Source organism: Halalkalicoccus paucihalophilus, from assembly GCF_001593955.1.
GTDB classification, from domain to species: Archaea; Halobacteriota; Halobacteria; order Halobacteriales; family Halalkalicoccaceae; genus Halalkalicoccus; species Halalkalicoccus paucihalophilus.
Genome location: NZ_LTAZ01000008.1, coordinates 1 through 57,671, shown reverse-complemented (window position 1 = coordinate 57,671; position 57,671 = coordinate 1). Strand labels below are relative to the sequence as shown.

Here is a 57,671-nt window from a genome sequence, read left to right as displayed (position 1 = left end):
CGCGGAAAACGGGGTGTACGTCCAGATGATCCACTACCAGTACTTCACGAGCGAGGAGCGCTTGGACCAGCTTCGAGAGGTGATCCGGCACATGAAATCGACGGATGACGTCGGGTTCATGACGGTCGGGCAGTTCAGCGCCGGGCTCGAGAACGGCACCATCGAGCGCACCGAGGACGGCTGGCGCGTCCTCGAGCCGATCGAACACACGTCGACCCAAAAATCGGCCTCGCTCGGCCTCGAACCGACCGACGCGGAGCGCGAGGCCGAGCCGGAGAACGGGCGATGAGGCGGGCACCCGACTCCTTCGGGACAGTTCTACGGGCGCTCGGGAGCGTCGACTGGCGGGTGATCCTCCTGTTCGTCTCCGCGCTGGTTCCGTTCTGGCTGCTCATCGACGTGATGAACGACGGGACGATCTACGCGGTCGCCCTGCTCGGCGGGATCCTCGTCACCTACATCGGCTGGTCGTACTACGTCGTCGAGTACAAGCCGCGCTATCAGGACCTGCTGGCCACGCGCGCGCTCGTCGTGGTCCTGTTGGGATACGCGGTGACGATCGTCGCCCTCGAGTGGGTCGCGCCGTCGCCGCTGGCGTTCGTCCATCTGGGCGCGATCGCGCTGATCTTCTTTTACTACTGGTTCATCGCGCTCGTCGCGGTGTATCACGACCTGATCGGGCATACGACCACGGGACTCCCCGAGGAGTACCCCTCGATCAGCGTCCTCGTGCCCGCCTACAACGAGGCGGGCTACGTCGGACGGACGATTCAGGCGCTGTTGAACGCCGACTACCCCCGCGAGAAATTCGAGATCATCGTCGTCGACGACGGCAGCACCGACGGGACCCTCGCGGAGGCGAAATCGTTCGCCTCGGAGGTCGTCACCGTCGTCAGCAAGCGAAACGGCGGGAAGTACTCCGCGCTGAACTACGGGCTGCTCTTCGCGGAAAGCGACATCATCGTCACGGTCGACGCCGACAGCATCGTCGGGAGCGACGCCCTGAAACGGATCGTCGCGCCCTTCGAAAAGCGCGAGAACGTCGGTGCGGTCGCGAGCAACGTCACGATCTGGAACCGCGACTCGCTGGTGACCCGGTGTCAGCAACTCGAGTACACCATCGGGGTGAACATCTATCGGCGGATGCTCGATTACTTCGGGATCGTACTGGTGGTGCCGGGCTGTCTGGGTGCCTACCGCCGCGAGGCCCTCGAGGACGTCTTCGCGTACGATCCCGAGACGCTGACCGAGGATTTCGATCTGACGGTGAAGGTGCTCAAATCGGGTCGCCGCGTCATCGTCAGCGAGGCGCGTGTCTACACGGAAGCGCCCTCGACGTGGAAGGACCTCTACAAACAGCGCCTACGCTGGTATCGCGGGAACTACATGACGATGTTCAAACACTGGGATCTCGTGACCGACCCCTCCTACGGGCTGCTTCACCGGCTCGCGATCCCGTTCCGGCTGGTCGAGATGTTCTTCCTGCCGTTCGCGAGCTGGATCGTCCTCGGGTATATCGTCTGGCTGGTCGCCATCGGCTTTGCGGCCCAGGTGCTCGCGTTGCTCGTCTTCTTTACGAGCATCGTCTTCCTGATCGCCGCCCTCGGCGTCCAGATCGAGGGCGAGGATTGGAGCCTGCTGATCTACGCCCCGCTGCTCGTGATCGGCTACAAGCAGTTCCACGACCTGTTGAACCTCAAATGCTTGGTCGACGTCCTGCGCAAACAGGACCTCTCGTGGACGAACGCGACGCGGGTCGAACAGGGTACCGAACGGACAAACAGCGGCGTCCACGTTCGGGACCAGTCCTGAACGGGGTTCCGGCCCGTGCTTCGTGATCGGGCGGAGAAAACACCCGCACTGAACCCCCTCGATTCGAGTGGCCTACACATATATCCAAACCCTGATTACGACGAAGAATGACCGTGTGCACGATGAACATCGCAGTCGTCGGCAGCGGCTACGTCGGGACGACGCTCGCCGCCTGTTTCGCCGATCTGGGCCACGAGGTGACGGCCATCGACATCGACGAGGGGGTCGTCGACCGGCTCAACCGCGGCGAGGCGTCGATCCACGAACCCGGCCTCGACGAACTGATCGAGGAACACGCGGGCGATCGGCTCCGGGCGACGACCGACTACGACGCGATCCGCGACTGCGAGGTGACGTTCCTCGCGCTCCCGACGCCTTCCCGCGAGGACGGCAGCATCGACGCCTCGATCATCGAGGGAGGGGCACGCTCGGTGGGCGAGGCGCTGTCCGGTGGGGGCAACGACCACCTCGTCGTCGTCAAGAGTACGGTGATCCCCGGCACCACGGAGGGGACGCTGATCCCGGCGATCGAGGCGGGGTCGGGCGAGGCGGTCGGCGAGCGCATCCGGGTGGGGATGAACCCGGAGTTCCTCCGCGAGGGGAGCGCCGTCACCGACTTCCTCGAGCCCGAGAAGCTCGTCCTCGGTGCGGACGACGACTGGAGTCACGACCGTCTCGGGAGCGTTTTCGAGCCGTTGATCGAGCGGGCGGACCCCGCCGTCGTCGAGGCGACAGTGAGAGAAGCCGAGACCATCAAGTACGCGAACAACGCGTTTCTGGCGACGAAGATCAGCTTAATCAACGAACTGGGGAACATCTGCAAGGAGTTCGGAGTCGACGCCTACCGAATCGCCGACGCCATCGGGCTCGACGACCGGATCGGCGAGCGGTTCCTCCGTTCGGGGGTCGGGTGGGGCGGGTCGTGTTTTCCGAAGGACGTCGACGCGCTGCGGGCCGCCGCCCGCGAGGCGGGCTACGAACCCGAACTGCTCGACGCCGCCGTCGCGGTCAACGACCGCCAGCCGGAGCGACTGCTCGCGCTCCTCGAAGATCACGTCGACCTGACGGGGGCGCGGATCGCGGTGCTGGGACTCGCGTTCAAGCCCGGCACCGACGACGTCCGGAACTCGCGGGCGATCCCCGTCATCGAGGGGCTCGAGGAACGCGGCGCGACGGTCGTCGCCTACGACCCCGTCGCGCCCGCGCCCATGCGCGAGCACTTCCCCGGGATCGAGTACGCAGAGTCGGCCGCCGAGGCGCTCTCGGGCGCGGATGGCGCGCTCGTCGTGACCGACTGGGACGAGTTCGCCGCCCTCGACGAGGAGTTCGAGGGGATGGCCTCGCCGGTGGTGATCGACGGACGGCGCGTCGTCGAACCCCGGGAGGGGCTCACCTACGAGGGGCTGACCTGGTAGCCGTTCTCACCTGATCAGGCGGGGTCACGACGGCATCCGCCGGATCGTGTCTGTTCGAGGGGCGTCTGCAAGTAACGACCTCTTGGCAGTCGGCCGTCTATATCGAGCCGGTGGCCACAGTGAAATTCACGTGTACGGACTGTAAATGGACCGCGGTCAGCGCGGATGGCGATCCGAAGCCGCCCTCGAAACGAGCGATCAACCACCACGTCGACAGCGGCCATCACGTCCAACGAGTCGATATCGCCGTCCCCCTCCTGGCGCATGGGTCGCGGTTTCGGATCGAATAACGTCGCAAGAGGGATTCGAATGGCGAGTCGCGACAGTCCGACGACGAGGGCTATATCCGTCCGCGAACGGTATGGACCGTATGGCCACCATCGCCGAGATTCAGCTCCCGGTAGGCGAGTTCGCGCTCAGTCACACCCTCGAGACGCTTGAGGAGGTCAACTTCGAGATCGAGCGGATCGTCGCCCACGACCCGGATTCCGTCATGCCGTACGTCTGGGCGACGGGCGCCGATTCCGAGGAGTTGCTTTCGGTCCTCGAGGAGGATTCGAGCGTCTCCGAGATCGAGGTGATCGCCGAGCCGGGCGAGGAGTCGCTGTATCAGATGAACTGGATCGACTCCGTCGAGGCGCTCATCCACATCCTGACCGAGGAGGAGGGAACGATCCTCGCCGCCGAGGGCAGACAGCAGGGCTGGTTCATGCGGATCCTCTTTCCCGACCGGGAGGCCCTCTCGCAGACCTACGAGTTCTGCGAGGAGCACGACCTCTCGATGGACATCCAGCGCATCTACAACATCGATCAGGGCAAACAGGGCCGGTTCGGACTGACCGACGAACAGGAAGAGACCATCGCCGCGGCCTACGAACACGGCTACTACGACGTGCCGCGTGACGTCTCGCTGTCGGACTTCGCCGAGGAACTCGACATCTCCCATCAGGCACTCTCCGAACGACTCCGCCGTGGGCACAAGACGCTCGTCGAGAACACGGTGATCGTCGGGCGCGACGGCGAGGAGTAACCCGCGGGTTCGAATCCTCAGGAGAGCTGGGCGGCGATGTCGGTCGAGGAGACCATCCCGATGTAGTCGTCGTCGACGTCGACGACGGGGAAGTGATTGATACCGAGGCTGATCATCATCGCGGAGATCTCCTCTAGGAACAGGTCCGGCGGGACGGTCTCGACTTCGGTCGTCATCACGTCTTCGACCCGTACTTCGGTCGGGTCGTAGCCGTCGGCCGCGACGTCGAGGACGTCGGTACTCGTGACGATCGACGGTGGACTGGTCGTCACGACCAGCGAACTGATTCCGTGGTCACGCATCGTCGTTGCGGCCTCCGCGATCGTCGCCTCCCGCGAGATCGTCACGAGGGGTGTCGACATCACGTCCTCGACGCGGGTACCGTCGTTGAGAGCCATATCCGTGACAATTGCCCTCACGCTATTGGCTTTTTCGTCGACGGCGAGTATGCCCGTTCACGCCCGGGGTGTCGACTCGGGTCCGTCGACGATCTCGACGCGCTCGCGGAGCCACGCGACCGCCCTATCGACGGCATCGGGGTCCGATCCGGTCGCCTTCAGTCGGTTGGGGCCGTCGGTAGCGGGGTAGCTCGCGACCGTCGCCTCGAGTTCCCCGCGGGCGTCGGCGAGCACGCCGGTCATCGAACCCTCCGGTTGGGGCGTATACAGCGTCCGCGAGACGACCGCCCCACCGAACTCCGGGGCGACTTCCTCGAAGAGGGCCTTCATCTCGCTTGGCACCCCCGGGAAGGCGTAGACGTTCTCGACGACACAGCCCGGACAGAGCCCCACAGGGTTGATCAGCGCCCGACTGCCCGTGGGCAGGGCCGCCCACGCGTCGACGTCGATCTCGAGATCGTGGGCCGCGACCGTCTCGGGGTTGGCCTCCCGGTAGGCCGCGACGGTCTCGATGACGTCCTCGCGGACGGTCCCCTCGACGACGAGGTCGCGCTCGAAGGCGTCGGCGAGCGCGTCGGCGGTGACGTCGTCGGGGGTGCCGCCGAGCCCGCCAGTGACGATCACGGCGTCGAAGGTCTCGGCCCATTCGGAGACGGTCTCGGCGATGAGCGCCCGGTCGTCGGGGACGGTCAGGACCCGGGCGACCGTCGCGCCGCCCTCGCTTAGACGGCCGGCGAGCCACGTCCCGTTCGTGTTCGCGATGTCGCCCGCGAGCACCTCGTCGCCGACGGTAAGGATTGCGACCTGCATCGACGGAGGGGACACCGGCCGCGACCAAAAGAGTACGGCCGGCGGTTCGGGCGATGGAGCGTCGGGACCCGTCGTCGGTCGAACGGTTCGTGTCGTCGCGGACCCCGAACCTCCGTGTGCCGTCTCGGTCGTTCGTGTTCGCCCACGGAACGGGTTATTTTTCTATAGTTGTGTTCACCGAAATAATCTACCAGAAAGTCCACACGGATACGTGCCATCGGCTCCGATGCCGGCACCGGATTCGGTCGCCGGCCCCTATGGCCTCGCTTCAGCCCACCATATGGTGGTCGCCGTCTCCACTCACGATTCGGGCCGTCCCCTTTCACTGGGGAGGGAGGGTTCGGCCCGTTCGTGGCGCGACGCTCGGTGGTTCGGGAGCCTTCTGCTGACCGCCTCGATCCCGCGAGGGACGCCTGTCGGGTGACGGCCACCCGACGGTGAGTCAGCGACGACGCGATCCGAGCGGTAGCCGCGTGCCGAAGCGCTTTCCCGTGTCGACGGAGCGGACTCGAAGCATGCGACTGCTCGTGATCACGGACCTGGAGGGCGTCACCGGGGTCGATTCGTTCTATCAGACCCGAACGGGGCGGGAGGAACGGAAGGGGCCCGCGATGGACCGACTCGCCCGCGAGGTCAACGCGTGTATCGAGGGTGTCCGCTCGCGCGCGCCCGACGCGACCGTCGACGTCTGGGACGGCCACGGCAGCGGCGGCCTCCGAAAGCGGGACCTCGAGGGCGGGCGATACCTCGGAGAGGGGCGGCCCTATTTCCAGCTTGAGGGCTACGACGGCGTGCTGTTCGTCGGCCAGCACGCGATGGCGGGGACGCCCGACGCGCCGCTGTGTCACACCTACTCCTCGCTCGCGGTCGATTACTACAAGCTGAACGGGGTCTTCGTCGGCGAGTTCGCCTGCCGGGCGTTGCTCGCCGGCCGTCAGGGCGTCCCGACGGTGTTCCTCGCGGGCGACGACAAGGCGACCCTCGAGGCCCGCCAGTTCGTCCCCGGGATCGAGACCGCGATCACCAAGTACGGGACGGGCCGCGAATCCGCGCGCCATCGCGACCCTCAGGCCGTCGAGGCGGCGATCCGAGAGGGGACCGCCGCGGCGGTCGACCGACTCGGGGAGATCCCGCCGTACACCGGGATCGAACCGCCGTATTCGCTCGAGATCCGGTACTACGAGCCCTCGCGGATCTCGAAGATCGACCGGGCCGGCGGGGCGATCAGGCAGTACCTCCCGTTCGTCGGACCCCTCCTCCCGTTCGCGACGGGCGTAACGCGGATCGATTCCCGGACGATCCGCATCGAGACGGACGAGATCCTCGACCCGGAGTCGGGGGTGTATACGCGACTCTAAGCAGAGAGGGACGACAAGCCCCACAGCTATTGTCTCTCGGACCTGTCATCGACTATGGTCACCGAGGAGGGGGTCCCCCCGTTCGACTGTCACCGTAGATCGTGCGAGACCACCGCCGACTTCTGGGTGTACGAACGGTATCAGGAGGAGAACGACCTCGGTGCCGTCGAAGCCGAGGTTCCGCTGTGTCGAACGCACACCGCAGAGGAACGGCCGCACAACCTCGATCGAGCCGGCCCGGAGTACGTCTTCAGGATCGTACCGATCGGAACCGATAGTCGAGAGGAGTGACCGGAACCGGGGATCGCGATCAGACGCGTTCAGTGCCGGCGATCGATCGCGGAGTTCCTCGATAAATCTGTTATCGATTTACAGGCGGATTCGGGATCCCGTATGCGCCCGCTCGAAGGTATCCCGGGCGTCTCAATCGAATGGGGACGCTTTTGTCCGGGTTGGCCCTTCCAACAGGGGTGAACGAATCGGATATCGAACGACGCTGGTGGAAGGAGGCCGTGGTGTACCAGATCTACCCGCGGAGCTTCAACGACACCGACGGCGACGGTGTCGGTGACATCCTCGGAATCACTGAGAAAGTGGGGTACCTCGATTCGTTGGGAATCGACGCTGTGTGGCTGAACCCCGTCTACGCCTCGCCCGACGCCGACAACGGCTACGACGTCTCGGACTACCGGGCGATCCACCCGGATTTCGGGACGATGGACGACTGGGAGGAGCTGTTGGACGAACTGCACGCCCGGGACATCCGCCTGATCATGGATCTGGTGGTGAACCACACCTCCGACGAACACGAGTGGTTCGTCCGCTCGCGCGACGAGGACCCCGAGTACGACGGGTTCTACTGGTGGCGAGAGGGTGTCGACGCTGAGAGTGTCGACTGGGAGAGCGAAGAGGGACCTGCGGGCGAGGCCCCGCCCAACGGTTGGCGGTCGATCTTCGGCGGGCCGGCGTGGGCCTACGACGACGGGCGCGAGAAGTGGTACCTCCACCTGTTCGACCGGAAACAGCCCGATCTCTACTGGCCCAACGAGGCGGTCCGCGAGTCGGTGTACGAGATGATGGAGTGGTGGCTCGAGAAGGGGATCGACGGCTTCCGGCTTGACGCCATCGCCCACATCGGGAAATCGGGAGGGTTGGCGACCGACCTCGACGCGCCGCTGAACGGCACGATGAAGTACGCCGGCAACGCGCCTCAGGTCCACGAGTACCTCGCGGAGATGAACGAGGCGCTGTTCGACCGGGAACTCCTGACCGTTGGCGAGGTCGGAACGCCGACGATCCCCGACGAGGACGCCCGCGCGTACCTCGACCCCGACCGGGACGGCCTCTCGATGCTGACGCACTTCGAGCACGTGAACATCGATCAGCAGGGCGCGATCTACGAGCCCGGCGAGTGGACTCTATCCGAACTGAAGGCGGTAATCGACCGTTGGGACGGGCTCATCGAGGAGGAGGGCTGGGTCGCCCAGTACCTCTCGAACCACGACCATCCCCGACAGGTCTCGCGGTTCGGGAGCGAGGCCTACCGCCGGGAGTCGGCAAAACTGCTGGGAACGCTGGTGCACACCCTGCGGGGGACGCCGTTCGTCTACCAGGGCGAGGAACTGGGAATGACGAACTACCCGTGGACGTCGCTCGCGGAGTTCGAGGACGTCGCGACCCGCAACCCCGTCGAGCGCGCGATCGAGCGCGGCGAGATCGGGTCCTTCGAGGCGGTCCGGGAGGCCGTCGCTGGGGCGAGCCGCGACAACGCCCGGACGCCCGTCCAGTGGACCGACGGTGAGCACGCCGGCTTTTCCGACGGCGAGCCCTGGATCGCGGTCAACCCGGACAAGGAGACGATAAACGCCGAACGGGCTCGGGAGGATCCCGAGTCGGTCTGGCACTACTACCGCGAACTGATCGCGCTTCGCTCCGAGGAGGCGGTGAGTGATACCCTCGTCTACGGCGAGTACGACCAGCTCACGCCCGATCACGAGTCGCTGTGGGCCTACACCCGAACCCTCGACGAGGAGCGCCTGCTCGTGGCGCTCAACTTCGACGACGACCCGACGGCGATCGGGTTCCCGAGCGAGGACCTCGATACGAGGGCCACTCTGGAGGTCCTGCTCGCGAACTACGAGGTCAATGGGACGACCGTCTCGGACCTGCTCGACGATACGCTTCGCCCCTGCGAGGCGCGCGTCTATCGGGTGGCGTGAGCGACGGGGAGTGTCATTGGCGGACGCGGAACGGTCGTTTTTTACTTCGGTAGGGGGTGAGGTGAGGTATGACCGACGCACCCGAGTTCGGCGAACTTGTCCCCCCGGATCGAACGCTGATGGGCCCCGGCCCGAGCGACGTCCACCCCCGCGTGTTGCGCTCGATGGCGACGCCGCTGGTGGGGTATCTCGACGATTACTGCGTCGAGGTCATGGACGACATCCAGGACGGACTGCGATACCTGTTCCAAACGGACAACGAGCACACCCTCGCGGTCAGCGGCACCGGATCGGCCGCGATGGAGACCGCCTTCTCGAACCTCGTCGAACCCGGCGAAACCGTGTTGGTGCCCGACAACGGCTACTTCGGCGCGCGGATGGGCGAGATCGCCGAACGCGCCGGTGGCGAGGTCGTCACGGTGAGCGCGCCGTGGGGCGAGCCGCTTGACCCCGCGGACGTCGAGGACGCCTTCGCCGAGCACTCGCCGACGGTGTTCGGGTTCGTCCACGGCGAGACCTCGACGGGCGTGCGCCAGACGGGGGTTTCGGAGCTCACCGAGATCGCCCACGAGAACGACGCGCTCGTGATCGCCGACACCGTCGCCTCCCTCGGAGGGGTGGAGTTCCGGACCGACGAGTGGGACGTCGACGTCGTCTACTCGGGCTCCCAGAAGTGCCTCTCGGCCCCGCCAGGTGCGAGCCCGATCACGTTCAACGACCGGGCGATGGAGAAGGTCCACGCCCGTGAGGAGCCCGTCCGATCGTGGTACCTCGACCTCGAGGGGGTCTGGGAGTACTGGGGCGACGAACGCAACTACCACCACACCGGCCCGATCTCGACTCTGTACGCGCTCCGGGAGTCGCTGCGACTCGTGAGCGAGGCGAGCCTTGAGGGGACGTGGGAGCGCCACCGGCGTGTCGCGGGCGCGCTCAAGGCGGGCGTCGAGGAGATGGGCGTCGGGCTGAAGGCGGCCGACGAACACTGGCTGCCGACGCTCAATCCCGTTCGCGTCCCCGAGGGGGTCGACGACGGGCGGGTCATCGACCGCCTGCTCGACGACCACGGGATCGAGATCGTGGGCGGGCTCGGTGCGCTCGACGGCGAGATCTTCCGCGTGGGCTGTATGGGCCACTCGGCGCGCCCGGCGAACGCCACGCAGTTCATCGCCGCGTTCGGCTCGGTGCTGGCCGACGAGGGCGCGGACGTCGACCTCGAGGCCGGGGCCGGCGCGACGGCGAGTGCACTGCGGACGGAGTAGCGGGCCCCACATCGGGGGTCAAATCGACCGGATCACACAGAGATTAGTAGCGTCCCGACGAGGAACGGGCGTGTTCGAACGGGCGCGCACCCGGATGCTGGCGGTCGCCAGCGCCGCGCTCTTCCTCTCGGTGCTCGTCTGGTTCAACTACTCGGCGGTCCTCCCCGCGATCGTCGCCGACTGGGGGCTCTCGGGGACGCGTGCGGGAATCGTCTTCGCCGCGTTTCAGGCGGGCTACCTCCTCGCGATCGTCCCGATCGGGATGGTCGTTGACCGCCGCACGCCGCGGGGGGTGATCGCCGCCGGAGCGACGGTCACGGGCGGGGCGAGCCTGCTGTTCGCGCTGGTCGCCTCGGGGTTTCTCGCCGGCACGGCCCTCCGATTCCTCGCCGGGATCGGCATGGCCGGCGTCTACGTCCCCGGGATGCGCTTCGTCGCCGAGTGGTATCCCGAGGCCGACCGCGGGACCGCAATGGGAATCTACGTCGGCACCTTTTCGGCCAGCAGCGGCCTGTCCTTCCTGCTTGCGGGCACCATCGCGGCCGCGTTCGACTGGCGGATCGCGGTCGCCGCGACCAGCGTCGGCGCGCTCTGTGTCGGACCACTGATCCTGGGGCTGGGCCGGGACGCCCCCGGAACCGACCGGGCCGAGGGCGGGTTCGACCTGGGCGTGTTGCGCAATCGCGCGTATCTGGCCGCCGTCGGGATCTACTCGTGGCACAACTGGGAGCTGTTCGGGATGCGAAACTGGCTACCCGCGTTCCTGCTCACGGTTCCGGCGGTCGCGGCGACGGACTCGCCCGAACTGATCGCCGGCACGCTCGTCGGCGTGGCTGTCGCGCTCGGCGGGCCCGGTAATCTCCTCGGTGGGGCGCTCAGCGACCGCGTCGGGCGGGTTCGCGTGATCGGGGCAGGACTGGCGGCCAGCGGACTGATCAGCGCCACCCTCGGATCGCTGGGCGGGCTCCCGATTTCTCTACTGGTGGTGATCGTGCTGGTCTACGGGGTCGCCATCACGATGGACAGCGCACCGACCTCAACGACGGTGACGGAGGTCGTCGCCCCCGAGCGAATGGGCACGGCGCTGTCGGTCCAGTCCTTCATCGGCTTCAGCACCACCGTCGTCTCGCCGGTCGTCTTCGGGTGGGCACTCGACGCCGGGGGGTATCGGATCGCGTTCCCGACGCTCGCGGCCGGCGCGCTCGCCGGCCTCGTCTGTGTCGGCGCGTTCCGGGCGACATCACGTCAGTAGCCCCTGCTCGAACGGGGACGGACGACGCTTACATCTCGACGGACGGCTCCCTGATCGCGTGCAGGCCCTCCCCAGAGCGCGCGTAAACCGTCCCATCGACGACGACGGGGGCCCCGATCACCGCCAGATCGAGCGTCGATAGGACCGCGCCCGTCGCCGCATCGATCGCGTAGAGCCCGTCGGTTTCGATGCCGAACCTGCTCGAATCGCTCCCGACGTAGAGGACGTCACCGGCGACCGTCGGCGCCGTCGAGACGTGGACATCTCCATCCCCGTCGTCGCCGTAAATCGTCCAGCCGCCGGTTCCGTCGGAATCGCGGACGGCCAGCCCGGAGACAGAGGTGAAATCGACCGCGGTCGTGTAGATCCGGCCGCCGCCCGCGGCGATCGGGTGGAGGTCGAACCCCGCGTAGGTACTGGAGATGACCCGCTCGTCGCCGCCGGTGGCCCTATCGAGCGAGACGAGCCCGTAGACCGGGGCGCGAAGGACGTCCTCCTCGCCGCCGGCGGTCGTCCGCAGATAGACGCGCCCATTGGCGACGACCGGCGGGCCGACGAGGTTCGCCTCCGAGGCGCTCGGCGGGACGAGGTCGTGTTCCCACCCGATGCGACCCGTCCGGGCGCCGAGGGCGAAGACGGTCCGGTCCAGCCCGCGATCGCCCGAGACTCGACCGACGTACACGCAGTTCCCGCACACGGCGGGCGAGGTGAGTCGCTCGCCAAGCGTTCGGTGCCAGACGATCGTGCCGGAGGCCGTGTTGACGCCGTAGACGGTCTCCTCGTCGGTGACGTAGAGGCGTCGACCGGCCAGGGCGAGGTCATCGCCCGCGAACTTCGTGGTATCGACGGGGAGCGTCCACTCGACGCTCCCGTCCGTACGCGAGTACGCACGGACCGAGTCGCCGCTCGCGTAGATCCGTCTATCGTCGATCGCGAGGGAGTTCGTCCGTTCATCGAGGCCGACCGCCCAGCGGACGCTACCGTCGGCCGCGTCCAGCGCATACAGGGCGCCGTGATGGTCGTCCGGATCGGACGACTCGCCGACCAGATAGACGCTATCGTCGCCGACGACTGGATCGCCCGTGAAACGAGCGTCGAATCGCTACCGTTCCTCAAGACCGGTTCTCGGTCCGATGGCAGTCGGGTGGTAGCCGGTGTGTGCCCCGTCGTAGCGCTGTTGGGGTCACGCCGTCTCGATCTCCGCTGTAGACTTCCCGTCGACACCGGGGACGCTTTCTCGGTCGGGCCGTGCCGTCGCCCGCCTCGAAACGAGAAGGCCCCCGCCAGCGACCGCTCCGGTCGCCCGCAGGAAGTCGCGCCGTGAAGGGTTCGTCTCGGATTTCGGTTGGGTTGAGCTATTCCTCATCGAAGCGCTCTTAAGGCGTGCCCAGTAGATAACGATTATTGAGGTTATTTAGGGAATTTTCCCCCACTCGGACGCGTATCGGCGGCTTTCAACGCGACAATTTTCGGTCATGTTCGAGATTCGGTCGAAGTCGAGTCGTATCCACGCTCGGAAGGGACGAGTCTCGCCGGGGACGGACCCCAAAACCGCGCGAAACAGTGGATCGGCGACCGCCGCTCGAATCGACGGCCGTTTCCGGCTGGCCGTGGACGTTCGCATATGGGTATCGAACCTGGCGATCAGGCGACGATCGAGTACACCGGACGATTGACTGACGAGGACGGGACGGTCTTCGACACGTCGCGCGAGCGCGTCGCCGAGGAGTCGGGACTCGCCGATTCCCAGCCCGAACGGGAGTTCGAACCTCTCACGGTCGAGCCCGGTGCGGGCCAACTCATCGAGGGGTTCGAGGAGGGCCTCATGGGGCTAGAAGAGGGCGACACCGAGACCATCACCGTCCCCCCGGAGAAGGGCTACGGCGAGGAACGCGAGGATCAGATCATCGAACAGGACCGAACCGAGTTCGAGGAGATGCTCGAAGGTGAGGTCCCAGAGGAGGGGATGATGATCCAGACCGAACGACAGCAGGTCGGGGAGATCGTCCACGTCGACGAGGAGGTCGTCCGGATCGACTTCAACCACGAACTCGCGGGCGAAACCCTCGAGTTCGACGTCGAGGTCGTCTCGATCGACTGATTCGGAAGGGTTCTTCTCGCCTCGTTCTCGGACGGACGATCGTCCGTCACTACGTGCCATCCGGACCCGTTCGGCGACGAACCACGCCGATCCCGAACAGGGTCATGAGAACCACACACAGACCGGAGACGCCGGCGATAAGCGGGTGCGCCGTGGCGTACTCGGACAGATGAGCGAGGCGTCCGCGAAGCCGCGCGGCGAGGAAGCCAACGGGGCCGTGCGAGATGTCGAGTCGATAGACGAGCGCCGCGACGCCCGCCGCGAAACAGCCCGATCCGCCGGCGGAGTAGGCCGTAAAGCGTCGGAGGTCCATCCGAGCGAACCCGGCCGGAATCGAGATGATCGAGCGCGCCACCGGGAGCAGGCGCCCCCAGAACACCGAGCCCTCGCCCCAGCGGCGGAACCACCGCCGGGAGCGCTCGATTCGCTCGTCGGATACCCGGAGGCGGTCCCGGTAGCGCGCCAGCGCCCGGTCGCCAGTCGCGGCGAAAAGGTAGTACGCGACGACGCTTCCCACGGTCGCCCCGGCGGTCGCGGCGAGCACGAACAGCCCGAAGGAGGCCGGTCCGACGACGAGAACGGCCGCCGCGAAGGGGACGGTGATCTCGCTGGGAAGCAGTGGAAACAGCATCGAGGTCGCGAGGAACATGAACACGAACAGCGCGAGATAACCGTACTGAACGACCAGATCCAGTCCGATCCCCGTCAATCCCTCGGCCATTGACCGGAATAGGTCTCGATCACTCCTCCGTGTTTCGGTGTCAGTCGAACGGTACCAGCCCCGAGCAGCGGAGGCCGTCGGACCGCCGGGGGCTACTGCTGTGGATAGCCCTCCTCGAAGGGCTGGACGATGACGAACCCTTCGGGATCGGTAAACTCGAGCTGGTAGGTCTCCTCGGAGGACTGGCCGACCAGATCCGAGAGGCTCCTGTTGACACTGCCGGTAGGGGAGGTCGCGCCGCTCCAGGCGACGGTGGCGTCGGGATCGGTCCGAACGGGCGGCGTCAACACCAGCGGGTCGCCATGGGTGGTGATTGCGACGGTGCCCGGCCCACTGAGAAAGACGTTCGTCAGGCCGCCCGTCGACGAGGCGGCGATACTATCGATAGTGCGGATCTCGTAGTCCACCCGCGATTCGAACGCGAGGACGTCGTTTCCGTTGACCGAGAGCTCCTCGTCGGCGTCGAGTTCGATTATCTGGACCCGCTTGCCCTGGTCGGCGAGGTAGAGGTGGCCGTCCCCGCTTGCCTCCATGACGGGCGTGCCCTCGCCCGTCGCGGCGTTCTTGAGGAAGCCGGTGATCCCGCCCTCAGCGGAGGCCTTCCCGGCAAAGGAAATCTCACCGGAGTAAGCGATCATCGAACCGGCTCTGGCCATCACCGCTCCATCGAGATCGATGTCCAGGAGTTTGCTGTTTCCCAGTTGAAACGTATCGCCACCCTCTATAGGTTCGTTCGCCGTCCGAAATTCGTCGAGTTTCATGATTTCGAGTCGCGTTCACGACCCGTTTCATACAGTGTTTTATTCTAATAAATAATGTTTCGTTTCGGACCCTTGCCGGCGATGCATTCGGGGTTCAGTCGGCGAGGGCGACGCCGGTAATCTCGAACCGAGCACCGCCCTCGGTGCCGTCCGTCACGCGGATCGACCAGTCGTGGGCCTCGACAACCTGTTTGACGATGCTCAGCCCGAAGCCGGTCCCCTCCCGCGAGTTCGAGTACCCGAACTCGAAGACATGATCACGTTCGTCGAACGGGATGCCGGGGCCGTCGTCCTTGACGTAAAAGCCGTCCTCGAGTTCGCCGACCGTTACGGTCACCGTCCCGGCGCCGGTAGCGGGCGCGTCTCGGCGAGCCGAACCGTGCTCGATACCGTCATCGGCCTCCGGCCGATTGCCCGTGGAACCGTGTTCTACGCTGTTGCGAAAGAGGTTCTCGAACAGTTGTCGAAGCCGGCGCTGGTCGGCACGAACCGTCCGATCCGTCTCTACGACGAGCGCCGCCTCCCCCGTCTCGACGTTCTGCCAGCACTGCTCTGCGATGGCCGCAAGCGAAACGACGGTGACGTCGGTCGGGGCCTCCCCCTCCCGGGCGACCGCCAGGAGATCGGTGATCAACGCCTGCATCCGGTCGTGGGCGCGTGCCACCGCCTCGAGACGCTCGTTGGAGACTTCCTCCATCGCGAGGTCTAGATGACCCGCGGCGACGGACAGGGGGTTCTGCAGGTCGTGGGAGACGACGCTGGTGAACTCCTCCAATCGGTCGTTCTGGCGCTCGAGTTCGCGCTCGCGGGCCCGTAACCGATCGGTCTGCTCGACTTGCTCGAGTGCCGCGGCGACGTTTGCGGCCAGGATCTCGCCGAGAGCCACGTCCCGTCCGTCGAACGTCTCTGACGTCGGTGAGCCGGCGATCAGGAGACCGTACTCGCCGATCGGCAGGTAGAGCTCGCTGGTAACGGCCGTCTCCGGGTTATAGACGTCCGGATCCTCGCGGACGTCGTCCAGAGCGAGCGTCTCAGCCCGGTCGTAGACGCGCCACGCGATGCTGCCTTCGCCCGTGAACGTCGGCGGTTCGCCCACGAGATCGGAGAGAGCATCGGTGGCGGTAATCGGGACGAGCCCCGACCGGGCGTCGTCGTACAGATGGATCGCGTTCGCGTCGAGGCCGAGGATGTCGCGGGCCGCCGTGACGCCGATCTCGGCGATCGCCTCGAACGAGTCTACGGCCATCAGCTCCCGGGTCGTCTCGTTCAAGACCTCGAGTCGGTGTTCGTACGTCGTCCGCTCGGTACTATCGTGATACACCCACAGGTGGCCGTCCCCGGAGGGACAGTCGATCGGCCGGTAACTCCGCTCGAACGTTCGACCGTCCGCGAGCGACAGTTCCTCGCGTCGCACCGACTCGCCCTCGGCGATCAGTTCGTCGATCCGGTCGAGGAACCCCGCCGGATCGGCCATCGACTCGCTTGCCGCCTCGGCCATGCGTTGGCAGTCCCGACCGACGATTTCGGCGGGTTCGTGGGGGATCCCGAACAGGTCGATCAGCCGGTGATTGATCGCCATGACGTTGCGGTGGCCGTCCTCGGCGAGGACGCCAACGGGAAGCGTCGCGAACAGCGTCGAGAGCAGGGCGGAGGTCCGCTGGAACTCCCGTTCGCGATCGGTATCGGTGGCGTTCCTGATCCGAAAGTCGGATCGACCGTCGACGCCCGGACGCCCGGAATCCGTCCGAGCCGTTTCGACGGCGGATCGGCGCCGATCACGGTGCTCGCGGTGCTCGCGCGACCGTTCGACGGCGCGGCTGACCCGCTCGGCAACCATCCGAAACCGGTCGGCTCCGCGGTGTTTCGGGATGTAGTCGGTGACGCCGGCCCCGATCGCGTCGCTTGCGACGCCCTCGCTGCCCGCCTCGGTCAACAGGACGAACGGCAGGCGACCTGACGTGTCCCGGACGGCCTCGAGGAACTCGATCCCGTCCATACGAGGGAGGTCGTACTCCGAGACGATACAATCGATCGCGTCCGTCGAGAGCCGATCGAACCCGTCGGCGGCGGTACTCGCAGTGGTGACGGTAAACCGGTCGTCCTCACGTTCGAGGCCGTCGGCGACCGTCTCGGCGAACTCCGTATCGTCGTCGACGTACAGGATACGGAGCTCATCGGGGGGAGATGGTGGGTCCGTATCACTCATCGTGGTTCCGTCCCTCCCTGGAGGCCCGATTTCGGGCGTGGGTCATCTTCCGAACGGATATCGGTCTCGGTACCGGTAACGGGGTCGGGAAACCGGACTCGGTCGCGACTGCGTCGCTGGCCGGGAATCGAAGTGGTATCATCGGTGAGTTTCTGCGAGCCGTTCCGATCGCCACGCCGACCGTGTCGCTCCGTTCCGACGAGCGGGTTTCGGACGTATCTAACTAAGTACACGATCAGTAATAGTTACTGAGATGCTAAGAGGCAGGGAGGGAGCGAAGTCGCCTTCGAGACAGGTCTCGGCAATTGCACTCGGAGGGGCCCAACGGTCGCGAGAATACCGCCGTACAGTCGATCGCCAGAACCGGGTGGCCGTGACGACCGGCGGCGCTCAGTGGTCGCGGATCCGATCGCGAATCCACCGGCCGGTGTCGGAGAGGTTCTCGTCCGTCCACGTGCTATCCGCACACGTCCCCTCCGCCCAGATCCCCGAGGTCAGGCGGTCGTCCGAGTAGTTCCAGAAGGTCCAGCTGATGTCCTTGTCCCGCATGAGGTCGACCATCTCCCGGGAGTTCTCGAAGTTACTGGGTCCACCGCCGTCCCACGACATGGACCCCCACTCGGTGACGAAGACGGGAATGTCGTCGGACGCCTCGTCGAGTCGCTCTTTGAACGGTGTGATGTCATGTGTCGCCCCTGAGCCGCGATCCCCCGCCGCATAGAAGTGATACGAGTACAGGACGTTGTCGTCAGCCAGCGGGTTCGCCTTCAACGATTCGAGGTCCTCGAGGCTCGAGTAGCCGGGCGTCCCGACGACGATCACGCCGGTCTCGTCGTGGTCTCGAATGTGGGGGATCACCTCGTCGGCGTACTCTTTGATCCGCGCCCAATCGACCGGGGTCGTCGGGTCGTCGTAGCGCGTTCCGTTGGGTTCGTTACAGATCTCGTAGATGACGTTGTCGTACTCGGCGTATCGCTCGGCCATCCGCTCGAAAAACCCCGTCGCCGCTTCGACGTGCTCCATCGGGTCGCCGTCCTCGAGGATATGCCAGTCGATGATCGCGTACTGGTCACGCCGGGTACACTCCTCGACTAGCGTGTGGACCTGCTCCGTGAACCCCTCGGGATCGGACAGATAGCCGCCGGCCTCGGTGTACATTGCGAGACGGAAGACGTCCCCGCCCCAGTCCTCGTGGACGTCGAGCGACTCGGTCGTGAGACAGTCGCCCCAGCCGTACCACTGCAGCCCGTGGCTGCTCATGCCGGTCAGCTGTACGGGATTCCCGTCTTCACCGACGAGAACGGTATCACGGACCCGGAGCTGTCCGTGTCTCTCGACGGGACGGCCGGTACAGCCACTCAACAGCGAGACGGCGAGGATCCCTCCCAGAAGCTGTCGTCGCTTCATCGACGGACGCTCAGTCCCCCCCGGAACTCGTACCGACGTGTTTCACGAGTACCCGAACGGGCGCTCCTGTTGTATATATTACGAGAGAGGCGTCGCCGGGTGTCACGGTCGGAAAACAACAATCGAAACACGGATAACCGGATTCCGTGACAGATGGACGTATGGACCTGTCCGATAGTCGGATTCTCGTTACCGGCGGCGCTGGTTTCATCGGCTCGCATCTCACCGAGCGACTCCTCGCCGACGGCAACGAGGTCGTCGTCCTCGACGACTTCTCGAACGGCGACCGCTCGTGGGTTCCCGACGAGGCCGAACTGATCGAAGGCGACCTCACCGAGAGTTCAGTCGCCGACGACGCGATCGACGGCGATCTCGACGGCGTGTTCCACCTCGCGGCGCGCAAATCCGTCAACGACGAGCACCCGCGCGGACAGTTCGAGGCCAACGCTGCGATGACTTACAACGTCCTCGAGGCCATGGATCGTGCTGGTGTCTCCGAGATCGTCTTTACCTCGTCCTCGACGGTCTACGGGGAAGCGCCGCGTCCCACACCCGAGGACTACGCGCCCGTAGAACCGATCAGCGTCTACGCGGCGAGCAAGATCGCCGACGAGAGCTTGCTCTCGACGTACGCCCACACCCACGACATGCGGGTGTGGACCTTTCGGTTCGCGAACATCGTCGGCCCGCGCCTCCGCGGGGCAGTGATCCCCGACTTCGTCGAGAAACTCAGGGACGACCCCGAGACGCTGACGATCCTCGGCAACGGGCTCCAGGAGAAGTCCTACATGTACATCGAGGACTGTCTCGATGCGATGGCCCACGTCATCGAGCACACGGACCGCCCGGTGAACACGTTCAACCTCGGGACGCGGACGACCACGTCGGTCAACCGGATCGCTGACATCGTCAGCGACGAACTCGGGGTGGATCCCGAGTACGAGTACACGGGTGGCGAGCGCGGCTGGACGGGCGACGTGCCGAAGATGCGCCTCTCGATCGAGAAGCTCGCGGGCCTTGGCTGGGACGTCGACCTCGAGAGCGACCGGGCAGTGCGAAAGACGGCCGACGAGATCAGCAGCGAAATGGATGATCTGGGGTGCTGAGGCCGTGTTGAAATCTTTGCCCGTTGACAGTCGATAGAGCCGTCGTGCGATGGCCGTCCGACCACCGAGGAGAAAGGCCTCGCCCTGTGAAATCACATTGTTCGACGGGTCTGGTGGGAGATCTCCCGTTTACAGGGAACGCTCGGAGAATCGTTTCTTCTGGTGAGTCGTGCGGGAAATGTAATTCCGCTATCTTTTTACCGGCGCCGAATCCTGTACTCGTATGGACGGTAAACGCGTGCTCGTGACGGGTGGGGCGGGCTTCATCGGCTCGAACCTCGCGAACCACTTGAGCGAGACCAACGACGTCGTCGTCGTCGACAACGGCTACCTCGGCACCCCCGAAAACCTCGACCGGACCGTCGAGTTCCACGAGCGAAGCGTCCTCGAAGACGATCTGCCGACCGACGTCGACGTCGTCTTTCACCTCGCGGCGCTGTCCTCGTACGCGATGCACGAGGACGACCCGACGACGGGCGCCCGGGTCAACGTCGAAGGGTTCGTGAACGTCGTCGAGCAAGCACGTGAAGACGGGTGTGACACCGTGATCTATGCCTCGACGTCATCGATCTACGGGAACCAGACCGAGCCCTCCCCCGAGGACATGCCCGTCGACGTCAATACCGGGTACGAAGCGTCGAAACTCGCCCGGGAGCGCTACGCCGAGTACTTCGCGAACCACTACGATCTCAATATGGCGGGGATGCGCTTTTTCTCGGTCTATCAGGGCTACGGCGGTGCCGAGGGCCACAAGGGTGAGTACGCAAACGTGATCGCGCAGTTCGCCGACGACCTCGCCAACGGCGAATCCCCCGTGATCTACGGCGACGGCACCCAGACCCGGGATTTCACCCACGTCTCGGATATCGTCCGCGGGATGGTGTTGGCCGCCGAGCACGAACTCACCGGCGTCTACAACCTGGGGACAGGCGAGGCGTATGACTTCAATACAGTAGTTGAATTGCTCAACGAGGAACTCGGCACGGAGATCGAACCCGAATACGTCGAGAACCCGATTCCGGATAGCGTCTATGTCCACGACACGTGTGCGGACTACGCGAAGATCAACGAGGCGACGGGCTGGGAACCCGAGATCGACTTCAAGGAAGGGATTCGACGCGTCTGCTCCGGGTACTGAGTAGTAGTCCCCGGAATCAGCCGAGGACGTAGTCGAGCTTCGGGTACTTCTCGATCAGGGACGTACCGTCGATCTCGTAGCGCTCGATGATCGCGTCGAGTCCGAGGATCCGACCGGCGCCGAAGGCGGCGACCGCGAGGAACACGAGCATGTACGCGAAGTCGCCGTTGATCAGCCCGTGGGCGACGTCCCAGTTCGCGAAGTAGAACGTCGCCATCATGAACGCCCCGAAGAACGCCGCCAATCGGGTGAACGCGCCTACGATGAGTGCAAGACCGATCGCGACCTGGCCGAACGGGACGGCAACGTCGAGAATCGCGAGCATCCAGCCCGTCTCGCCCATCCAGACGAACAGGTCGACGAGCGGGCCACCGTTTGCGGGCACGGCACCGAGCAGGTAGCCCTGGGCGCTGAACGGTTCCGGGCCGAGCAGTTTACTCAGGCCGGCATAGAGGAACGCAAATCCCATCATGAGCCGTAACGCGAGTACGAACCACGCGCTCAGGCTGTGGGCGCGTCCGCGGACGGTGAAACCGGCGATGTTGCTCTCGAAGACGTTCGTTTCCTGTTGGGGTGTCGTCGTAGTCATATTGCTCATGTACAGTTGTAGATATGACGACTGGTATCTTATACGAAAGGGCAGATTCTCAGCGTCTGAGAACGACGATTTTCACTGCTCATCGTGTTTCGTGACTGGTCTCGGTGCCCGAAGCCGAATTCGGGTCACGGGCGTCAGCTTCGTGGCCACTCGGGGTCGATCCCGACGAGGTCGGCGCTGATCCGCCAGAGTTCCTCCCGAACGTCTGGGTCGGTCGCGGCCGGTGCGGGCGCTTCTGGGCCATCGGTTCCCACGTAGCGCCCGGAACGGTGGCCGTACTCCGGGGCCGTCGCGAGGTCGACGAGGCGGTCGGCACCCGCCTCGGGCGTCGTCCCGATACCGGGAACGGCCGCGGCGAGGCGGACGAACAGTCGTACCCGGAGCTGGGCGTCCCGGAACAGACCCGTCGACGGGACGAATCCCGGATGGAAGCAGTTCGCGACGATGTCGGCGTCGTCCCCGAGCCGATCGGCGAGTTCGAGAGTAAAGGCGACGTTCGCCAGTTTCGACCGGGCGTAGGCGTCGAGGGCGCTGTACTCGCGTTCCATCTTGAGGTCGTCGAACGCCAGCTCGCCGCGAGTGTGGATTCCGGATGCGGTGACGACGACGCGTGCAGGAGCGGACGCACGAAGGGAGTCCATGAGCTCGTGGGTGAGCAAGTACGGCGCGAGGTGGTTGACCGCGAGGGTCAGCTCGATCCCGTCGTCGGTGATGGTCCGGTCGCGCGTCGAGAGTCCGGCGTTGTGAACAAGCACGTCGAGTCGGTCGTACGTGCTCGTGACCTCGGAGGCCAGTCGTCGAACCGCGTGCTGGGTCGCGAGATCCGCGCGGTGGAAGCGAACCGTCCCCGGCGTCGATGCGGTGACCTCCTCGGCGAGCCGGTTCCCTCGCGCCTCGTCGCGGCCGACGATCCCGACCGTCGCGCCCATCCGTGCGAGTCTCCGGGCGGCGACGGTCCCAATACCGCTCGTCGCGCCCGTCAACAGTACCACGAGGTCGTCCGCAGTGCGGTCCATGGTCCGACGATGGGAGGCGAGCTACAAAATGGGTGAGGAACGCCGGTTTCGACCGCTGGGACGTCGTCGAGTGGGACTGGATCCCGTGTCCGGCGATGCACGGAATCGATACACGGGATCACGCTCCACGAAACACGGGTCACTCGATTCGCAACCGGAGATCGTCCACGACCGCCTCGGTTCCCGAATCCCCGCCGATGTCGGGGGTGCGCGGGGCACCGGGATCCGCGAGTTGGGCCGCCACCGCGTCGTGTAGCGCCCGGGCGAGTGCCTCCTCACCGAGGTGCTCCCAGAGGAGTTTCCACGAAAGGACGGTCCCGATCGGGTTCGCGATCCCCTTGCCGGTGATATCGAAGGCGCTTCCATGTACCGGTTCGAACATCGAGGGGTGGATTCGGGTCGGGTCGATGTTCGACGACGGAGCCAGTCCGAGACTGCCCACGATACCGGCACCGAGATCGGTGAGAATATCGCCGAAGAGGTTCGAGGCGACGATCACGTCGAACTCGTCGGGGCGCCTGACGAAGTCCATACTGGCGGCGTCCACGAGCAATCGTTCGACCTCGACGCTGGGGTACTCCTCACCGACCTCGGTCACGATATCGTCCCAGAAGACCATTCCATGAGCTTGGGCGTTGGACTTTGTGATGTTCGTGAGTTTTCCGGCGCGCTCGGTTGCGGCCTCGAACGCCGCGCGAACGATCGTTTCGGTCCCCTCGCGGGTGAACAGCGCGCTCTGGACCGCGACCTCGTTGTCGAACCCGCCGTACTCCCTGCCGCCAAGGTCGGCGTACTCGCCCTCCGTGTTCTGCCTGTAGACGACGAAGTCGATGTCGCCGCCGGCGTACTCCCGCAGCGGGCTGGTGACCCCCTCGAACAGGTACGAGGGACGCTTGCAAACGTGCTGTTTGAACCCCTTCGTGATCTCGAGGCGGAGACCGTGGAGGGTCACGTGATCGGGGACGTCGGGATGACCCACGGCACCGAGGAAAATCGCGTCGTATCCCCGGAGTCGATCGAGGGCGTCCGCTGGCATCATCGCGCCCTCCGCGAGGTATCGCTCGGAGCCCCAGTCATACCGGGTGGTTTCGAACGACACGTCGTGTGCGGCGGCCGCCTCCTCGACGAGCGCCATCGCGTGGTCGACGACCTCCGGGCCAATACCGTCTCCGGGAATGACCGCTACATCGTACGTCATTAGTCATCGGCTACCGTGGTACGTGAAATCCCTTCCGATCCGGCAGGCGGTCCCGTCGATCGCTGACGGTGCATCGTCATCGTTCGGTCCCGCGAACCGGTAGTGAACGCTCCCGTGGACCGTCTCCGAGAGCCGATCGGGCCCCGTTCAGGACGTGCTCGCGACGATAGCGGCACCACAGAGAAACGAGACCGAACACCAAGCGGAGACGATTCCACCACCGAGGAGGGCGAGCCACATCGGGGTAAGTGTCGGCATCGAGACCGTTCCACCGATCAAAGCTGCCGCGATCGAACCAGCCAGAACAGCGCCCCCACAGAGGACCCGCGCTATCCGAACCACACCAAAGCTGGTGTCTCCCGATCCGGTCCGGTCGTGAGTGATCGGTGTCACGAGACGTGAGCTCATAGGTATCCATCGCATGTTATTTTGTATAATAAACTTTGTGGAATATAATTCCGAACCGGCCAGTTCTGGAACCGCGTGGTGTCGGTCAGGGGCGAGTCGAGGAAGACGAACCGGCTCACCGGTTTTGGGATGGAATCCAACTGTCCGGATCGATCCTCAGAGAACGGATCGGGTCGAACTCACTATCGAGCTACGAAAACGGGGACTACTCGTCTATTTCGGCCCCACAGACGCTACAGAAGTCCGGTTGCCACGGGACGGTCACGTGAACTTCACGATGCTCGTCACACTGTGAACAGTACGTTTTCTTGGCCATATCGCTCCCCTGCATGCACTCGTATCCGACTACCGCTTCAGGGTCCAAAACCCTATTGAACGGAACCCCGAGCGGACGTTGTTGTAGTTATAGTCTGTTATAGTATATTGAGTATGGGAGCCGAGGGACGAATAGTGACCGCTGTTCGGAGTGTAAATCATCGACGAGCGGGGTAGAGGCCGATGGGAACGGAAAGCCGGCGTCGCGCCCGTTCACATCCGATACTGCCGGATCCTCCGCCGAATGACCGGCAGGAACAACGAAATCGCGCTGAAGAGAAGAATCGTCATCGCAATCGGGCTAGTGTAGATAACCTCCAGCGATCCACCGGAGACCTGCAACGACCGCCGGAGGTTCGATTCGGCGATCGGTCCGAGAATGAGCCCCAGCACCATCGGTGCCAACGGGTAGTCGTCCATCCGCATGAAATAGCCGAGCACGCCGGCACCCAGCATCACCCATGCGTCAAGCAGGTTGCCCCGCAGCGCGATCGATCCAACGATACACAGGAGGAAGATGACGGGCCAGAGATACATCGAGGGGAAATCGATCAGCCGAGCCCAGTAGCGCGCGCCAACGAGTCCGAGGATCAGAATCACGACGTACACCAGAAAGAAGCCGATGAAGATCGCATAGACCAGGCCGGGTTCGCTCTCGAACAGGCCGGGACCCGGTCGAATGCCGTGGACCAGGAGCGCCCCGATCAGGATCGCCGTGACCGAGTCGCCGGGGATCCCCAGAGTGAGGGTCGGAATGAGCGCCCCACCGGTACTAGCGTTGTTGCCCGATTCGGCGGCGGCGACGCCGAGGACGTTTCCCTCGCCGAACTCGGGGACCGCGTTACTACACCAGCGTTTGGCCTCGTTGTACGTGACAAATGAGGCGATATCCCCGCCGGCACCAGGGATGGCACCGATGAACGCGCCGACGACGCCCGAGCCGAACGTGACGTTGCTGATGTTCTTGAGATCCCCGAGGGTGGGTCGGACCGTCGAGAGGTCCTGTTCGACGCTGTCGGTATCGATTCCGGCGCGATACCGAGCGAGCCCTTCAGCGATGCCGAACAGCCCGATCATTACAGCGATGAACTCGATACCGGCAGTGAGCACCTCGACTCCGAAGGAAAAGCGGGGAACCCCGAGGTTCGGGTCGAGTCCGACAGTCGCGAGAAACATGCCCAACAGTCCCGAGATCAGCCCCTTGATGATGGAGTCGCCGCTGATGCTGGCGATGATCGTCAGCCCGAAGACGGCGATCGCGAAGTTCTCGGGGGATCGGAACGCGAGTGCAACGGTGGCGATCTGAGGGGCGAGTACCGCGAGGAAGACCACGCTGATGACGCCGCCGACGAAGGAGGCGACGGTCGCGATCCCGATCGCGCGACCGGCTTTACCCTGTTCGGCCAGCGGGAAGCCGTCGAACACCGTCGCGGCGGCGCTCGGCGTTCCCGGCGTTCGGATGAGGATCGCTGGGATCGACCCCGCATACAGGGCACCGCCGTAGATCCCCAACAGGAGCATCATTCCTTGGACCGGTTCCATGCCGAAGGTAAAGGAGACCAGGACGGCGACGGTCATGGTCGCCGTCATGCCCGGCAACGATCCCATGGTAAGCCCGATCACCACCCCCACGACGATCAGCGCGAGCGCGAGCGGTTCGAAGACGAGCGTGGCCCCCTGGGCGAAGAAGTCGATGACCGAGGGCACGTCAGATCAGCCCCACAGGGATCACGACCGGTAGCACGTCCCCGATCGGGACGAGTCCATCGGGAAGAGGAACCTGAAACAGGACCCCGAAGAGGTAATAGAGGACGAACATAACCCCGATGGAACTTCCGAGGACGATCGGGATCGATCGCGCACCGGAGTACCACATGAGTCCCGCCAGGAAGACGACCGTCGTCAGCGGAAAGCCGACGATCGGCATGACGAAGATGTAGAGCGCCGGGAACGCGACGACGACGGCGAGCCGGCGAACGACGGTCGGGTCGATCTCATGGGCGGCACGCTCGTCTGTGGTGAGGTCTTTGAGGAGGAGACCGACGGCGAGTATCGCGATCGTCCCGGCAATGAGTCGCGGGAAGAAGGCCGCTCCGGGGTCGCCACCACGACCGGTGGGGAAGTCGGCACTGACGACGAAGACGGCCGCCGAGAGCGCAACCAGCAGTCCGGCGGCGATGGCGTCCGAACGAAAGACACGAGAGACCATGCTCACCGATCAGCCCGATTGTTCCAGTCCGAGCTCGTCGATGATCCCGCCGAAGCGGTCGTACTCCGACTGCATGAACTGGCCGAACTCCTCGGCGTCGCGATAGACGAGGCCGAACCCCTGTTCTTCCATGAACGACTGGAACTCGTCGGACTCGTAGACGCTGGTGAAACCCTCTTCAAGGGTACCGATGCGCTCCTCGTCGGTTCCCTGGGGCACCGTCAGTCCGCGCCACGCGCCCATAGTGAAGTCGTAGCCCAACTCCTGAAGCGTCGGCACCTCAGGGAACATGTCGAGGCGCTCCTCGCCGAACACCGCGAGGATCTCAAGGGGGCCGTCTTGAACCTGGCCAGCAACCTCCGGTGCGCTCGCCGCCGTCGCTTCGACCTCGCCGCTGACGACCGCTTGGGTCGCTGGCGAACCGCCGTCGTAGCCGACGTGACTGAGTTCGATGCCGGCCTGTTGGGCGAAGCCGGCCGCAGAGAGGTGCCAGATCGCACCGGTCCCGGAGTTCGAAACCCGGATCTCTCCGGGGTTCTCCTCGGCGTAGGCGACGAACTCCTCGAGGGTACTATAGGGGGCGTCCTCGGGAACCGTGAGGGCGGCCGGATCGAAGTTGTACTGGATGACCGCACCGAGATCCTCGGGCGTGACGTCGGCGATTCCGAGATGCGAGATCGTACAGATCTCGACGGTAGTGATCCCGACGGTGTAGCCGTTGGTCTCCGCGTTTGCGATGGCGTTAAAACCCGCACTGCCGCTACCGCCCGTCTGGTTGGTGACGTACAGCGAGACCCCGAGGGGATCCTGGGCGAGGTCGGCGATCTGTCGACCGGTCAGGTCGGTGCCGCCGCCGGCCGCCCACGGACAGATCATCTCGATGTCCTGGCTTGGGAACTCCCCTTCTTCCTCGTCACCCCCAAGCTGGCCGGCACAGCCAGCAAGCCCGCCCATTCCGAGGGCACCGACGGTAGTAATGTATTCTCGTCGTCCGATTTCGTTGTGTGGTATCACGTCTCGTTTCGCCATCGGACCATGGGTTATCTATCATGTCATATAATACCCCCGATCAAGGGTGTGCTGGTGGGACAGCACTAGGGAGAAAGCGAGCACACCGGTAAGACGGGATCATCGAAAACGTAGCAGGAGCAGGATCATGGTCTGAGGAACTGCTCAGGGCCGCGGTACCGACACGGGGACGTACGCCACATGAGCGTGAACACCCTCATCGTCTTCCTTACACCATAGCAGTGACGACCCGGTCCGAGCTCGTCGGGCGTACCGTCTCGGCGTCCCGTCGTGCGTGGTAAAATATATTGTGGTATGCAAGCACAAGGCAATAGTGATATACTACCTTCGTCCCACTGGACGCCGAAATCCGTCCACTGGCACGAAGAAGGCGCCGAAAGGAGGTGATCAACCTCCATCCATCGTACACAGCTCCCGTACATAAGAGAGCCAAACTGCTCCATTCCCCTCGTAGTTCATTGAAGTGTCCATGTGGTGATCGCAGTGGCTGGGGTCTGTCCTGGCCCCATCCCCCGTTCCTCCGCTTCCTTCGATTACTCGCCAACTATTGTATATTTCAGGTCGCTTCGACGCGTTCGAAGAGGTACGTTCCGATCCCGACCATCACAGACGACGACACCACGAGTGCACCGAGATCCACGACGAGTGGATACACCGAGGTGCCCACAGGAACCTCTCTAATGCGTCCGACTTTACAATCTCGGCTGACGTCGAGGTGGTCGAAGAGGTCGATAACGGGATGAATGACACGGGATGGACCTCCGCCACTGAGACGACGAACACTCCGGTGAGGGAGCGCTCGTCGACTCGCTTAGACGGGCGTCGTAAACTGGTGACCACCATGGATGCTATGAGATGACCGGTGAGTCCGATGACGGCGAAAACGTTCAACTGACGGTCTCTCCGCGAGTGGAGGCCCTCGATTCCTAGTAAGGGGCCGGAAGAGTATTGGGTGATCATTCTGCTAGCGGGCTAAAAGTAGGGCGCAAAAACAGGCAGAACGGACTTCCGACCCCGGCCATACCACACCACGTGAGGGACCTGGATCGACGAGCGTTTCTTACGACCACAGGGGCAACAGTCGCCGGCATCGCCGTCGCCGGTTGCGTCGGTGACACCGGTGGAACAGACACTTCGAACGGGGGCGGTAACGGGACGGACTGGCCGTCCAAGGATATCGACGGAGAGATCGAAGAAACGCCGGAGTATCTAGAGATACCCTCGTACAGTGCGTACTCGACGGGCGACGACGTCGGCGTACTGGGAACCGTCGAAAACGTCAGCGACAGTCCGCTCAATGACATCGAAGTCACAGCGACGCTCTATAACGAGGATACGGTCATCAACGAGTTCGTCGATACGTCCACCGAAGACATCGATAACTTGCGTCCGGACAACAAGTGGCAGTTCTACGTCGTCGTTGGAGATGAGGCCAGCGGCGAGGCGACCGGCTTTACGATCTCGGCAGATGCGGAGATCGTCGAAGGGACCGGCACCCAGAACGAAACCCGGACTGAGAGCACTGGGAACGAAACAGGATAACGGATAGAATACCCGTCGTAGCAGGGATCACTAGTACTCCTACCGGCCGGGACGGGGTTCACCGTGCTCGAGGTCGAAATTCTCGAGGAGCGAGTCACCGGCCACGATGACGAGGACGGCACCAACGAGGTCGAAGAGGATATCGAACACGATGTCGATCTTGCTATAGGTGACGAGGATGGGTTCGATACCGAGCCGGTTGGCGGCGGTGTGAATGACGTACTCCATGCCCTCCCAGAGGATACCGACACATGCGACGACACCAATAACGTCCGTCCGGGGGTCACGGCCCCGGCGACGGCTTGCGGTGTAGACGATCCCGCCTAGCAGTGTCGCGGAGTGCGTGTGCGTGAGGTGATCCCACCACCAGACGTCGTCGTACGGGCCGAGCATCCCCACCGCGTGCATGAGCATCGCGATCGACGCGTAGACGCGCTGCCACGGCCGGAACTCGACGTCGTATCGGTGTTCGATAACGTCAGGGAGGGAGGCCGCCACGAATGCGAGGGTGGCGTTGACGATCGCCCCCGGGTCCCGCCGACGGACTCCGATGAGAAGGACGCTCACGATCCCGGATCTAACGCCGCGTTCGACCCCGTGTGCGACCGTCCGCGGGACCTCCGAGAGAGGCATTGGGAGCGATGAGGGCATCGGCCGGGAAATAGCTGCGTATCTCGAACGGATGGCGCACGATCGAGACGCTCGGGAGTTCGCGCGATTGAGGGACGGTCACGAGTCGGAGTCGGCTCTCGGAGTACAACGGGACCGCTCGAACGCTTCGGAACAGCTCAGATACCCTGCGTCATCCCGCCCGTCACTCGACGTCGACGAATCGGTCAGGAACGTGAGTGCGGAGCGGTTTGGGGAGGTTGCTAGCGATCACGGTCGCCAGGTCCGGGAGGTGTTTGCGCACCAGTGCGTACACTCCCGAGACGACGACCGCGCCGAGCACGATCGTTCGGAGCGGCCCGTCGGTGACTGTTACGACCGGGACTGCACCGACGGCCCCGAGAAGGAAGTCCGCCGGAGCTCCATCATAGCGGATCCACCGCCGGGGACGGATCCAGTGGCGCCGGTAGTGATTGTAGACGGCCCGGTCGGACGTACCGAGCCACGGTCGGAGTTCCAGTCCACCACCGAAGACGTCCATCGTCGAGTGGACCGCGGCCGCGAGGACGAATGCGGCGACGGCAACCGTCGTTGTGGTGGGTATGAGCGCGACCACGAGCACCGCGAGCGTCGCCGGAATCCAGTAATATACCGGGAAATGGAGGGTTTTCCGGTGGTTCGCATACAGATCCAGATCCGGAAAAACACCGCCGGCTAGCGCTGCGGTCACGGCAATCGGGGTCATCTCCGGCGCAAACCGGGTTAACAGAACCACGACCGCACCCCCAATCAGCGCGTGAGTCGTCGCCATCATCGGTATCCAGTACAGGAAGCAGAACGGGAAAACGACATCGGTCCACGCTCCGCGACGACGCCGGAAAGAGCGCGATCACGATGGACGCGTCTGCTCGGATACGTGGTGAGTTCGGCCTTTTTGAACCAGCAGCGAGGGAACTCAGTCTCGAATGGTTCTACTCTAATTTATATAGTTTATTCCGTAATAATATGAAGGTTGATAACCGAGGTGCCAGACAGGGGCAGTAATGGAGCAACCGGCACCCGGTTCCACCGACCACAGTCGGACCAGAGACGCTCCGACGATCACGCCGTACCCGGAGTGTGACGATTCGATTCTGGGGCGGACAGGTGGGACACCGATCGTCGAGTATGACGGGCACCGGCCCGGTCGGACGTACTGCAAGCTGGAGTACGAGAACCCGACCGGGTCGATGAAGGACCGTGTCGCGCTGGGAATGATCTCGAAGATGCGGGCGGACGGCGAGATCGATGGCGAGGGACCGGTGATCGAGGCGAGTTCGGGTAACACGGGAGGTGCCGTGGCGCTCGTGTGTGCGAGGCTAGGACTGGACTGTCAGATTACCTTTCCGGCGGGGACGAGCGGGCAGAAATCCGGCTACATGGAGGCCTACGGGGCGACCACGACGGCGTGTCCGGACGTCGCGTCCGACCACGAGGACTACTATGCCCGGGAGGCCCAACGGATCGCCGACGAGACGGGGGGGACCTTCCTCAACCAGTACGAAAACGAGTTGAACCCGCAGGTCCACTACGAATGGACCGGCGAGGAAGTCGTCCAGCAACTCGACGGGGACCTGACCCACATCGTCTCGCCGATGGGGACGGGCGGGACGCTCTCGGGGATCGCTCGCCGCGTAAAGGAGGAGTACCCCGAGGTGCAGGTCGTCGGCGTCGACGGCGAGAAGTCGAACATCTGGACGGCCTTTCACGGCGAGGATCCGGTCGAATACGACGTCGCTGTCGAGGGGCTCGGGAAGGCAGAGCGGCTCCCGACGATGTGGTTCGACTCCATCGACGACGTGCGGACGGTGGCCGACGAGGCGGCCTTCGAACGCGCGCGCTCCGAGGCGCGAAACGGGTTCCTCATCGGGCCGAGTTCCGCCGCCGCGCTCGAGATCGCCGACGACTACAGCGACGACCCGGAATCCGTCGTGCTGACGATGGTGTGTGACAACGGCGATCAGTACTTCGACGTAATCAATGGGGACTGAGCAGCCGGGACGGTAGTTCGCCCGGCGGTATCCGGGCCCGTTGGCGATCCTCGAGGCCTGTCCGGACGTGCTTCGGAAGCACGGCGTCGACCCCGAACGGCTCCTCGGATCGGTGGAAAGAGAGGACGCTTTCGAGAGTGAACCACCGAGGGAGGTGCTCAAAGCGACTGGTACCTCCCTCGGGAACCCGAACAGTGACCAGCCCGCGAAGGAACGGACCGGTCAGCCGGGGCTGTCAGTACCGATCCGGAGAACTGTCGCAAAGGGAGTCGAAGACGCCGATTCCGTTCAGTCTTTACTTCCCCATCCGAACGCAAGCCACCCGCCGTCCGGATGCAGTATCTCGCCGGTCATGAAGTGGTCACCCTCTGCAAGGAACGTCACACAGTTCGCGACTTCGTCGACGCTTCCAAACCGCCCGAGCGGTGTTCGATCAACGACGTCCTGTTTATCGAATCCGATCTGGTCCTGAGCGTCGTCGACCATCTCGGTTTCGATGTACCCCGGCGCGACGGCATTGACCTGAATATCGTGTTCTGCCCATTCCACAGCTAGACACCGGGTGAGATTGTTCACGCCGCCTTTCGACGTATTATAGGGTGTTCTCCCAGTTTGACCCTGTTCACCCATCATGCTCGAGATGTTGATGATGTTCCCGCCCGTTCCCTGGTCGATCATCCGATTACCGGCCACTTGGGCTCCGGAGAACGTCCCAGTGAGGTTGACATCGATAACGGTTTGCCAGTCGTCCAGCGAGAGTTCCTCTGCAGGACCACGAATATTGATACCGGCATTATTCACCCAAATATCTAGTGAACCGAACTCCTCGACGGTTCGATCAGCGAGCGATTGGAGGGAACTACGGTCCGTGACATCGGCTTCGATCGGGAGAACAGTATCACCACCGTCGATCTCGTCTGCAGCGTCTTCTGCTCGATCCTGTGAGCGAGAATTGACGACCACGTTCGCACCCTCCGTTGCGAGGTGCTGCGCGATCGCGAACCCGATACCACTGCTCGAACCGGTCACGACGGCCGTTTTATTATCGAGCGACCCAGTCATAGTTGAAGGATATTACGATCTCGCATGATTGTTCCGATTCTCGATGGAAAGTCCTCCAGAGTGATTCGGCCGACGTACCGGGATCAGGCCCGGGCGATACTCGTCACGCCGAGCGCGAGCGTGGCGTTCGATCCCTCGGGCTGGAGTTCGACGGTCGTCCCGTCGTCCTCGGGGACGTTGATCTCGCCGAGCGAGGCCGGCTCGTACCCCTCCGCCGTGATCTGCGTGTCGTACCGGCATGTCGTCGGGATGAGGGTCTCGGCCTCGATGACGCCGCTGGCGTTCGATTGGCCGCTGATCGAGGCATCACCGCTCGAGTACCACAGATCGCACAGCCCGCTGATCTCGGCACCCTCGATCGGCTCGCCGGTTTCGGCATCGACGACGGTGTAGGTGATCGAGCCACCCCGCTGGAGGGTGACCGTCCGATCCTCAGTGACGCCGAAAGACTGCATCGGGTCGACGTACTCCTCTGCGCCCGCCCTAATGTCGTAATCGCCTTCGAGGACGGTGAACTCGACCGTTCCGTCGGTAGCCTCGCGCGTCGTGGTCGCGCCGTCCGAGAGGCGCTCGATGGTCACCGGCCCCTCGGCCTCGACGGTGAGCGTGTACGTCTCGGGGTCGTCGCTTCCGTTTTCGTCAGTCGTGTCCTCGTCGCCGTCGTTCTCGTCAGCGTTTTCGTCCGCGGGTGGCTGCTCGGACGGTGACTCGTCGTCGGTCCCATCCGATTCGTTCTCAGTGTTCTCGTCGGTGCTCTCCTCCGATCCGTCATCGGACCCGTCGCTCGTGTCCGCACCGCCGGACTCGTCGGTTCCGTTCGGGTCGTCCGCCGAGTCGTCGTCCACCGAGGCAGACCCGTCATCGGGTGGTCCGTCGTCGCTTTCCTCCCCGTTCGCGGTCGAATCGGACCCGTTCGTGGCGTCGGACCCGTCAGTCGTGTTCGACGAATCGTCGTTCTGTTCGTCCTCAAGGTCGTCGCTGCTCGCGTTGGAGGCATCCGGCTCGTCCGCGGGCCCGTTGGCCCCCCAGCCGGAACAGCCGGCCAGTGCGACCGCAACGCAGACCAAAAGGAGGACCGCGAGCCGCCGTCGCGAGGTTCCCAGTGTTGGTGTCATGTGAGTTTGTTTGCCGTGTTGCCGTCTGCGCAGTGGGATGCGCTGATTCGCGACCGTGAACGCATCCGCCGACTATTTTCACCACATTCAACGGTTATCAGTAGTAATATTATGGATGTATTATAAAGGCTACCATCACGCCCGTCGCCTCGGGTGCTCGGTGGCGTAGTCGCTCCGTCGCTCGTTCCCGAAAGACCGCGATCGTTTGCGAAAAATCCCGTCCCACGTGACCGTGTATTACTCGGCGAACGAGCCTCGTTCTACTCCCGTGATTCGAGCGGCCTGAGGGCCGCACCGTCTCGACAGCGAGATCGATCAGCGAGTTCCTCTCGCCGGTCGCGAGCGCCCATGCGAGCGCGTGACCAACATGCGTGCGCCCCGAAGATTCCGTGTCCGACGCCGACGGGTACGACTACAGTTCGACGATGTCGCCGCGTTCTGCGGCCTCGTGAATCGCCCGGATGATGCGCATGTCCGTGAGCCCGTGTCGGCCATCGGCATGGATGTCCCCGCCGGTCAGGACGCGGTCAGCGAAGTAGTCGAACTCCTCTTGCATCTCACGTTCGGCGTCGAATGTCTCGTGATCGACCGTCACCTGCAGGTCGTTACGAGAAAGTCGGAGGGTTACGTTTCCGTGGAACGCCGGCTGGAACGCGATCTGTCCCTCCGTCCCGGTGAGCTTCAACTCGGTGTCCTCGTAGGCGCGCTGGCTCGCGGTCGTGACCATCTTCACGTCGTCCTCGAGGACGAGTAGGGCCGAGGAGCGCTCGTCGGGCACGTCCCCAAAGGCCTCGTGGTGGGAACTCATCTCCGAGTGGACGGCGAGGGGATCCCGATCGAGCAGGTAGCGGGCGGTGTTGATCGAGTAGATGCCCAGATCCATCACCGAGGTGCCATACCCCGATAGGTCGGGATCGAGACGCCACTGGTCGTGATCGGGGATCATCTCGAGCAGCGGTTGGCTGTTGTGGCCGTGGACCGACACCGGCTCGCCGAGGAATCCTGCCTCGATCAGCTCCTTCGCGCGCTGGATCGCGGGGTCGGTGTGCATCCGGTAGGCGATCATTAGCGGTACGCCTGCGTCCTCACACGTCTCGACCATCCGCTCGGCGCGCTCGACGGTGGCCTCCATCGGCTTCTCACAGAGGACCGCCTTGCCGAGCTCGGCGGCCGTCTCGACGTACTCCAAGTGGTAGGCGTTCGGCGTCCCGACGTAGACGGCGTCGTAGGCGTCGCGTTTCACGCCGTCGTGGAACTCCTCGTAGCTGATGCCGTGAGCCACGTCGTTCTCCTCGGCGAGGCGCTCGGCCTTCGCGGTCGAACTGCTCACGAACGTCGTCACCTCCCCGAGGTCCGAGGACTCGATAGCCGGCAGGGCGACATCGATCGTCCACCAGCCGAGCCCGATCAGGGCGTATCTGACCGTGCCCTCGGTCGTCGTCTGCCACTCGCGGGCTTCGTAGGAATCGATCCAGTCGAGCATTGCATTGTCGTACCATCCGTGCAGGTAAAACACGCGGGTCTTCCGACGGGGAACGGTTCGGGAACACCCCGGTTTCTGGGTCGGTGCGGGGTCCCCCGCCTCACAGGCACTCTCGTCGAGGTTGCTGTTTGCTGGCGACCGATCGGAAGACGTTTCGACTTCCGTTATATAGATACTCGTAATTCGCCTGGAACGAGAGTTGGTTAGGCGAGACGTCCCATGACACGCTACGACGATCTCTTCGACGAACTGGCCGCGGACGAGTCGGTGTTCGCTGACAAGGGCGCACTCGACCCGCTGGCGGAACCCGAGGACATCGTGCCCTGGACTGAGCAGGAACGGGCACTGGGGCGGATTCTGACGGGGGTAACCGAGGACTATCTACCAACGACGGTCTCCATTTACGGTCCCCCGGGGACGGGCAAGACGATCACCACACAGCGCCTCTGTCAGGAATTCGCCGACCGCCAGTCCATGGTTGGCGTCGAGTACGTGAATCTGAAGGAGTGTCGAACGATCTTCAGTGCGGCCAACGAAATCCTGTTTGCTCTCGGCGGCGAAAAAGAGGGCGCGTACGTCGGCTTGGATGGCGTCTTCGAGGCGATCTGGGAGCGCCTCGAGGAGTACCCGGAGTGGACCGTGCTGATCCTCGATGAGATCGACCACATCCAACACGACGCGAACTACGACCCCAGCGACTTCTTCTATCGACTCTTACGCGGGGAGGGCAAGCTCGAACGCGAACTGCAGCTCTCGGTGTTTCTGATCAGCAACGAGCTGTTGACTGTGGACCTGCGCCTAGATAGCCGCGTCGAGAGCGCGATGGGCGGTGAGGAGGTGTTCTTTCCACCGTATGACGAAGCAGAACTGCGTGCGATTATCGGGGCGCGGATCGAGGTGGCGTTCGTCGACGGTGGATTGAGCGAGGAGGCGTTCGATCGCGGCGTGCAGGAGGCCGCCTACCGATGGGGTGATGCCCGCAGAACGCTTCGGTTATTTCGGCAGGCCGGCGAACTGGCCACCGAGCGAAAACTCGATCGGGTGACCGTTGACTGTCTCCTCGACAGTCTCGAGGGGACCGAACGTGAAACGACGGTCGCGAAACTGCGGAGTCTGCCGCTTCGTCATCTAGTCGTGCTGGCGGCGGCCGTCGGGACGCGGGGTTCGGATGGCAAAATCATCCAGCCGGTTCGGAGCAGTCGGATCCACGAGCGCCTCCAGCAGCCGAGTACGGCCGAACAGTTTCGGCTGGGCGAGCGAGCGATTCAGAAGCTCGTAGGCGAACTCGATACGATGGGGCTCGTCGAGAGCTGGACCGAGTCGAAAGGGCGGGCTGGACGGGCGATGTACGTCGAAACGACGTTCGATCCCGAGTGGGTCTACGAGGCACAAGCGGCGGTTGCAGAACGGCTGCTACCGGCCGAGGAGTACTGAACGGCGGGGGTAGTGACACGGCGGGCTCCTTGCCAGCGTCACGATGGATCAGCAGTCTTCGACGACGTCAGATCACCACGACGGGGTTATTTTACCTTAATCGAGGCGCTAAGGCCCCTTCCTCAACGAGCGACCGAAGGGAGCGAGTAAGAGGGGATACAGCCGTGTTTCGATCGCGTACCGGGGTTCGATACCCCTGACGGGTTCGAGGACGGACCAATACCGGCTATTACGATCGAAGACCGTACCGGGACCACTACCCAAAGAGTCCCACTTCGATTGATGACTCTCAGCGATGGTTCACTTTCACCCTGCTACATGACCGCTTATACGTTCTCATAACGAACGATGATGTAGAACTGCCGCCGAACGCTCCACATTACGATCGTCCTATGTCACCACCGCCATTACACGACCCAGAGGAATCGGAAACCGACCGGGAGCAAGTCCTCTCGATTCTCGGAGAGGCCATCCACGACGTTCGCGACCGAACGAAGTCACGCGACGTCGAGACCGCCGAAGACGAGCGGATGCTGATCAAGTGGTATCGGACGCTTGGTACCCTCAGCGGACAGTATCGCAAGCTTCAGAAGGATACCGATATCGAGGAGATGGAAGAGGATCTGGAGTTGCTGCGGAAAGTCACCGACTTCGACGACCGAAAGAGGCGACGATGAGCAAGCGTCGTCTCGGAAACCAAATCGACAGGCTGAGTGAGGCTGTTCTCGAGGATCTCGAGCCCGACAAGCGACTCCGCATCATGCTAGAAGCGTGGGCGAACGGAAACGAGCAGTGGACGGACAGTCTCGTCGAAACCTGCCCGCAATATGAGTATAAAGCGACCGATTATGCGTTCACCGAACGAGCGCGATTAGTCCAGCAAATCCTCTTTCAAGCGGTCTACGAACTCCACACGACGTACCTCCACTACGAACTCACACGCCAGAAACAGCGGTATACGTGGTTACTCGACCACGAGCGCGAGGAGGATCCATCGGACGAGGAGCTTGCCCGTGCGTCTGCACGAGCCCATGCGGAACTGGAGCTGTTCGCCGCACTGTACTGTAGCTACCACGCTTATTGCCGATTCGGATCCGAGATCCTCGACGTCGATCTCGAAATGTGGCTGGCGCTCCATCCCGAGGGAGGGATGGTCTTCGAGATGGTTGCCGAGACGATCGACGACCAGATGTCGATGGAACTCGCCGCGTCACATCTCAGCGATCTGCTCGACGGTGAGGATATCGCCGCCGAGCGGACAACGAATGACGACGACTCGACGATACTCGATAGAATGGCAAAGGAACGATACGAGGGGTTAGCTTTGATCTGGGAGGAGACCCTCGCGGAAATCCCCGACTGAGAGCGGAGATATCGACAGGACGGCCACGGAGACGCCAATCGAGTATGTGAACGGACCGCGGGGCTTCCTGCTTCTACGACGTGCTTTGGATCCACCCGCTCCGAATGACGAGCGAACGCAGGAGTACAGTCTGCACAGGCGTCGAAGGACCTCGTCCTTCGTGACGACGTGAGACGAGATCCCTCGAACCAGTGGGCGAAAACAATAGCCTACAACTAGCCACGATATCATAGCTATTTGATACTGTGTGGAGACCGATCCTCCGCCTCCCTCACGCTGATTATCTACTTTTAACTATATACCAACTATAATATGTATTTAGTAGTATAGATTTATAATCCATAAATTAGATGATATTATAATCTGAATATAATAAAATACATATAGAAGAACACCATTTCTATTTTTAGTGAAACATACTAAAAATAAGTATTTGAAGAGTATAATAACAGAATTATCTGTGCTGCTGAAGAATCAGGGCGAGGTACATCTTCGTCATGTCTCTGGCGATTATGGTAAACTATCTAATATATCCCTAAATCCGGGTTTCGACTACAGAAACACGATCCCACCCATTCACTCATATATCAATGATTAAATCAATAGCAGAAAATTCCACAGTGATTATCGTCGGACTGTTCATAATCGTGAGTGGGTGCGGTACGGCCGGTGCTATCACGGAAACTGGAACTATTACCAGCCCATCAAACACCGAGCACGGGTATCAATCAGTTAACTCAACAGAGGCCAGTAATACCTCGACAGACCACACCGGGCCGAACGTTTCGGATGAAGTATCGGAAGAAGAATACAAACAATCAGTGCCGGAAAAAGATGATCCCTATTTTGAGGCAGCCGCTAGCGATGGAAGCTGGGTCAGTTATGAGAATCCACGTGACGAATACCGAAGTCCCTACCTCGGCAGTGGATCAGCGAAAATGTGTATCACACTTCGAAACGAGGCTGGTGAGACGATCGTCGGTGAAACCGTCCCAAATACGACAGTCACGATTCCGACTGGGGACACGCTTGAGTGGCACTCGGCTGCGGATCCGATAACGGTAACGCTTCCATTAACACAGTACTCCGATCGACCGCTTGACGCTGATCAGTTCGGTACTAGCACCACTCTGCCACAAGGTGATGGATATCTCGATTCGCACTGTTTCGAGTTCCATGGGCTCTCCGAGGACAGTACTGTCGAGTATGGCGAGGCACAGGTCACAGGGGAGTATGCAGATGAGATCAATGTCGTCGGTTATATTCAACAAGAGCATGAGGCGTGGGACTCCGATATTGATCCGATCGCCGATGCGGAGTCGTACGAGAAGGCCGGTGGCGGTTGGACCTATCAACCAGAGGCATCTCACGGACAGGTCGTTATTGTCCTCCAACTCGATACACCAGAGACAGAGACGCTCAATGGAAGCACGGAAGCCACTACTGGGATGGGGAATGAAACGAATGAGAGTGTCACAGACACCCGTAGCGAGAAATCGACCAGTGAGACGAACAACAACGGGAGCTCAGAATTGGATGACGATACAGGAGTTGACGAGATGCCAGGCTTTGGTGTGTTAGTGACTCTCCTCGGGCTTTCGATTATTATCGCTGTCTGGTGCACCCGGGATTCCTCTGGGCCCTAACAACAGGGAAGGGTTCACGAAATTCGCCAGATGGAAAACGGATGTGCAAACAGGGAATGTATTCTCAGAAACGTGTTTGTTTCATTTGTTTATTCTCTATTTAATCTAACTTCGATGGAGTTATTTAAGTGTTTAACGTATCAACTGCTGTAATCATGTCTTCGTTGAGGGAGGAATCGTCGGTTGTTGAAAGACCTATTTCGACCGCTCTTGGGCGCCTGGATCCTGGTGCAACAGTACGGATCGGGAGCATTGCCAATGGTGAATTCAGCGAACCAAGACGATTCACCGTCATTAAACAGACTGAAGAGTCACCTCCGAGGACACCAACAGCAACGGAGTACCGACGGGTCTACCTTGAGGATCACGACGGTATCCGCTATGTCGTGCATTCATTTGCGAAACCACCTGAGAAGGGACAGAGTTCAGTTCCGGAGATTTTTCGATGCTCGACACCTGATACAAGTTCTGAGCACTATCAGGAGATATCGGTGGGATCAATCAATTACCTCCAAATCTTGACCGGGTCCGCTGTGTAGTTTTCCGTTTTCGACCGATCCACTACGAGCTCTACCCTTCAAGAGCGAAGACGTGACGCCTGGATGTTGTTTCCAAACCACGCCGATAACAGGCATCTCCCACTGTGAGACGGAGACTGTCCGATCCTAAGCCAATAAGGGGAGGGGAGAGAAACGGTTCGCATGCGGTGTCAACTACCCCGCCGTAAACGGCGGGGCTTGCGTGGCGTCGGTGGGGAGTTGTGGTCCCACGGGCCGACTTTTGTGCCGGTGCGGTCGGCCGGCAGAGGCAATTTAATTGAACGTGACCTCAGCGACTTCGCGGCAGGTCGAGCTTGCTCGGAGCGGTCACGTCCCCAGAATGCGTTGCATTCTGGTGTGCGAACGAGACGCGAAGCGTCTCGTCAACGTCGCCGGTCCATCCTTCGGGGCCGGTTGACAGCGGCCCGTCTAAAGCGAGGAACCAAACCTTTCCCGCACCGCAATGTTGGTTCGGCACCCGTTGCCGGGCTGTCTGAAGCCCGCTTCGGACTACTTGGGACGACGGGCCAGGCGATACTAATCGTTTCGCCCAGCTTCGCCACGCGATTCCTCCCCGCCCTGAAGGACGGGGATTCCTCGCTACCGCCCGTTGAATGAAATATTTCTTACATGTGTCTTACCGACGGACGCAATAGATCTGGAGAGAGCGCCTGGAGATGGCTCCCTTGGTGTTGATAGAAGGAACCATTGTACGCCGTGTGAGTGCCTCCCCCCTCCCACAGGACATCTGATATCCTGTCAAATACTATGTTCAGCATAAATAACGCTGAAACTCCCCTTGTGCGACCCTCCTCCAAACAAGATGGGGCTCCATTCGATCAACATACATCCTAAGCGTAATTTACTGATTACGTAACTATTCATACCAACATCATATGTATTATCCTATGAGAATTTGCATGATTCATGGGTCATACGAACGATGACATTTCGATGGGCCGTCGTGCCTATCTCCAAGCAGGCGTGATCGCAATGGCGGGTATCGGAAGTCTGAACGCGGTTGAGCGTGCTAAAGCAGCACCAGATACAGTAATGACCGGCACCGAGATCGGTGGCGGAGACGGGTACGATCGGACCGTCTCACCCGCGGACGCAGACGTCATTGTCTCGACAGTAGATGAGTTGCTCGAAGCGTTCGACGACGTCTCCAGCGGTGACGTCGTGTATGTCGATGACGATGCCGAGATCGACCTGACCGGGCGACGAATCACGGTTCCCGCAGGAATCACACTGGCCAGCGGACGCGGAAGAGGCGGGAAGAATGGTGGCCTCATCTCGTGTACTCAGCGCACAGCCCGGATGCTCCAGATATACGACGACGATGTCCGGATCACCGGCCTCCGCTTCCGTGGTTCGGAAATCGGCTATTACGACCCGTCCGGAGATGTCTGGGACTACAACTCACTTGCTCTGCGTGCGTACGGGAGCTGTGAGATCGATAACTGCGAGATATACGGTTGGACACACGCCGGCATTGGGATCGGGAACGTCGGGGAAGACGCAACGAGTTCCGACGCCCACGTTCATCACTGCTCAATTCACGACAACATGATGTCGGGACTCGGCTACGGGGTCGTCATCTACCGTGGCGAGCCGCTGCTCGAATACAACTACTTCAACGGTAACCGCCATAGCATTGCGGCGGATGGGACATCGGGCTGTAGCTATGAGGCCCGATACAACATCCAGGGACCGAATGGACTGGTCTTTGGGTTCGAAATGCACAGCCCTGGTGGTGAGCGGGTCGATATCCACCACAACACGTTTCAGTACGTCGAGAACCGCAATGGAAACGTCGCCCGTAGCGTCGCTATCCGTGGTACGCCCAGCGAGGGGGCAACGATCGAAGACAACTGGTTCTACAACGCGACCGATCCCGGCGATAATCGATACGTCGATGGATCACCGGTCGTGCAGTATGACAACGACGCCGGCGGTGACGGGTGGGACAATGTTCTGCTGTCGAACAACCACTTCGGTGAAGACGAACCTGCTGAGGACATTGGCCACCCACGTAATGGACCAGAAAGGGCACAGCTCCGTGTCTACGTTCGGGAGGCTGGCGTAGAGACTGACTATCTCGAAGGGGCAACCGTCGGCATCACTCCGCACGACGGAACGGATATGAGTCGCTACGACGGCTCCTATCTGAGTAGTACCCGAGATGAAGAGGATTACTTCGGGACGTATGCCCTCTTTGAGGGGTTGCCAGTCGGAAACTACGATATCTTCGCAATTCACCCCGAGTATGAGGATAACGTCTACACGGATCTCGAACTTGGATCGTCTGGACGCCAGCCACCGATTGTCCTTGAACCACGCGAAGAGCCGGAGCAGATCATTACAATCAGTGGCCGTGGCAGGTTCGCTAGATATGAGTTTACCGTCTCTGGCACTGTTGAGAAATCTACCGCTGACGGTGCGACCATCAACTCCTACGATAGTATTGATGAGTCGGTAGTGACGGGGCGAACGACTAACGAACCGGATTCCTATGAGTTCACCGGCGAAATTACGTCGTTTGAAGCGAGTTCCGGGGTTGAAGTGATGCTCAATGGTGAGCGGGTCGACCCCAGTGAGCTGTGAGACGGCAGCTAACGCGCACTTCGATTCCGTCTTCAAAAGGAGGAAGGAGCGATGGGCGATATCTAGCTCGATAGAAAACGTTTGAACCTATGTGACTGCTCGTTGGAAAAGAGGGTCCTTTAATGTAATCTATTTATGAAGATGATTCCAGTATATTAATTAAATGATATTAATAGGCCAAAACAATTATGTGTAGAGAGGTTAATGAGAAAATATGGAGAGACGAAAACTGCTCCTTGGCTGTGGTGCTGGAATCGCAACGCTCGTCGCCGGCTGTACCGGTAACGAGGATGATGAGGACAACAACGACAACGGTGACAACGGCAATAACGGCGATAACGGCGATAACGGTCATGACGATAATAACGGCGACAACGGTCATGACGACGACAATGGAGACGAGAAGGACGACGACGAGAAAGAAGAGGATAAAGAAGACGACGAGAAGGAAGACAAAAACGACATCCCCGGCTTCGATCGAGACAACTTCGAGATCGACAGTGATGTTATCGAGTTGAAGAAGCTCAAGTACAAGGATCACAGACTTGACGTGCGGGTCATGCTGCTGACGACCGACCGGGAAGAGCTCTCGGAAGAGCTCGAGGCGCTTGCACCCGGCTTTGAGCAGGCAATTCGCAATGCTGATGTCGAAGAATTCTTCGAAGAAGTCGAAGAGATCAAATTCACGCTCTACGACGAGAACAAGAAGACCCGGGTTGCAGTCTTCCTGGACATCGAGTGGCTCCAGCAATTCATGGACGATGATATGACGAACGAGGAGTTCGTCAACCGCGTTCTCAATCAGATGGAAGAAGCCGGTGCGGTAGACGATTCCTCGGACTCGTAGTTGAAGGTTTCACTCCCCCTCATGGGTGGGGGAGATCTCGTTTAGAGTTGACGGCCCTGTTGAATAGCTCCGATTTCTTTTTGTGACCAACCGTTGAGGGAACGCTTTCGAGCCCCTATTCGTGAAGAATCACTAGATTGAAACATATTCAAAGAGATATTATGATCCTTCTAGAACATATTATTTAGTTTATCAATAGATTAATACTCTTTTAGACGTAAGTAAGATTATGAACAGTAACGGTGAAAATCAGCGCCGTACAGTAACAGATATGATTATCATGGCAGCTATCCGAAAACATGGACCGGAAGCAACTACGTCGGAGATTGCTGATGAAATCGGACTGTCACCTCAACTAACGCGATATCGTCTTAGTCGATTGGAGTTACAAGGCGAACTTGAATCCGAAATAAGAGAGAAAAACGATCTCTGGCGTAAAATATAACTTTTGATTTGATTCGTGAACGTAGCCCAGCTTTTTCGCTGTTGCCGTCGACGAGTGTCGTCTCCTGAGTCGCGCGAGAAAAACGGTTCCAATCCAACTAGGAGATCAAGTCAGCAACACCAGCTACGTCTCCGCACCAAGCACCACTGCGCGATACCTTAGAATGCGATAGGTGAGAGACGATACTCTTGATCAAGAGTTCTTGTGAGGAGAATTTAAATAATCGCTGACATAATCCCGGAAATACATTCAGGAATAATGACAAAGTATGTATGTTCTTCACAATACATAAATTTATCAATTATTTATCAGTAATATTTAATATGATGAATGCCTATCGATCAGGTATGGGAGGTTCAAGTCGACGATATCCAGACGGGGCATGCCAAAAATGTGGGATGCCACTTTTAATTCGACCATGTTTGAATTGCACAGAGCGCAAAACGCTTACGCGAAACGAGAGGAGCTAACTACAGTGTCCAGTTGAAGTGAGATTAATGACGTTTGTAGAGTAGTACATCAGTGAGACTGGACCTTGCTCCACTAAGACTGCTCAGTCGAAGGATCGTTTTTCCCTGTCAGGGCATGGAATTTCTTGACCAAGAGCCTTAGTGGCTGTTTTGGGTCTAACGTGGGAACTGCTATCTCGGAGGGCAACAGCAGTACCACAGCACATATAAGGCTGATACTAATCGCGAAGAATTGGTACAGAACATAGCCCTCTGGACGAATATACCCCAATTCTGTGATGAACAATACAAGCGGCGTATTCATCCAAATCCCTATCGAACTAATCAACAATATCTTTGGAAGAGATGCCATTGGCAGAATTGTGATAGGAGAGTTGGTTAAGATTTCCTATTCAGCCCCAGTAATGTAAACTAACACACTATTCTCAGTCTAACGCCCTCGCTGCGGATGGGGTCACTCGATCTGCTCGACACTCTAACAACGTCCCGTCGAACTATGGTCTTGTCAAAGTAATTAGTTTCTTCTCACTGCGTAGCTTAACCGAGGCGTTGAGCCCTTCTTCAACAAGCGTTGAAGGCGCGTGAAAGAGAGGATACCACATTCAGAAAAGCTTCGCTCTCGTGTGCGAACGAGACGCAAAGCGTCGCGTCAACGCCGCACAGTTCTCATACGTGTTCAAAATGAGAACCCCGCTGTGAAACTACACCCTTCCTAGATACTGCTTACTGCAAAGCACGTCATCGAAACAGGGACAGTTATACAATCCCGTCCTCAGCGAGCGTATCAGCATGAACAGGGTGGGGTAGTGTACAAGAGTGCTCCAATGCTTCAAGGAGATCTGTGTCGATTATGGTGTTAGTATATATATGAAAGAAAAACAGTATGTACTAGTATGGTATCAGTTAGTAAACTCCAATTACTGTCCAAACTGAGTGACGGGACAGTAGAAGACTTCAAACCGACAGTTAGCGACGAAGGTGAAGTTGCGTATCCGGAAACAGAAGACCTGCTTGCACATCAAGATGGTACAAGTATCGAAGCGCTGGATGCATTAGCTGGGAGAGGATTTCTTCACAAAGAGTATACAACGAAAGTATATATCTGCCCATCATGTCAGGCTGACGGATTGCAGTACATCACAGCGTGTCCTTTCTGTGAGGATACTCATACCATCCGCACCAGTTTCTTCGAACACGAACAGTGTGGTTTCACGGCTCAATCAGAAGATTTCGAGATCGGTGATCATACAGAGACACAACAGTGCCCGGATTGCGAGAAGGAGATAGACTCATCTAATATAACCATCATGCAAAAACAGCTCTGTAAAGGATGTGGTGAATCGTTCGACCATCCAAGCCATCGACTCTGGTGTTTAGATTGTTTTTATCTTAGCGAACCAGAAAAAGCGACTGAACAGACATTATACGAGTATGAATTGACTGAGAAAGGCGAGAACTGGCATGAAGCCCAAGTCGGGACACGGGAGTTGTTAGCTGACGAATTTGCCAGTCGTGGATTCGATGTAACCCTCGATGCCGCTCTGCAAAACGATGAAGATGGAGATGAATTATATAAAGTCCATATTCACGCCACAGATGAACTGCTTAACCAACGAATCGTAGCAGATATCCACTCAGCAGTCGATTCCGAGAAGATCAAACATATTAGTACTGTTGGGAAATTATTTCATGCCCAACCACTTCTTCTCGCAACTGATGAGTCCATCTCCGATGATGTGCTACAGATTGCGAATCAGCATGGAGTGACAATGCTGTGGGTGGACCAAAGCGGATCAATAAGACGTTATGAATCGATCGATGATGAGTACCGTCCTGCTGGAAACATCATCGACCGATTGTCCTCAGCAGTCGGATTCACATCGACGAAAGGGGATTAGTGGAAAAGACCCCCAGATGCGGGGGTAGCAAGTCAGTATCCCGGTGAACAGCAATCTTCGTCATTTTCTCGAGAACGACGTCATCGGGATCAACGTTGTTTCGTCCCGTGTCAACGATGTTTTGTACCAATTAGGTCGAGTTTTTTATCTTGTATTACCACTATAATTATATGTTTTCAGGTTGATGTATGAGTATGGATAAATCAGCGTTCTCCAGAAGACGGGTACTCAGTCTTGGCGCCATTGGAATGGCGAGTTTTGCCGGTTGTCTTGGGAGTTCCGATAATGGCGGTAAAGAAACTAGCAACGATGAGTCATCTACCGATGAGGGAACCTCTGATAACGAGACGGATACGAATCCGGAACAAAGCGAATCAGAGGGGCTACCTGATAACGGGGCCGTCGTTTTCGTTTACGATGACGGGCCGATGAAAGATTACACGCAAGCATTCCCAGCCCATCAGGCATTTGACGCCCCTGCAACAACCGGTATTATCACTGGACGAATCGGACTCCAAAACTACAATGGCTATGATTGGATGGACGTCGAGCAGCTCGAAGAACTCGAAGCTGCCGGCTGGGAGATCGCCTCACACACGACTGAACACAGTGTTGTAGGAACCTACGAACTCGTTGAAGATGCAGACGCATCAGATGATCGGGTCTATCCGGAAGAAATTCGCCACGGATACTGGACATCAAAAGATCTCGAAATCACCGATGGTAAAACAACGGTCACACGTACCATTGTCGGTTATGGCGAAGATGATGTAGGAAAATATATCGAATTTGATGGATCGCTAGGCGAGTCTTTCACGCGAGGTGAAACCGTTACACGCTACGGTGAAGAGGCAATGCACGAGGCGCTTGGTGAGTCGAAACGGAAACTCGAAAGTCTCGGGTTCGAAATCGATTCGTTTCTCGCACCCTATGACAACTTTGACGACTACTCACGGAAGTTCGTTCGCCAATACTACAACGCCGTTGCAAACGCTGAGCATGGCTCACGAATTAACGATCCGGATGAATTCGACCCGTTCTACACTCATCGAGATTACTTCATCGAATTCTCCAGCCCAGACAGGGTCAAAGCCGACTTGGACGAGATCGCAGATCGAGGCGCATTAGGTGTGTTTGGTGCTCATACATATAAAGAAGAAGTCACCGAAGAACGGATCTATGAAACCCTTGAGTGGGTCGATGAGCGTGGTATCGAGGTGCTGACGCTCCGTGAAGCATGTCAGATTACTAGCTAGATTACACTACCGTGGTATCTTTCGTAGGTGTCCCCGCTGCCTCTCAAAACGTCTATCTATTTGATTGTCGGATGTCCCTATTGCAGAGAGGGGTCACAAGCCTCATTCAATGAAATGACGGTAATGAGCTCATTAGCATTCCTTGTTGTTCCTGGCCGTTGTGGTAGCGCCCCTGTGCAAACGACCATCTATTACCTGTAGTAGAGTTATGAGTGGTGTAATTAGATTTATATGAAAATAATCCAAATCGTATTCACCTTCATAAGTGTATAGTAATGATAGATAAATGACACTATCTACTTGATGAATGATTTAACCGGGTTCCAACGAGACCTGCTGTACATCATTGCCGGATGCGATGAGACGTATGAATTCAAGATCAAAGACGAACTCGAAAGCTACTATCAGACGGAAATTACGCATGATCGTTTATACCCAAATCTTGACACGCTCGTTAATGCTGAACTGCTTGAGACGAGACAGCACAATAACCAACCGGACGAGTATGTGATGACTGTTGAGGGGCAGAACGAAGTCGAAACTCGTCGCAGGTGGGAAAACAACTATCTCGAATCGGATTCCTCCGTTTGAGCGTACTCAGACGGCTTAGCTGAATAAGCACTTAGTCCTCTTCTCGGCGAGCGTCGAGCGAAGGGGAAGTGTGAGCACCGGAAATACAGCGCCGCACGGTTCTCAGCCACCATTCGGTGCCAAACCCACTGATTCGATACGGTATGTGTGCAAGATACAATGGGTGCAAACGGTGGAACAGAAGACGATCACCATTCGCGAAGACCAAGACGAGAGAGTCCAGGACCAATACCCCCATCTCTCATCGTTCATTCGCGAACAGCTTGAGCAACTAATCGAGGAATGAGAGGAGCGGATGTACTACGTCTACACGGATCGACTCAAACCGCCCAACGCCCACCGCAGAGAGTTGGGCCGTCACCACGATATTTGTAGACAAGTCTACAACCACTTCCTGTATCGCTTACGGAGTAGGACCGGGACAATACCCCGTCCATATCCTCACTTTAATCTGAGCTACCGGACCTCAAGACGGAGTGGGCGAACTCAACCTTTACTCGGTGACGCGCCTACAAACTTGTGACCGGTCTGAGTTCACGCTGGAAGATATTTATGAAATTGTAGGTTACGACTGGTTTTGGCCGTATTATTAGCCAACAGAGGTTGCGATTCCACGTCGTTTACGGCGTGGAGGGAGTCAATTCGTTTGGTTGGGTGCCTCAACGGGATAAGTTTCATCAAGATATATAACAAGAGCGAAAGCAGTTGATGCAATTACAAGACATGCTACCTCTGGAGACACACCCCACGGAGTAAGACGAATAAGATCAAGTGCCATTAATATGCGTTTGAGTATGATTACAATTATTCCGAAGAACGTAAAAATTGTTCCAATTGTAGCTAATCGCTCGCGTAGAATTCGATTCTCTATCATTTAGCGTTCCTCAATAGTAGTTTCGTCGTATCTGCTCTACCCACTATATTACTAATATGTCTTCCAGGTATAAACGCGAATGCAGACTGAAACCGTGCGTTCGGAATATCCCTCATTGGATCTTTGTATAACAGTCGTACACATAGTTATCACCTGCTTATCACTAAGAGAGGGAAGGAACGCAGCCGATTAGCATGAGAACAATCCACTGCACAGCATACTCAATCGGACAGGTCCAGGAGGCTTTGTGCGTATTTTGGCATAACGCGTACATCTCAACCGACAAATAGAACGGTTGTTCTCGGGCAACGTCTCGGTTGAGACCATTCCTGGTGTTACCGGTATTGAGCGAACTGTGATGTGAAGATGAGTATGATTCTACGATGATAGAAGGAAGGGAATATTAAGCTCCTCCAAATACTTGATTCTCCCGCTGTACAGGTAGATAACTAATCACACCACGACAATGATAACAACACAACGCACATTACTCACCCTATTGGTCTGTATCTCGGTCGTACTAGCCGGCTGTGCCGGATTCGGGACCGACTCGCCAGCAGGAAACAACGACGGCAACCAATCACCCGACGAGAGCAGCGATCTCGAGGACGAACAGGACAATGCCGACAGCACCGACGAGACCAGCAACACCAGCGACAGCAGTAGCGACGGGACTGACGAGAGTACTAACAGATCCAGCAGCAATGGGTCAGATACCACCTCTGAGTCGTCGACTGAGTCGGACTCCGATACGTCCACGAGTTCGGACACCGGGTCGGACGGCGATAGCGACTCTGGCTCGTCATCGGACTCCGATCGCGACGATGATAGTGATACCGACGATTCCGATTCGGATTCCGACAGCGAGCCGAGCGACGATAGCGACTCGAACGATGACCCAGCCGATGAAGAAGAGTCGGAATCGCAGCCTCCAAGCTACACTCACACGGTGACGGTCGAGGTAACTAATGAGAGCGGTGATCCGGTCGCTGACGAACTCGTTACTGCTGAGGTCGAAGACGAGACGATTGAGTACCGAACGGGTGATGACGGCACGGTCACTCTCGATTACGAGTCACCCGATGAAGGGGCAGTCGAGTTCGCGATTACGGTCGGTGACGAAACACGGACCGTTCAAGTCACACAGGACGACCAGACCGAGAGCTTCGTCGTTTCGTCTACCGACGGCGACAATAGTAGTGACGAGAACGACAGCGAGTCGCACTCGTTTCGCGTCGACGTTAACGAGGACGTCCCTGTAACAGTCGAGAACGATGAGACCGGCGAGACATGGACCAAAGAGGCGACCGATGGCTCGGCAATGTTCGACCTTCCAGAGGGGCTGTACCACGTCGAAGCCGAGGATCATACCTCTACAATGGTGATGATCGACGTTCCCGCGACGGACTCAATCCATCTCCAGAGTGGGTATGACTCGTTTACTATCAACGTCATTGACGCCGAGACTGGCGGCCCAATCGAGGACGCAGAGGTGAGCGGTGTCTGTGATTGGTGGCACTCAAGCGGTGACGCATACATCACCGGCGAATCGAACGCAGACGGCGTGATTGAGACGAGCGTGATCTCACCGAGCAGTTGTCATGGCGTCCACGTTGAAGCCGACGGCTACGAGACGACGACGATTAGCGATATTTCCATCCCTGATGATGATGGTATGACCGTTGAACTCGAATCCGCTGAGCAGGAACAAGAAGAAGAGACGAACGAAACGCTCGTCGTGTAACCTCTTCGCTTCTTCACCTAATCGGTAGCGCGGATTCCCCTTCCTCAACCGCGAGCGGAGCGAGCGGTAGGGCGGGGAGCAAGCGCGTTCGCAACAGCTATGTAACATAAACGTAGAGTGGATGACACTACACCGGAACCAAAACGGAGCCGGGGTAGGGGCCGCCGTAGACCGGCCCTGAACTCGGGGACGCTGACGCCACACCCAACGTGGCCGAGAACACCGGGAATTAAAGTCAGGTGAATCGGCTTCGGACGTTGACCACGGGACGGAAAACCACGCAGGAATCCCCCTCCGTGTGCCCGTCTTGCCGACGTGAACCGCGCCACGCCCATGCACGGGGACGGGACGGAAAGTGCGGAAATTCACGGAAAGCCCCGTCCTCAAGAAGCGAGCCGAACGGCGAGCGAGTAGGGCGGGGTAGTTTACGCTCCGCTCTCTGGATTCGCTGAAAACAACCCTAAACCCATTTACATTTATATACAGAAGATTAATATGCTTAACTTAATAAGTATAGGCTATGGTGAAGCCATCAAATCGTCGTAAGTTTCTCGCCACCTTAGGAACAGGATCGCTTGCATTCGCAGCGGGCTGTGCGGGTCAACTATCCAGAGATACGGGAGAGAGCGATAATAACGGGAATAGTGACGGAAATGGACCTAGTGATGGTAACGATTCACAGCAGGTCTCACCGCCGGCCATTAACCATGGTGAGGTCGTTAGCAATTTTGATGACGACCTTGATGAGTGGTTCGCGGTTGATGGAAACGTGAACGCCGACGAGGAGATGATGCTGACTGGCTCACGGACCGCTCGCATCGAAAATACGGGCGTGACCGCGGAGATCGCTCGTACATTCCCGGAGGGCTTGGATATGACAGATAAGCATCTCTCACTCGCAGTGCAGGTTGATACACCCCGGCCTGCACGGGTTACCGTTCGCGTGCTTGCTCCAGGAAATGCTGATCAAGTATGGAGTACTCGTGCGATTCTCAGCACCTATACTGGCTGGCTTCGAATGGATGTCGGTTATACTGGTCAGCGCGGCGAACCGAACTTTGGTAACGTTCAGGAACTCCGAATCACTCTCGATGATCCAAACCCTTCACAGGCGAACGAAGATCAGGGAGAGCAAGGAAATCAAACCAATCAGAGTAATCAAAGCGGAGAAGGAAATCAAACCAATCAGAGTAATCAAAGCGGAGAAGGAAATCAAACCAATCAGAGTAATCAAAGCGGAGAAGGAAATCAAACTAATCAAGAAGAACAGAGTGAACAAAGCGATACTGGGATTCGCTTTTGGGTGGACGACCTGCGCACAACTCCTGCAGCCGATCAAGGTTATGTGATGCTGACATTTGACGATACTGTTGCTTCTCAGTATACCAATGCCTTCCCGCTATTCGAAGAGCGAGACATGCAAGCTGTTGCAGCAGTGGTGCCGGGTTCGCTTAATCAAGATGACCGTCTTTCAATTGGTAACTTGCGAGAGATGCGTGATGCTGGCTGGGATATCTCTTCGCATCCACAAGGAACTGCATTTCGAGAACTGGAGGATCTGGATGCGATCCAGCAGGATATCGAATCCGCCTATGAGTATCTCGATAATCGAGGCTTTTCAGATGGTGCTCGCCATATGTTTGTGCCATATCATCATGCGACCGAAGACATCATGGAGATCACGCGCGAATACCACGAGCTGAGTTCATACTTCGGTGGGACACCGAACGCAGTACCGTTTACAGATCCACTACACCTTTCGCGAGTGAATATGTTCGACATAGAGGGATTCACATCACAAATTGATATGGCTGCCGAGCATAATCAACTCGCTATCGGACTCGCTCATGGTGTTGTCCCCGAGAACGAGATCGAGAACGACCCACTTGCGGATACGACCACTCAACAGCTGGAAACACTGCTTGATTATATCGAAGAAAGTGATGTCCAATTAGTCACAGCCTCCGAACTGCTTGATAATCAGGGCAGTCCCTAACATCTCTTGAGATAGCTTTCTATAGGCGACTGCAGTGCAGTGTCATTACTAGTGGAATTATTTGTCTAAACGATTTTATTCAAAATTATACAATAGGAGCTACTCAGAAACTTCCAAGTTGACAGGGGCACCGACTCCGGATTCACTGGGTGTAGCAAGGCCGTAGTGATTGCCCGAAAACTCCCAGTCGTGCCAGTCACTACCAACGTTAACCTGTCTATAGGGAACGGGTTCGTAGCCTGTGTTTGCGACATTCTCTATAGTGCCATCGCCGTCAGCATCGTGGAGAAACCAGCAGTCCTCAGTAACATACCCATCTTCTGGATAGCCTCGAAAGACGATCGCTTGCGCGTTCTGTCCATCGATATTATGCGTAAAGGTGAATGTACAGCGACGGACATCAACGCGGCCACCCGCAGTGAGGTCGTCACCGTAGCCATTTTCGGCCAAACAGTGCATGTCGACGGCGTGGCTATAGGTCGAGGGGCCAAACACGCAATCCTCCAGCGTATACCCACACTCGGGATGGCCGAAGCCACTAATCGAATGGCATGTTGCGTTGAAGTAGCTCATTTCGATCGTCGGATGGCCGTTAAGCACGTCGACTATGTAGCCTGCCCCAACCATCATACAGTCGTGACCGTAGACATGATGGATATGTGGTGAGACGATTGTTGACGAGGAGCCGATCGTAATGGCCTGCATGGGCCAGCCGTAGAGCTCACAGTTGTCTATTTCAACATCGTCGTCAACGATCCACATTCCACGAGCATAGTGTTCTTGGCGCATTTCCTGCCGTTCTTCGTAGGTCTCGCCATCGGCTAGTGGAACGTAGCCTGGGTACTCCTCGTTGTCATAGTGATCGTGATACGGTCCTCGGTACCGAATGCCGCTGATGCGAGAGTCACCTTCTATAGTGATGACACCCCGACCGTTCGAACCACCATCCCATGCAGGGGAGTCATCGCCATGGTCGGTCGTATACAGTAGCGCGCCCTCTGAGCCGTTGACGCCGCGATCCGAGACGAGCGTCTGATTCGAGAGCTCGTAGTCATCACCCGAGAGATCGATTTCAGTATCACCTGGGACACCAATTACGTCAACGCCACTGCTGAGTGCGTCAGCCAGTGAGTCACGATCTCCAACCACAACGTCGGCATCTTCGAGACTGATATCGATCTCATGGCCTTTTCCACCAGCGATCTCGCGATCTCGGAGGCAGTTGAGGATCTGCTCGTTAGTGAAATACCGAGGCCCACTATCATTGTCTGCCCCATTCGCTTGGGCAGCCATTGACAACCCGGCAATACTGGTTACACCGACTGTACTCATGAACGTTCGTCGCGTCCAGTTACTGTTTGATTCCGTCTTATCTGTGTATGGTCGTTTAACCATTATTTGAATTCTAAAGCATAAGTAAATAATTATATACGGAATAACGGATTCCAAATCTGGTTACGAGACTACTAATACCGGGACTATCAGCGTACACACTCTCAATCGGAATACGGGACATCTCCACAGAGCGTCACAGGGATAGAACACCCGCATGGACTGCCAACCCCCCCACATACGTTATTAATACGATAAAATAGAACTGAACTGTTATACTCTAACTTATCGTTCGATCACGAATTGAAATAGTATGCCAGTTTAGGCTGGAGAAAAATCTCCGAAATCGGACCCTGCCTCCTAATCATTTTTGGGGTTAGGAGATGATGACGAATTTTCACTCCTGAATTGATCATCACGGAGTTCACTCGTCACTCTGCAGTCGACGTCCTGGTCATCAATATATGCCATCGTCTCACGAAACCCGTCAGGATCAACCGATGGGTCGTTGTCCTCGATAACGTCGTGGTAACAAAGCACTAGAGTATCGGTTGGTATCTGATCATCAAGCAAGAGATCGATTAATTCCATCGACCGTTTAACGTTATCACCTGGATGGCGGTTTACAGAGAGCGGTGAACTGATCCGTCGGTTCATCGCGCCGCGCTGTTCGCTGGTCGCGAAATCGTAGTAATCGGCGGCGATATCCATCGTCTCGGTGGTGAACGAGCCGAATGGATAGGCGAGCATCGAGGCGGCCTGTTCAAAGCCGTGATCGAGCAGCCAGCGTTTCGAGTCCTCGAGTTCGGCCCGCTGTTCGTCCAGCGGGAGTTCACCCGTTCGTTGATGAGTCAAAGTGTGGCTCGCGAACTCCCAGCCGGCGTCCTGCATCTCATTCATCTGGTCGAGGGTGAGACTCCCCGTATTGCCGATCCGGTCCGTGACCGTGTAGACCGTTGCAGGGACATCGTACTGACGCATGATCGGGAACGCGGTGTCGTACGTCGACCGAAGTGAGTCGTCGAACTGGATGAACAAGCGTGGGTCTTGATTGACCGGAACTGCTCGGAGGTCGCTAATATACCAGTCGATGTCACTGCCGCCCCACGAGATCGTCATATACGACTCCGTAGCTGATTCGAGAGTAGAAATATCGTTAATCCCCAGATCATAGCGGATCCATCCCGGCTCGTCGATCTTGTAGCGTGTTCGAAATTCAAGCGTTTGTCCACACTCAGGAGCATTGACATCGAACGATGGCGTATAATGAGTGCCTGGAGTGTCGATATACATCGCGAGCGAAAACGACGTCTGTGTCAGATCGTACCCATCAATTGGAATCCGGACTGCCACTCCATCGTCGTCAGTAGCGGTGAGATGAACGGACTGGAAGCCACGATACAGACGCTCTGTAGAACGCTCGATTGATCCGGACAGCACGTCCCACTCATCGAGTGATGTCCCGGTTCGCCATTGATCTCCGACGTCCCAGAGGTCTTCACGAGGATCGCCATCAATGAAGAGCGTAGAGCTGTCCGGTTCGGCCTCGGTGGTCGGTTCTGGGTCTGTGTCAGTGTTGTTCTTGACCTCTTGAGAGGAAGTTTTCTGGCTACTCGACTGTGAAGGAGAGTCGCCAAGACAGCCGGAGAGATATACTGTACTGGCTGTCATGAGAAATGCTCGTTTTGTTATCGACCGGTCGTCTTCAGTCATCTGCTTTCTACTAGATATTATAATAGGATGTCAAATGGTTATGATCATGATAACAACAATACCAGTTCTATTCATCAGTATAGTAGTGCTAGTCAAATATGGAAAAGGAAAGGCCATCAGGTATTGCTTCTCAATTAGTTAGGACAAATAAACAATAGAGTACTCTATCTTCCAATAAGAGCTGCTTAACTTCGTAGCTCTCTTATCCAAATGTGATTGGGACATTTCCGTACCAACACTCACAGAAGCGTGCTACGGTACATCATAGAAACAGGAAGCCCATGAGCTTAGAGCAGGGTCACCACCCGTGACAGAGCACGAGGAAACTAAAGAGCCCGATCCAACTGATCGTCAATAGGACGAGTGGAGAGACGATACTAAACCACCCTAATAAGAGAACGGAACAGCCACTCATGATGAGCGGGGCAGTATACTGACGTGGGACAGAAGGCAGCCAACCGAATGTGGGATTGATTATGTCCGTATCCGACCGAGTGAGAGATTCAAGTTTGAGATAGCGATCTAAGTCGTCCATTCGATCGGTTCGGCGAACAAAACCAGTCGACTGATTGTAGTCGATACACTCATGATCAACTAATGTCGGAATATGTGTCTGGTAGAGCGAGATATAAACCCGTTGTCGCTGTTTTTCGGTGAGCTGATCGATAGGCGTGTCATATTCTTGTGCAGCAACCCAATCAGCGAGAACACGCAACTCAACGTTTTCACTATGGGTGCTGAAATACCGGAGGACCTCCCTCCGGCGCTGGTTTGAGAGGAGCTGAAACAACTCATCTCGTGATGGGGCGTCCATTTCCTGCGATTGGTGCTGATCTGGATAGCTTGTTATTGGTAGGTGGCTTGTTGACATGATAGTGGGGGTAGTTACTGGTCGTTTTGTGATTCGAGCGGTCGAAGGGCGATGCGCAACCCCCGCCGACGCTCCGCATCCACCAACGGCTTGCCCGCCAATGGCGCATCCAAATTCACCGGCGCACCCACCCCTGGCTCGTGTGGCTCACCTACCCCGTACTGGTTGTTCGCGAACGTCCAATCCACCCACTCAGTGCCCACGTTCACCTGCCGATACGGCACCGGCTCATACCCCTCGTTGGCGACGTTCGCCACCGGCTCCGCTCCATCGATCTCATGCATGAACCGGTTGTTCTCCGTTACATACTTGTCTTCCGGATACCCCCGGAACACGATCGCTTGGGCGTTCTGCCCATCGATATTGTGCGTGAACGCAAACGTACACCGCCGGACTTCCACCCGATCACCCGCCGTCAAATTCCCTTCATCCCCGTTC

The 57,671-nt window shown here is 59.3% G+C and carries 49 protein-coding genes and 2 pseudogenes (1 of these 51 running past the window's edge); 26 read left to right on the top strand and 25 right to left on the bottom strand.

Going from position 1 to position 57,671, the window contains the following annotated elements:
* The 4 genes from HAPAU_RS13855 to HAPAU_RS13840 form a co-directional block, all read left to right on the top strand.
* On the top strand, nucleotides 1-289 hold the end of the coding sequence (locus HAPAU_RS13855; protein WP_066383855.1) for a DUF2334 domain-containing protein. The gene continues 1,067 nt to the left of window position 1, outside the view; only the last 289 of its 1,356 coding nucleotides appear in the window; the start codon falls outside the window, past its left edge; it ends in the stop codon at nucleotides 287-289.
* Complete coding sequence (locus HAPAU_RS13850) at nucleotides 286-1,812, top strand: glycosyltransferase (RefSeq protein WP_066383852.1); 1,527 nt, start codon at nucleotides 286-288, stop codon at nucleotides 1,810-1,812. Before HAPAU_RS13855 ends, HAPAU_RS13850 begins: the two co-directional genes overlap by 4 nt.
* Nucleotides 1,813-1,934: 122 nt before the next feature.
* Nucleotides 1,935-3,227 carry a UDP-glucose 6-dehydrogenase AglM gene (gene aglM, locus HAPAU_RS13845; protein ID WP_066383909.1) on the top strand — a complete coding sequence of 431 codons (1,293 nt, stop codon included), beginning with the start codon at nucleotides 1,935-1,937 and terminating at the stop codon, nucleotides 3,225-3,227.
* A gap of 370 nt (nucleotides 3,228-3,597) precedes the next feature.
* Nucleotides 3,598-4,257, top strand: coding sequence for a helix-turn-helix domain-containing protein (locus tag HAPAU_RS13840; protein ID WP_066383850.1), 660 nt, complete (start codon nucleotides 3,598-3,600; stop codon nucleotides 4,255-4,257).
* Nucleotides 4,258-4,274: 17 nt separating this feature from the next.
* Here the strand turns inward: HAPAU_RS13840 and HAPAU_RS13835 are convergent, their stop codons facing one another.
* Both HAPAU_RS13835 and HAPAU_RS13830 read right to left on the bottom strand, forming a co-directional pair.
* A complete protein-coding gene (locus tag HAPAU_RS13835) occupies nucleotides 4,275-4,655 on the bottom strand; it encodes a CBS domain-containing protein (protein ID WP_245634122.1) in 381 nt (126 codons plus the stop codon).
* 57 nt (nucleotides 4,656-4,712) lie between these two features.
* Nucleotides 4,713-5,465, bottom strand: coding sequence for a competence/damage-inducible protein A (locus tag HAPAU_RS13830; RefSeq protein ID WP_066383848.1), 753 nt, complete (start codon nucleotides 5,463-5,465; stop codon nucleotides 4,713-4,715).
* 515 nt (nucleotides 5,466-5,980) lie between these two features.
* Between HAPAU_RS13830 and HAPAU_RS13825 the strand changes: the two genes are divergently transcribed.
* The 5 genes from HAPAU_RS13825 (at nucleotide 5,981) to HAPAU_RS13805 (ending at nucleotide 11,553) form a co-directional block, all read left to right on the top strand.
* Nucleotides 5,981-6,823 (top strand): M55 family metallopeptidase, encoded by an 843-nt coding sequence (locus HAPAU_RS13825; protein ID WP_066383846.1) that lies wholly within the window; start codon nucleotides 5,981-5,983, stop codon nucleotides 6,821-6,823.
* Between the two features lie 54 nt (nucleotides 6,824-6,877).
* The gene (locus HAPAU_RS13820; RefSeq protein ID WP_066383843.1) at nucleotides 6,878-7,114 is read left to right on the top strand and encodes a hypothetical protein; all 237 of its coding nucleotides are present in this window, start codon (nucleotides 6,878-6,880) and stop codon (nucleotides 7,112-7,114) included.
* Between the two features lie 140 nt (nucleotides 7,115-7,254).
* Nucleotides 7,255-9,042, top strand: a complete 1,788-nt coding sequence (locus HAPAU_RS13815) for a glycoside hydrolase family 13 protein (protein ID WP_066383840.1) — start codon at nucleotides 7,255-7,257, stop codon at nucleotides 9,040-9,042.
* 68 nt (nucleotides 9,043-9,110) lie between these two features.
* A complete protein-coding gene (locus tag HAPAU_RS13810; RefSeq protein WP_066383838.1) occupies nucleotides 9,111-10,301 on the top strand; it encodes a pyridoxal-phosphate-dependent aminotransferase family protein in 1,191 nt (396 codons plus the stop codon).
* Nucleotides 10,302-10,371: 70 nt separating this feature from the next.
* Nucleotides 10,372-11,553: an MFS transporter gene (locus HAPAU_RS13805; RefSeq protein WP_245634120.1), complete on the top strand. Its 1,182-nt coding sequence runs from the start codon at nucleotides 10,372-10,374 to the stop codon at nucleotides 11,551-11,553.
* 28 nt (nucleotides 11,554-11,581) lie between these two features.
* Here HAPAU_RS13805 and HAPAU_RS13800 read toward each other — a convergent pair whose 3' ends face one another.
* Both HAPAU_RS13800 and HAPAU_RS22905 read right to left on the bottom strand, forming a co-directional pair.
* Complete coding sequence (locus tag HAPAU_RS13800) at nucleotides 11,582-12,601, bottom strand: outer membrane protein assembly factor BamB family protein (protein ID WP_245634124.1); 1,020 nt, start codon at nucleotides 12,599-12,601, stop codon at nucleotides 11,582-11,584.
* Between the two features lie 135 nt (nucleotides 12,602-12,736).
* On the bottom strand, nucleotides 12,737-12,919 hold the full coding sequence (locus tag HAPAU_RS22905) for a twin-arginine translocation signal domain-containing protein (RefSeq protein WP_157078475.1): 183 nt from the start codon (nucleotides 12,917-12,919) through the stop codon (nucleotides 12,737-12,739).
* Nucleotides 12,920-13,177: 258 nt separating this feature from the next.
* Here HAPAU_RS22905 and HAPAU_RS13790 point away from each other — a divergent pair, with 258 nt between their 5' ends.
* On the top strand, nucleotides 13,178-13,654 hold the full coding sequence (locus tag HAPAU_RS13790) for an FKBP-type peptidyl-prolyl cis-trans isomerase (protein WP_066383831.1): 477 nt from the start codon (nucleotides 13,178-13,180) through the stop codon (nucleotides 13,652-13,654).
* 49 nt (nucleotides 13,655-13,703) lie between these two features.
* On the opposite strand, the gene HAPAU_RS13785 is transcribed toward HAPAU_RS13790, so the two are convergent.
* The 4 genes from HAPAU_RS13785 to HAPAU_RS13770 all read right to left on the bottom strand — a co-directional run bounded on the left by HAPAU_RS13785 (nucleotide 13,704) and on the right by HAPAU_RS13770 (nucleotide 18,749).
* A complete protein-coding gene (locus HAPAU_RS13785; protein WP_066383828.1) occupies nucleotides 13,704-14,375 on the bottom strand; it encodes a DedA family protein in 672 nt (223 codons plus the stop codon).
* A gap of 92 nt (nucleotides 14,376-14,467) precedes the next feature.
* A complete protein-coding gene (locus HAPAU_RS13780; protein WP_066383825.1) occupies nucleotides 14,468-15,136 on the bottom strand; it encodes an AIM24 family protein in 669 nt (222 codons plus the stop codon).
* Between the two features lie 94 nt (nucleotides 15,137-15,230).
* Nucleotides 15,231-17,342 carry a hybrid sensor histidine kinase/response regulator gene (locus HAPAU_RS13775; RefSeq protein ID WP_066383823.1) on the bottom strand — a complete coding sequence of 704 codons (2,112 nt, stop codon included), beginning with the start codon at nucleotides 17,340-17,342 and terminating at the stop codon, nucleotides 15,231-15,233.
* Between the two features lie 390 nt (nucleotides 17,343-17,732).
* Nucleotides 17,733-18,749: a glycoside hydrolase family 5 protein gene (locus HAPAU_RS13770; RefSeq protein WP_066383820.1), complete on the bottom strand. Its 1,017-nt coding sequence runs from the start codon at nucleotides 18,747-18,749 to the stop codon at nucleotides 17,733-17,735.
* A gap of 161 nt (nucleotides 18,750-18,910) precedes the next feature.
* Between HAPAU_RS13770 and HAPAU_RS13765 the strand changes: the two genes are divergently transcribed.
* Together HAPAU_RS13765 and HAPAU_RS13760 are read left to right on the top strand one after the other, a co-directional pair.
* Nucleotides 18,911-19,855 (top strand): NAD-dependent epimerase/dehydratase family protein, encoded by a 945-nt coding sequence (locus HAPAU_RS13765; RefSeq protein WP_066383818.1) that lies wholly within the window; start codon nucleotides 18,911-18,913, stop codon nucleotides 19,853-19,855.
* 223 nt (nucleotides 19,856-20,078) lie between these two features.
* Nucleotides 20,079-20,993: an NAD-dependent epimerase/dehydratase family protein gene (locus HAPAU_RS13760; RefSeq protein ID WP_066383815.1), complete on the top strand. Its 915-nt coding sequence runs from the start codon at nucleotides 20,079-20,081 to the stop codon at nucleotides 20,991-20,993.
* Nucleotides 20,994-21,009: 16 nt separating this feature from the next.
* Here the strand turns inward: HAPAU_RS13760 and HAPAU_RS13755 are convergent, their stop codons facing one another.
* From HAPAU_RS13755 to HAPAU_RS22900, 8 genes and pseudogenes are all read right to left on the bottom strand, one after another.
* On the bottom strand, nucleotides 21,010-21,582 hold the full coding sequence (locus tag HAPAU_RS13755; protein WP_066383904.1) for a DoxX family protein: 573 nt from the start codon (nucleotides 21,580-21,582) through the stop codon (nucleotides 21,010-21,012).
* Between the two features lie 143 nt (nucleotides 21,583-21,725).
* Nucleotides 21,726-22,607, bottom strand: coding sequence for an SDR family oxidoreductase (locus tag HAPAU_RS13750; RefSeq protein WP_066383813.1), 882 nt, complete (start codon nucleotides 22,605-22,607; stop codon nucleotides 21,726-21,728).
* Between the two features lie 139 nt (nucleotides 22,608-22,746).
* On the bottom strand, nucleotides 22,747-23,805 hold the full coding sequence (locus tag HAPAU_RS13745; protein WP_066383811.1) for an isocitrate/isopropylmalate dehydrogenase family protein: 1,059 nt from the start codon (nucleotides 23,803-23,805) through the stop codon (nucleotides 22,747-22,749).
* A gap of 147 nt (nucleotides 23,806-23,952) precedes the next feature.
* Complete coding sequence (locus tag HAPAU_RS20990) at nucleotides 23,953-24,213, bottom strand: hypothetical protein (RefSeq protein WP_157078474.1); 261 nt, start codon at nucleotides 24,211-24,213, stop codon at nucleotides 23,953-23,955.
* 528 nt (nucleotides 24,214-24,741) lie between these two features.
* On the bottom strand, nucleotides 24,742-26,235 hold the full coding sequence (locus HAPAU_RS13740; RefSeq protein WP_066383804.1) for a tripartite tricarboxylate transporter permease: 1,494 nt from the start codon (nucleotides 26,233-26,235) through the stop codon (nucleotides 24,742-24,744).
* Between the two features lies 1 nt (nucleotide 26,236).
* Nucleotides 26,237-26,737 (bottom strand): tripartite tricarboxylate transporter TctB family protein, encoded by a 501-nt coding sequence (locus HAPAU_RS13735; protein WP_066383802.1) that lies wholly within the window; start codon nucleotides 26,735-26,737, stop codon nucleotides 26,237-26,239.
* A 9-nt stretch (nucleotides 26,738-26,746) separates the two neighbouring features.
* Nucleotides 26,747-27,766, bottom strand: a complete 1,020-nt coding sequence (locus tag HAPAU_RS13730) for a Bug family tripartite tricarboxylate transporter substrate binding protein (RefSeq protein ID WP_245634119.1) — start codon at nucleotides 27,764-27,766, stop codon at nucleotides 26,747-26,749.
* 556 nt (nucleotides 27,767-28,322) lie between these two features.
* Nucleotides 28,323-28,445: pseudogene (locus HAPAU_RS22900) on the bottom strand (ABC transporter permease); the annotation flags it as partial.
* Nucleotides 28,446-28,798: 353 nt separating this feature from the next.
* On the opposite strand from HAPAU_RS22900, the gene HAPAU_RS13725 reads away from it, so the two are divergent.
* Entirely contained in the window at nucleotides 28,799-29,308 is a 510-nt protein-coding gene (locus HAPAU_RS13725; RefSeq protein ID WP_066383798.1) for an FxLYD domain-containing protein, read from the top strand.
* A 39-nt stretch (nucleotides 29,309-29,347) separates the two neighbouring features.
* Here the strand turns inward: HAPAU_RS13725 and HAPAU_RS13720 are convergent, their stop codons facing one another.
* Nucleotides 29,348-29,941 (bottom strand): hypothetical protein, encoded by a 594-nt coding sequence (locus HAPAU_RS13720; protein WP_066383795.1) that lies wholly within the window; start codon nucleotides 29,939-29,941, stop codon nucleotides 29,348-29,350.
* A 181-nt stretch (nucleotides 29,942-30,122) separates the two neighbouring features.
* Entirely contained in the window at nucleotides 30,123-30,728 is a 606-nt protein-coding gene (locus HAPAU_RS13715) for a metal-dependent hydrolase (RefSeq protein ID WP_245634118.1), read from the bottom strand.
* Between the two features lie 232 nt (nucleotides 30,729-30,960).
* Between HAPAU_RS13715 and HAPAU_RS13710 the strand changes: the two genes are divergently transcribed.
* Nucleotides 30,961-31,947 (top strand): PLP-dependent cysteine synthase family protein, encoded by a 987-nt coding sequence (locus HAPAU_RS13710; protein WP_066383792.1) that lies wholly within the window; start codon nucleotides 30,961-30,963, stop codon nucleotides 31,945-31,947.
* Nucleotides 31,948-32,235: 288 nt separating this feature from the next.
* On the opposite strand, the gene HAPAU_RS13705 is transcribed toward HAPAU_RS13710, so the two are convergent.
* The 3 genes from HAPAU_RS13705 to gfo6 all read right to left on the bottom strand — a co-directional run bounded on the left by HAPAU_RS13705 (nucleotide 32,236) and on the right by gfo6 (nucleotide 35,607).
* Nucleotides 32,236-33,009, bottom strand: a complete 774-nt coding sequence (locus HAPAU_RS13705) for an SDR family NAD(P)-dependent oxidoreductase (protein WP_066383790.1) — start codon at nucleotides 33,007-33,009, stop codon at nucleotides 32,236-32,238.
* A gap of 83 nt (nucleotides 33,010-33,092) precedes the next feature.
* On the bottom strand, nucleotides 33,093-34,124 hold the full coding sequence (locus tag HAPAU_RS13700; RefSeq protein ID WP_066383788.1) for a hypothetical protein: 1,032 nt from the start codon (nucleotides 34,122-34,124) through the stop codon (nucleotides 33,093-33,095).
* Nucleotides 34,125-34,536: 412 nt separating this feature from the next.
* A complete protein-coding gene (gfo6, locus tag HAPAU_RS13695; protein WP_066383786.1) occupies nucleotides 34,537-35,607 on the bottom strand; it encodes a D-xylose 1-dehydrogenase Gfo6 in 1,071 nt (356 codons plus the stop codon).
* Between the two features lie 219 nt (nucleotides 35,608-35,826).
* Here gfo6 and HAPAU_RS13690 point away from each other — a divergent pair, with 219 nt between their 5' ends.
* From HAPAU_RS13690 to HAPAU_RS13635, 12 genes are all read left to right on the top strand, one after another.
* The gene (locus HAPAU_RS13690; protein ID WP_066383784.1) at nucleotides 35,827-37,041 is read left to right on the top strand and encodes a Cdc6/Cdc18 family protein; all 1,215 of its coding nucleotides are present in this window, start codon (nucleotides 35,827-35,829) and stop codon (nucleotides 37,039-37,041) included.
* A gap of 392 nt (nucleotides 37,042-37,433) precedes the next feature.
* Nucleotides 37,434-37,718 carry a hypothetical protein gene (locus HAPAU_RS13685; RefSeq protein ID WP_066383782.1) on the top strand — a complete coding sequence of 95 codons (285 nt, stop codon included), beginning with the start codon at nucleotides 37,434-37,436 and terminating at the stop codon, nucleotides 37,716-37,718.
* Nucleotides 37,715-38,404, top strand: coding sequence for a hypothetical protein (locus HAPAU_RS13680; RefSeq protein WP_066383780.1), 690 nt, complete (start codon nucleotides 37,715-37,717; stop codon nucleotides 38,402-38,404). Before HAPAU_RS13685 ends, HAPAU_RS13680 begins: the two co-directional genes overlap by 4 nt.
* 590 nt (nucleotides 38,405-38,994) lie before the next feature.
* Entirely contained in the window at nucleotides 38,995-40,050 is a 1,056-nt protein-coding gene (locus HAPAU_RS20980) for a hypothetical protein (protein ID WP_066383778.1), read from the top strand.
* 1,592 nt (nucleotides 40,051-41,642) lie between these two features.
* Complete coding sequence (locus tag HAPAU_RS13670) at nucleotides 41,643-43,196, top strand: right-handed parallel beta-helix repeat-containing protein (RefSeq protein WP_245634117.1); 1,554 nt, start codon at nucleotides 41,643-41,645, stop codon at nucleotides 43,194-43,196.
* A gap of 214 nt (nucleotides 43,197-43,410) precedes the next feature.
* Nucleotides 43,411-44,043, top strand: a complete 633-nt coding sequence (locus HAPAU_RS13665; RefSeq protein ID WP_066383773.1) for a hypothetical protein — start codon at nucleotides 43,411-43,413, stop codon at nucleotides 44,041-44,043.
* Nucleotides 44,044-44,272: 229 nt separating this feature from the next.
* A complete protein-coding gene (locus HAPAU_RS22895) occupies nucleotides 44,273-44,488 on the top strand; it encodes a winged helix-turn-helix transcriptional regulator (protein WP_084383734.1) in 216 nt (71 codons plus the stop codon).
* A 1,363-nt stretch (nucleotides 44,489-45,851) separates the two neighbouring features.
* The gene (locus tag HAPAU_RS13655) at nucleotides 45,852-46,856 is read left to right on the top strand and encodes a TackOD1 domain-containing metal-binding protein (protein WP_157078472.1); all 1,005 of its coding nucleotides are present in this window, start codon (nucleotides 45,852-45,854) and stop codon (nucleotides 46,854-46,856) included.
* 188 nt (nucleotides 46,857-47,044) lie between these two features.
* Entirely contained in the window at nucleotides 47,045-48,112 is a 1,068-nt protein-coding gene (locus HAPAU_RS13650; protein ID WP_066383766.1) for a polysaccharide deacetylase family protein, read from the top strand.
* A 303-nt stretch (nucleotides 48,113-48,415) separates the two neighbouring features.
* Nucleotides 48,416-48,703, top strand: coding sequence for a PadR family transcriptional regulator (locus tag HAPAU_RS13645; protein ID WP_066383764.1), 288 nt, complete (start codon nucleotides 48,416-48,418; stop codon nucleotides 48,701-48,703).
* A gap of 1,340 nt (nucleotides 48,704-50,043) precedes the next feature.
* Nucleotides 50,044-51,321, top strand: a complete 1,278-nt coding sequence (locus HAPAU_RS13640; RefSeq protein WP_066383762.1) for a hypothetical protein — start codon at nucleotides 50,044-50,046, stop codon at nucleotides 51,319-51,321.
* A gap of 520 nt (nucleotides 51,322-51,841) precedes the next feature.
* Entirely contained in the window at nucleotides 51,842-53,317 is a 1,476-nt protein-coding gene (locus tag HAPAU_RS13635; protein ID WP_245634114.1) for a polysaccharide deacetylase family protein, read from the top strand.
* Between the two features lie 99 nt (nucleotides 53,318-53,416).
* On the opposite strand, the gene HAPAU_RS13630 is transcribed toward HAPAU_RS13635, so the two are convergent.
* The 4 genes and pseudogenes from HAPAU_RS13630 to HAPAU_RS13615 all read right to left on the bottom strand — a co-directional run.
* Complete coding sequence (locus HAPAU_RS13630; RefSeq protein ID WP_245634113.1) at nucleotides 53,417-54,649, bottom strand: hypothetical protein; 1,233 nt, start codon at nucleotides 54,647-54,649, stop codon at nucleotides 53,417-53,419.
* 360 nt (nucleotides 54,650-55,009) lie between these two features.
* Nucleotides 55,010-56,362 (bottom strand): polysaccharide deacetylase family protein, encoded by a 1,353-nt coding sequence (locus tag HAPAU_RS13625; RefSeq protein ID WP_245634112.1) that lies wholly within the window; start codon nucleotides 56,360-56,362, stop codon nucleotides 55,010-55,012.
* A 298-nt stretch (nucleotides 56,363-56,660) separates the two neighbouring features.
* Nucleotides 56,661-57,176: a DUF7344 domain-containing protein gene (locus tag HAPAU_RS23275; RefSeq protein WP_449267236.1), complete on the bottom strand. Its 516-nt coding sequence runs from the start codon at nucleotides 57,174-57,176 to the stop codon at nucleotides 56,661-56,663.
* A gap of 71 nt (nucleotides 57,177-57,247) precedes the next feature.
* Nucleotides 57,248-57,671 (bottom strand): annotated as a pseudogene (locus HAPAU_RS13615) (hypothetical protein); the annotation flags it as partial.

Bases quoted from the DNA above. Each gene is read 5' to 3' on its own strand.
- HAPAU_RS13850 (WP_066383852.1), top strand. From the start codon at position 286: ATGAGGCGGGCACCCGACTCCTTCGGGACAGTTCTACGGGCGCTCGGG.
- aglM (WP_066383909.1), top strand. From the start codon at position 1,935: ATGAACATCGCAGTCGTCGGCAGCGGCTACGTCGGGACGACGCTCGCC.
- HAPAU_RS13840 (WP_066383850.1), top strand. From the start codon at position 3,598: ATGGCCACCATCGCCGAGATTCAGCTCCCGGTAGGCGAGTTCGCGCTC.
- HAPAU_RS13835 (WP_245634122.1), bottom strand. From the start codon at position 4,655: ATGGCTCTCAACGACGGTACCCGCGTCGAGGACGTGATGTCGACACCC.
- HAPAU_RS13830 (WP_066383848.1), bottom strand. From the start codon at position 5,465: ATGCAGGTCGCAATCCTTACCGTCGGCGACGAGGTGCTCGCGGGCGAC.
- HAPAU_RS13825 (WP_066383846.1), top strand. From the start codon at position 5,981: ATGCGACTGCTCGTGATCACGGACCTGGAGGGCGTCACCGGGGTCGAT.
- HAPAU_RS13820 (WP_066383843.1), top strand. From the start codon at position 6,878: ATGGTCACCGAGGAGGGGGTCCCCCCGTTCGACTGTCACCGTAGATCG.
- HAPAU_RS13815 (WP_066383840.1), top strand. From the start codon at position 7,255: ATGGGGACGCTTTTGTCCGGGTTGGCCCTTCCAACAGGGGTGAACGAA.
- HAPAU_RS13810 (WP_066383838.1), top strand. From the start codon at position 9,111: ATGACCGACGCACCCGAGTTCGGCGAACTTGTCCCCCCGGATCGAACG.
- HAPAU_RS22905 (WP_157078475.1), bottom strand. From the start codon at position 12,919: ATGAGGAATAGCTCAACCCAACCGAAATCCGAGACGAACCCTTCACGG.
- HAPAU_RS13790 (WP_066383831.1), top strand. From the start codon at position 13,178: ATGGGTATCGAACCTGGCGATCAGGCGACGATCGAGTACACCGGACGA.
- HAPAU_RS13785 (WP_066383828.1), bottom strand. From the start codon at position 14,375: ATGGCCGAGGGATTGACGGGGATCGGACTGGATCTGGTCGTTCAGTAC.
- HAPAU_RS13780 (WP_066383825.1), bottom strand. From the start codon at position 15,136: ATGAAACTCGACGAATTTCGGACGGCGAACGAACCTATAGAGGGTGGC.
- HAPAU_RS13775 (WP_066383823.1), bottom strand. From the start codon at position 17,342: ATGAGTGATACGGACCCACCATCTCCCCCCGATGAGCTCCGTATCCTG.
- HAPAU_RS13770 (WP_066383820.1), bottom strand. From the start codon at position 18,749: ATGAAGCGACGACAGCTTCTGGGAGGGATCCTCGCCGTCTCGCTGTTG.
- HAPAU_RS13765 (WP_066383818.1), top strand. From the start codon at position 18,911: ATGGACCTGTCCGATAGTCGGATTCTCGTTACCGGCGGCGCTGGTTTC.
- HAPAU_RS13760 (WP_066383815.1), top strand. From the start codon at position 20,079: ATGGACGGTAAACGCGTGCTCGTGACGGGTGGGGCGGGCTTCATCGGC.
- HAPAU_RS13755 (WP_066383904.1), bottom strand. From the start codon at position 21,582: ATGACTACGACGACACCCCAACAGGAAACGAACGTCTTCGAGAGCAAC.
- HAPAU_RS13750 (WP_066383813.1), bottom strand. From the start codon at position 22,607: ATGGACCGCACTGCGGACGACCTCGTGGTACTGTTGACGGGCGCGACG.
- HAPAU_RS13745 (WP_066383811.1), bottom strand. From the start codon at position 23,805: ATGACGTACGATGTAGCGGTCATTCCCGGAGACGGTATTGGCCCGGAG.
- HAPAU_RS20990 (WP_157078474.1), bottom strand. From the start codon at position 24,213: ATGAGCTCACGTCTCGTGACACCGATCACTCACGACCGGACCGGATCG.
- HAPAU_RS13735 (WP_066383802.1), bottom strand. From the start codon at position 26,737: ATGGTCTCTCGTGTCTTTCGTTCGGACGCCATCGCCGCCGGACTGCTG.
- HAPAU_RS13730 (WP_245634119.1), bottom strand. From the start codon at position 27,766: ATGGCGAAACGAGACGTGATACCACACAACGAAATCGGACGACGAGAA.
- HAPAU_RS13720 (WP_066383795.1), bottom strand. From the start codon at position 29,941: ATGCCTCTCTCGGAGGTCCCGCGGACGGTCGCACACGGGGTCGAACGC.
- HAPAU_RS13715 (WP_245634118.1), bottom strand. From the start codon at position 30,728: ATGGCGACGACTCACGCGCTGATTGGGGGTGCGGTCGTGGTTCTGTTA.
- HAPAU_RS13710 (WP_066383792.1), top strand. From the start codon at position 30,961: ATGGAGCAACCGGCACCCGGTTCCACCGACCACAGTCGGACCAGAGAC.
- HAPAU_RS13705 (WP_066383790.1), bottom strand. From the start codon at position 33,009: ATGACTGGGTCGCTCGATAATAAAACGGCCGTCGTGACCGGTTCGAGC.
- HAPAU_RS13700 (WP_066383788.1), bottom strand. From the start codon at position 34,124: ATGACACCAACACTGGGAACCTCGCGACGGCGGCTCGCGGTCCTCCTT.
- gfo6 (WP_066383786.1), bottom strand. From the start codon at position 35,607: ATGCTCGACTGGATCGATTCCTACGAAGCCCGCGAGTGGCAGACGACG.
- HAPAU_RS13690 (WP_066383784.1), top strand. From the start codon at position 35,827: ATGACACGCTACGACGATCTCTTCGACGAACTGGCCGCGGACGAGTCG.
- HAPAU_RS13685 (WP_066383782.1), top strand. From the start codon at position 37,434: ATGTCACCACCGCCATTACACGACCCAGAGGAATCGGAAACCGACCGG.
- HAPAU_RS13680 (WP_066383780.1), top strand. From the start codon at position 37,715: ATGAGCAAGCGTCGTCTCGGAAACCAAATCGACAGGCTGAGTGAGGCT.
- HAPAU_RS20980 (WP_066383778.1), top strand. From the start codon at position 38,995: ATGATTAAATCAATAGCAGAAAATTCCACAGTGATTATCGTCGGACTG.
- HAPAU_RS13670 (WP_245634117.1), top strand. From the start codon at position 41,643: ATGACCGGCACCGAGATCGGTGGCGGAGACGGGTACGATCGGACCGTC.
- HAPAU_RS13665 (WP_066383773.1), top strand. From the start codon at position 43,411: ATGGAGAGACGAAAACTGCTCCTTGGCTGTGGTGCTGGAATCGCAACG.
- HAPAU_RS22895 (WP_084383734.1), top strand. From the start codon at position 44,273: ATGAACAGTAACGGTGAAAATCAGCGCCGTACAGTAACAGATATGATT.
- HAPAU_RS13655 (WP_157078472.1), top strand. From the start codon at position 45,852: ATGGTATCAGTTAGTAAACTCCAATTACTGTCCAAACTGAGTGACGGG.
- HAPAU_RS13650 (WP_066383766.1), top strand. From the start codon at position 47,045: ATGAGTATGGATAAATCAGCGTTCTCCAGAAGACGGGTACTCAGTCTT.
- HAPAU_RS13645 (WP_066383764.1), top strand. From the start codon at position 48,416: ATGAATGATTTAACCGGGTTCCAACGAGACCTGCTGTACATCATTGCC.
- HAPAU_RS13640 (WP_066383762.1), top strand. From the start codon at position 50,044: ATGATAACAACACAACGCACATTACTCACCCTATTGGTCTGTATCTCG.
- HAPAU_RS13635 (WP_245634114.1), top strand. From the start codon at position 51,842: ATGGTGAAGCCATCAAATCGTCGTAAGTTTCTCGCCACCTTAGGAACA.
- HAPAU_RS13630 (WP_245634113.1), bottom strand. From the start codon at position 54,649: ATGAGTACAGTCGGTGTAACCAGTATTGCCGGGTTGTCAATGGCTGCC.
- HAPAU_RS13625 (WP_245634112.1), bottom strand. From the start codon at position 56,362: ATGACTGAAGACGACCGGTCGATAACAAAACGAGCATTTCTCATGACA.
- HAPAU_RS23275 (WP_449267236.1), bottom strand. From the start codon at position 57,176: ATGGACGCCCCATCACGAGATGAGTTGTTTCAGCTCCTCTCAAACCAG.